At 60.8% G+C, this 57,228-nt stretch carries 50 protein-coding genes and 1 tRNA gene (1 of these 51 only partly in view); 33 read left to right on the top strand and 18 right to left on the bottom strand.

Annotation, left to right across the window (positions count from 1 at the left end):
- The 4 genes from U8L64_RS02485 to U8L64_RS02470 all read right to left on the bottom strand — a co-directional run.
- Positions 1 to 300, bottom strand: the 5' portion of a protein-coding gene (locus tag U8L64_RS02485; RefSeq protein ID WP_043296666.1) for a hypothetical protein. 261 nt of this gene lie to the left of the window's left edge; 300 of the gene's 561 nt are visible here — the first part of the coding sequence; its start codon is at positions 298 to 300; its stop codon lies off the left edge, out of view.
- A gap of 73 nt (positions 301 to 373) precedes the next feature.
- Positions 374 to 1,141, bottom strand: a complete 768-nt coding sequence (locus U8L64_RS02480) for a PAAT family amino acid ABC transporter substrate-binding protein (protein WP_156716496.1) — start codon at positions 1,139 to 1,141, stop codon at positions 374 to 376.
- A 158-nt stretch (positions 1,142 to 1,299) separates the two neighbouring features.
- Positions 1,300 to 2,025: an RNA pseudouridine synthase gene (locus U8L64_RS02475; protein WP_333393724.1), complete on the bottom strand. Its 726-nt coding sequence runs from the start codon at positions 2,023 to 2,025 to the stop codon at positions 1,300 to 1,302.
- 88 nt (positions 2,026 to 2,113) lie between these two features.
- A complete protein-coding gene (locus tag U8L64_RS02470; RefSeq protein WP_008570070.1) occupies positions 2,114 to 2,290 on the bottom strand; it encodes a hypothetical protein in 177 nt (58 codons plus the stop codon).
- Positions 2,291 to 2,446: 156 nt separating this feature from the next.
- On the opposite strand from U8L64_RS02470, the gene U8L64_RS02465 reads away from it, so the two are divergent.
- The 3 genes from U8L64_RS02465 to U8L64_RS02455 all read left to right on the top strand — a co-directional run bounded on the left by U8L64_RS02465 (position 2,447) and on the right by U8L64_RS02455 (position 6,909).
- The gene (locus U8L64_RS02465; protein ID WP_333393721.1) at positions 2,447 to 3,592 is read left to right on the top strand and encodes a PQQ-dependent sugar dehydrogenase; all 1,146 of its coding nucleotides are present in this window, start codon (positions 2,447 to 2,449) and stop codon (positions 3,590 to 3,592) included.
- Between the two features lie 98 nt (positions 3,593 to 3,690).
- Complete coding sequence (locus U8L64_RS02460) at positions 3,691 to 6,024, top strand: membrane-bound PQQ-dependent dehydrogenase, glucose/quinate/shikimate family (protein WP_333393719.1); 2,334 nt, start codon at positions 3,691 to 3,693, stop codon at positions 6,022 to 6,024.
- 48 nt (positions 6,025 to 6,072) lie between these two features.
- Positions 6,073 to 6,909: a CvfB family protein gene (locus U8L64_RS02455; RefSeq protein ID WP_333393717.1), complete on the top strand. Its 837-nt coding sequence runs from the start codon at positions 6,073 to 6,075 to the stop codon at positions 6,907 to 6,909.
- 10 nt (positions 6,910 to 6,919) lie between these two features.
- On the opposite strand, the gene U8L64_RS02450 is transcribed toward U8L64_RS02455, so the two are convergent.
- Positions 6,920 to 7,504: a DUF488 domain-containing protein gene (locus tag U8L64_RS02450; protein ID WP_333393714.1), complete on the bottom strand. Its 585-nt coding sequence runs from the start codon at positions 7,502 to 7,504 to the stop codon at positions 6,920 to 6,922.
- A gap of 7 nt (positions 7,505 to 7,511) precedes the next feature.
- Complete coding sequence (locus U8L64_RS02445; RefSeq protein WP_008570065.1) at positions 7,512 to 7,721, bottom strand: DUF2945 domain-containing protein; 210 nt, start codon at positions 7,719 to 7,721, stop codon at positions 7,512 to 7,514.
- Positions 7,722 to 8,231: 510 nt separating this feature from the next.
- On the opposite strand from U8L64_RS02445, the gene U8L64_RS02440 reads away from it, so the two are divergent.
- From U8L64_RS02440 to U8L64_RS02420, 5 genes are all read left to right on the top strand, one after another.
- Positions 8,232 to 10,346: a glycoside hydrolase family 5 protein gene (locus U8L64_RS02440; RefSeq protein ID WP_333393711.1), complete on the top strand. Its 2,115-nt coding sequence runs from the start codon at positions 8,232 to 8,234 to the stop codon at positions 10,344 to 10,346.
- Positions 10,347 to 10,770: 424 nt separating this feature from the next.
- The gene (locus U8L64_RS02435) at positions 10,771 to 11,502 is read left to right on the top strand and encodes a hypothetical protein (RefSeq protein ID WP_333393709.1); all 732 of its coding nucleotides are present in this window, start codon (positions 10,771 to 10,773) and stop codon (positions 11,500 to 11,502) included.
- Positions 11,499 to 11,924 carry a phage holin family protein gene (locus U8L64_RS02430; protein WP_333393707.1) on the top strand — a complete coding sequence of 142 codons (426 nt, stop codon included), beginning with the start codon at positions 11,499 to 11,501 and terminating at the stop codon, positions 11,922 to 11,924. The genes U8L64_RS02435 and U8L64_RS02430 overlap by 4 nt, the downstream gene beginning before the upstream one ends.
- Positions 11,924 to 12,688, top strand: a complete 765-nt coding sequence (locus U8L64_RS02425; RefSeq protein ID WP_138301084.1) for a DUF3618 domain-containing protein — start codon at positions 11,924 to 11,926, stop codon at positions 12,686 to 12,688. The genes U8L64_RS02430 and U8L64_RS02425 overlap by 1 nt, the downstream gene beginning before the upstream one ends.
- A 68-nt stretch (positions 12,689 to 12,756) precedes the next feature.
- Positions 12,757 to 12,832 (top strand) — tRNA-Thr (locus U8L64_RS02420).
- A gap of 306 nt (positions 12,833 to 13,138) precedes the next feature.
- On the opposite strand, the gene U8L64_RS02415 is transcribed toward U8L64_RS02420, so the two are convergent.
- The 5 genes from U8L64_RS02415 to U8L64_RS02395 all read right to left on the bottom strand — a co-directional run bounded on the left by U8L64_RS02415 (position 13,139) and on the right by U8L64_RS02395 (position 18,371).
- Positions 13,139 to 13,615, bottom strand: coding sequence for a nuclear transport factor 2 family protein (locus U8L64_RS02415; RefSeq protein WP_237264891.1), 477 nt, complete (start codon positions 13,613 to 13,615; stop codon positions 13,139 to 13,141).
- A 61-nt stretch (positions 13,616 to 13,676) separates the two neighbouring features.
- Complete coding sequence (locus tag U8L64_RS02410; protein ID WP_333393705.1) at positions 13,677 to 15,725, bottom strand: pyridoxamine 5'-phosphate oxidase family protein; 2,049 nt, start codon at positions 15,723 to 15,725, stop codon at positions 13,677 to 13,679.
- 50 nt (positions 15,726 to 15,775) lie between these two features.
- Positions 15,776 to 16,402 carry a glutathione S-transferase family protein gene (locus U8L64_RS02405; protein WP_043296652.1) on the bottom strand — a complete coding sequence of 209 codons (627 nt, stop codon included), beginning with the start codon at positions 16,400 to 16,402 and terminating at the stop codon, positions 15,776 to 15,778.
- A 164-nt stretch (positions 16,403 to 16,566) separates the two neighbouring features.
- Entirely contained in the window at positions 16,567 to 17,472 is a 906-nt protein-coding gene (locus tag U8L64_RS02400; protein WP_333393702.1) for a LysR family transcriptional regulator, read from the bottom strand.
- 2 nt (positions 17,473 to 17,474) lie between these two features.
- Positions 17,475 to 18,371, bottom strand: a complete 897-nt coding sequence (locus tag U8L64_RS02395) for a LysR family transcriptional regulator (RefSeq protein ID WP_333393700.1) — start codon at positions 18,369 to 18,371, stop codon at positions 17,475 to 17,477.
- A 257-nt stretch (positions 18,372 to 18,628) separates the two neighbouring features.
- Between U8L64_RS02395 and U8L64_RS02390 the strand changes: the two genes are divergently transcribed.
- Positions 18,629 to 20,056, top strand: coding sequence for a sensor domain-containing diguanylate cyclase (locus tag U8L64_RS02390; protein ID WP_333393799.1), 1,428 nt, complete (start codon positions 18,629 to 18,631; stop codon positions 20,054 to 20,056).
- Between the two features lie 52 nt (positions 20,057 to 20,108).
- Here U8L64_RS02390 and U8L64_RS02385 read toward each other — a convergent pair whose 3' ends face one another.
- Complete coding sequence (locus U8L64_RS02385) at positions 20,109 to 20,888, bottom strand: IclR family transcriptional regulator (protein WP_333393698.1); 780 nt, start codon at positions 20,886 to 20,888, stop codon at positions 20,109 to 20,111.
- A 98-nt stretch (positions 20,889 to 20,986) separates the two neighbouring features.
- Here U8L64_RS02385 and hmgA point away from each other — a divergent pair, with 98 nt between their 5' ends.
- On the top strand, positions 20,987 to 22,291 hold the full coding sequence (gene hmgA, locus U8L64_RS02380; protein WP_333393696.1) for a homogentisate 1,2-dioxygenase: 1,305 nt from the start codon (positions 20,987 to 20,989) through the stop codon (positions 22,289 to 22,291).
- A 1-nt stretch (position 22,292) separates the two neighbouring features.
- Positions 22,293 to 23,612, top strand: coding sequence for a fumarylacetoacetase (gene fahA / locus U8L64_RS02375; protein ID WP_333393694.1), 1,320 nt, complete (start codon positions 22,293 to 22,295; stop codon positions 23,610 to 23,612).
- Positions 23,613 to 23,697: 85 nt separating this feature from the next.
- On the opposite strand, the gene U8L64_RS02370 is transcribed toward fahA, so the two are convergent.
- Entirely contained in the window at positions 23,698 to 24,375 is a 678-nt protein-coding gene (locus tag U8L64_RS02370; RefSeq protein ID WP_333393692.1) for a TIGR04211 family SH3 domain-containing protein, read from the bottom strand.
- 402 nt (positions 24,376 to 24,777) lie between these two features.
- On the opposite strand from U8L64_RS02370, the gene ihfB reads away from it, so the two are divergent.
- The 16 genes from ihfB to U8L64_RS02290 all read left to right on the top strand — a co-directional run bounded on the left by ihfB (position 24,778) and on the right by U8L64_RS02290 (position 44,565).
- Positions 24,778 to 25,062 (top strand): integration host factor subunit beta, encoded by a 285-nt coding sequence (ihfB, locus tag U8L64_RS02365; protein ID WP_003291410.1) that lies wholly within the window; start codon positions 24,778 to 24,780, stop codon positions 25,060 to 25,062.
- Between the two features lie 150 nt (positions 25,063 to 25,212).
- Positions 25,213 to 26,481 (top strand): Wzz/FepE/Etk N-terminal domain-containing protein, encoded by a 1,269-nt coding sequence (locus tag U8L64_RS02360; protein ID WP_333393689.1) that lies wholly within the window; start codon positions 25,213 to 25,215, stop codon positions 26,479 to 26,481.
- Between the two features lie 292 nt (positions 26,482 to 26,773).
- Positions 26,774 to 28,060, top strand: coding sequence for a GNVR domain-containing protein (locus U8L64_RS02355; protein WP_333393797.1), 1,287 nt, complete (start codon positions 26,774 to 26,776; stop codon positions 28,058 to 28,060).
- Positions 28,061 to 28,291: 231 nt separating this feature from the next.
- Complete coding sequence (locus tag U8L64_RS02350; RefSeq protein ID WP_333393687.1) at positions 28,292 to 29,788, top strand: MBL fold metallo-hydrolase; 1,497 nt, start codon at positions 28,292 to 28,294, stop codon at positions 29,786 to 29,788.
- 253 nt (positions 29,789 to 30,041) lie between these two features.
- Positions 30,042 to 31,574, top strand: coding sequence for an MATE family efflux transporter (locus tag U8L64_RS02345; protein WP_333393685.1), 1,533 nt, complete (start codon positions 30,042 to 30,044; stop codon positions 31,572 to 31,574).
- Positions 31,571 to 32,944 carry a Coenzyme F420 hydrogenase/dehydrogenase, beta subunit C-terminal domain gene (locus U8L64_RS02340; protein ID WP_333393683.1) on the top strand — a complete coding sequence of 458 codons (1,374 nt, stop codon included), beginning with the start codon at positions 31,571 to 31,573 and terminating at the stop codon, positions 32,942 to 32,944. Before U8L64_RS02345 ends, U8L64_RS02340 begins: the two co-directional genes overlap by 4 nt.
- Positions 32,941 to 34,089 (top strand): polysaccharide pyruvyl transferase family protein, encoded by a 1,149-nt coding sequence (locus U8L64_RS02335; protein WP_333393681.1) that lies wholly within the window; start codon positions 32,941 to 32,943, stop codon positions 34,087 to 34,089. Before U8L64_RS02340 ends, U8L64_RS02335 begins: the two co-directional genes overlap by 4 nt.
- A gap of 7 nt (positions 34,090 to 34,096) precedes the next feature.
- Positions 34,097 to 35,035, top strand: a complete 939-nt coding sequence (locus U8L64_RS02330; protein WP_333393679.1) for a glycosyltransferase family 2 protein — start codon at positions 34,097 to 34,099, stop codon at positions 35,033 to 35,035.
- A gap of 301 nt (positions 35,036 to 35,336) precedes the next feature.
- The gene (locus U8L64_RS02325) at positions 35,337 to 36,383 is read left to right on the top strand and encodes an O-antigen ligase family protein (protein WP_333393677.1); all 1,047 of its coding nucleotides are present in this window, start codon (positions 35,337 to 35,339) and stop codon (positions 36,381 to 36,383) included.
- Positions 36,384 to 36,424: 41 nt separating this feature from the next.
- On the top strand, positions 36,425 to 37,474 hold the full coding sequence (locus tag U8L64_RS02320; protein ID WP_333393675.1) for a glycosyltransferase: 1,050 nt from the start codon (positions 36,425 to 36,427) through the stop codon (positions 37,472 to 37,474).
- Positions 37,475 to 37,488: 14 nt separating this feature from the next.
- Positions 37,489 to 38,754 carry a Vi polysaccharide biosynthesis UDP-N-acetylglucosamine C-6 dehydrogenase TviB gene (gene tviB / locus U8L64_RS02315; RefSeq protein WP_333393673.1) on the top strand — a complete coding sequence of 422 codons (1,266 nt, stop codon included), beginning with the start codon at positions 37,489 to 37,491 and terminating at the stop codon, positions 38,752 to 38,754.
- 2 nt (positions 38,755 to 38,756) lie between these two features.
- Positions 38,757 to 39,779 carry an NAD-dependent epimerase/dehydratase family protein gene (locus U8L64_RS02310; RefSeq protein ID WP_333393671.1) on the top strand — a complete coding sequence of 341 codons (1,023 nt, stop codon included), beginning with the start codon at positions 38,757 to 38,759 and terminating at the stop codon, positions 39,777 to 39,779.
- Between the two features lie 10 nt (positions 39,780 to 39,789).
- Positions 39,790 to 40,929, top strand: a complete 1,140-nt coding sequence (locus U8L64_RS02305) for a glycosyltransferase family 4 protein (RefSeq protein ID WP_333393669.1) — start codon at positions 39,790 to 39,792, stop codon at positions 40,927 to 40,929.
- Entirely contained in the window at positions 40,922 to 41,881 is a 960-nt protein-coding gene (locus U8L64_RS02300; RefSeq protein ID WP_333393667.1) for a UDP-glucose 4-epimerase family protein, read from the top strand. The genes U8L64_RS02305 and U8L64_RS02300 overlap by 8 nt, the downstream gene beginning before the upstream one ends.
- 18 nt (positions 41,882 to 41,899) lie before the next feature.
- The gene (locus tag U8L64_RS02295; RefSeq protein WP_333393665.1) at positions 41,900 to 42,457 is read left to right on the top strand and encodes a sugar transferase; all 558 of its coding nucleotides are present in this window, start codon (positions 41,900 to 41,902) and stop codon (positions 42,455 to 42,457) included.
- 95 nt (positions 42,458 to 42,552) lie between these two features.
- Complete coding sequence (locus U8L64_RS02290) at positions 42,553 to 44,565, top strand: polysaccharide biosynthesis protein (protein WP_333393663.1); 2,013 nt, start codon at positions 42,553 to 42,555, stop codon at positions 44,563 to 44,565.
- 312 nt (positions 44,566 to 44,877) lie between these two features.
- Here the strand turns inward: U8L64_RS02290 and U8L64_RS02285 are convergent, their stop codons facing one another.
- Together U8L64_RS02285 and U8L64_RS02280 are read right to left on the bottom strand one after the other, a co-directional pair.
- Positions 44,878 to 45,285 (bottom strand): PA2817 family protein, encoded by a 408-nt coding sequence (locus U8L64_RS02285; RefSeq protein WP_008570006.1) that lies wholly within the window; start codon positions 45,283 to 45,285, stop codon positions 44,878 to 44,880.
- A 137-nt stretch (positions 45,286 to 45,422) separates the two neighbouring features.
- On the bottom strand, positions 45,423 to 47,870 hold the full coding sequence (locus U8L64_RS02280; RefSeq protein ID WP_333393660.1) for an acyl-CoA dehydrogenase: 2,448 nt from the start codon (positions 47,868 to 47,870) through the stop codon (positions 45,423 to 45,425).
- Positions 47,871 to 48,019: 149 nt separating this feature from the next.
- Between U8L64_RS02280 and U8L64_RS02275 the strand changes: the two genes are divergently transcribed.
- The 5 genes from U8L64_RS02275 (at position 48,020) to U8L64_RS02255 (ending at position 52,207) form a co-directional block, all read left to right on the top strand.
- Positions 48,020 to 48,895, top strand: coding sequence for a YihY/virulence factor BrkB family protein (locus tag U8L64_RS02275; RefSeq protein ID WP_003290446.1), 876 nt, complete (start codon positions 48,020 to 48,022; stop codon positions 48,893 to 48,895).
- Between the two features lie 164 nt (positions 48,896 to 49,059).
- Entirely contained in the window at positions 49,060 to 50,175 is a 1,116-nt protein-coding gene (locus U8L64_RS02270) for a glycosyltransferase family 4 protein (RefSeq protein ID WP_333393657.1), read from the top strand.
- A complete protein-coding gene (locus U8L64_RS02265; protein WP_333393655.1) occupies positions 50,168 to 50,929 on the top strand; it encodes a DUF2334 domain-containing protein in 762 nt (253 codons plus the stop codon). The genes U8L64_RS02270 and U8L64_RS02265 overlap by 8 nt, the downstream gene beginning before the upstream one ends.
- The gene (locus U8L64_RS02260) at positions 50,926 to 51,924 is read left to right on the top strand and encodes a lysylphosphatidylglycerol synthase transmembrane domain-containing protein (RefSeq protein ID WP_333393652.1); all 999 of its coding nucleotides are present in this window, start codon (positions 50,926 to 50,928) and stop codon (positions 51,922 to 51,924) included. Before U8L64_RS02265 ends, U8L64_RS02260 begins: the two co-directional genes overlap by 4 nt.
- A gap of 91 nt (positions 51,925 to 52,015) precedes the next feature.
- The gene (locus U8L64_RS02255; RefSeq protein WP_003290440.1) at positions 52,016 to 52,207 is read left to right on the top strand and encodes a CsbD family protein; all 192 of its coding nucleotides are present in this window, start codon (positions 52,016 to 52,018) and stop codon (positions 52,205 to 52,207) included.
- A 61-nt stretch (positions 52,208 to 52,268) separates the two neighbouring features.
- Here the strand turns inward: U8L64_RS02255 and fdxA are convergent, their stop codons facing one another.
- From fdxA to qhpR, 3 genes are all read right to left on the bottom strand, one after another.
- Positions 52,269 to 52,592, bottom strand: a complete 324-nt coding sequence (gene fdxA / locus U8L64_RS02250) for a ferredoxin FdxA (RefSeq protein WP_008570000.1) — start codon at positions 52,590 to 52,592, stop codon at positions 52,269 to 52,271.
- A 130-nt stretch (positions 52,593 to 52,722) separates the two neighbouring features.
- On the bottom strand, positions 52,723 to 55,290 hold the full coding sequence (gene mutS / locus U8L64_RS02245) for a DNA mismatch repair protein MutS (RefSeq protein ID WP_333393795.1): 2,568 nt from the start codon (positions 55,288 to 55,290) through the stop codon (positions 52,723 to 52,725).
- Positions 55,291 to 55,575: 285 nt separating this feature from the next.
- Positions 55,576 to 56,664 (bottom strand): AraC-like transcriptional regulator QhpR, encoded by a 1,089-nt coding sequence (qhpR, locus tag U8L64_RS02240; protein WP_054094656.1) that lies wholly within the window; start codon positions 56,662 to 56,664, stop codon positions 55,576 to 55,578.
- 288 nt (positions 56,665 to 56,952) lie between these two features.
- Between qhpR and U8L64_RS02235 the strand changes: the two genes are divergently transcribed.
- The coding region (locus U8L64_RS02235) for an aldehyde dehydrogenase family protein (protein ID WP_333393644.1) at positions 56,953 to 57,228 on the top strand (276 nt) is incomplete at its 3' end.

Below are 57,228 nucleotides of genomic sequence, written 5' to 3'. Positions count from 1 at the left end.
GGCCTTCTCCAGCAGGTGCAGCACCTCGGACGGCTCCGGGCCGAGGCGGATCATCAACAGCGCCTGGTAGAACTCGGTTTCACCGCGCCGATCCTGCGGCGCGCTGCGGTCGAGCAGTGCATCGGCCAGCTCGTAGCCTTCCTCGTCTCCAGACGCGATCAGGATCTTCGCCTGCAGCAGGTCGTTCTGGTACAGCAGGCGTTCCGCCCGGCAGCGGCTGTCGCTCCAGGGCTGGTCGCACGATTGTGAAGCGCAGCCGCCGAGCAACATCAGCAGCGCAATCGCCAGCGCATGTCTCATTGTGAACTCGCTCTCCTTTTGAGGTTCGCCAGTATGGGCCGTGCGCACCGCGCTTCGCCAGAGTCGTTTGCGCTCAGTAGGTGGTGCAGGGGGCGTTCATCCGCTGCAGTCCATAGCGGCGCAACAGGCCCTGCCAGCGGGCGCTGTGCGGCAGATCGGTGATCAGCTGCTGGATGAACTGGGTCGCGGCCGGGTTGAGGCTGGAGGTGATGAGGATGTGGCGCTGGAAGGTGTAGAGCGGTACGTCCGACACGTGCAGACGTGCTGGCGGTATCTCGGTGGTTTCGTAGAAGTAGCGCGCCGAGCGCGGCAGCAGCGCAACGTCGATGCGCCCGGAGAGCAGCTTGTGCAGGTTCTGCAGATCCGAATGCACGTCCTCGCGACGAATCCGACCCTTGTCGATGTCGTCCTGCAGGGTCTGGTAGTAGTGTCCGAGCACGCCGCCGAGGCGTTGTCCATATAGCGATGCGGGGCCTTCGTAATCGAAGGGATGGCTCGCTGGCGAAACGAAGTCCTGGGTGTCGCAGAGCAATGGGGACGTCCATCGCGCGCGGGCCACCAGCTTGGGCGGGAAGAATGTTGGCGTTGCCCACAGCAGCACACCGGGACGGTTTTCGGCGAGCCGCGCATCGAGCCGCCGGCGTGGCAGTTGGCTCAGCGCGAAGAAATAGCGGGCGTGGTTGGAGGGATGCTCGTTGAGTAACTCTACCAGTGCTTCCGAGAGGCCCGTGCTCTGCTCATTGGCGAACGGCGGTGACGTGTGATAGGTCCAGACCTCGATCCGCTCGGTCGCCTGGGCGTTCAAAGAACAGAAAATCAGCAGCGCAAGCAGTCTGAACATCAATGATCCGCCGGAGGGAAGCGAATCCGCCGCGACGGATTCGGTGGCAATGCTGTCGTCGGACAGCGCTCCGCTTGGTCTGGTTCAGCCGGCGGATGCTGCAAGCGAGCGTACGGGTTGCCAGCGCTTCTGGTAAAGCCAGCCGCCGAACGGTGGGCTCAGAAACGCTCGTGTTCGCCGAGAAAGCGCCACTGCTCCAGCGGCAGCTTGGCCATCGACAGCCGGCCGATGCGAATGCGCTTGTAGCCGAGCACGCGCAGGCCGATGGCTTCGCAGAGCATGCGCAACTCGCCGGGTTGCGGTTGTTTGACGGCCACGCGCAGGTGGGTTTCGTTCTGCCAGCTGGCCTTGGCTTTGGGCAGAATCCGGCCGCGATGGCCGATGCCCTTGCCGAGCAGTGCCAGGCCGTCCGCTTCCGGTTCGCCGCTGACCTCGACGATGAATTCCTGTTCCAGCTTGCTGCGGGCATCGCTCAGCAGACGGATCACTTCGCGTTGCTGGCTGAACACCAGTAGTCCGCTGGCTTCGTCCGCCAATGGTAGCAGCACATTCTGGCGCAGCAGGTGGCGTTGCAGCGGGGCGGTGGTGCTTGGGTCTTCGGCCCAGTGCCCGGCGGCCGAGAGCAATTGCAGGGCGGTCGCGGCATCGGTCGGCACGGACGCGCCAGCCGGCTTGTGCAGCAGCAGCGTGACCGGGGCAATCTCGTTTGCGGTGGCGCCCGGCAACAGGGTCAGTCGCTGCGCTGGCTGGACCTTGAAGAACGGCGCCTGCACCACCTGGTCGTCCACCGTCACCCAGCCGCCCTCGATATACAGCTCGGCTTCGCGCCGGGAGCAGCCGAGCTGGTCGGCGAGGCGTTTGGACAGGCGTACGGGGTCGGTCATGATGGGCTCGGAAGGGGGTAAAAAAACGCGGCGAGCCGTTGCGCGGATGGCAGGGCTCGCCGAGGGGCGTTTCAGCGGGAGGAGCCGATCACTTCTTGCTGATGGTGATCTGGCGCGACGGCCCTTGGGTCTGGCCGCTGACTCCGTTGGGAATCTGCTGGATTTCACCGCCGGCCTTGAGGAAGGCGGCCATCTGGTCGGCCAGGGACTGGCTGGTTTCGAAAGCGGGTTCGGGCTTACGCTTGGCAGCGGCTTTGGTGGCCATGATCACTTTTCCGTATATCAGTCGAACCGGGCATTATACAGATTCTGTTGACTTTTGTTCACTTTTCCGCTGAGCAGTCGTGCGTAGCGCCGGGTGCGCGTCCGCTGGCTTTGTTCTTTACTGAGGCGGTCGTCGGCTCGAACTGTGGAGAAACTCATGTCGCATCCCGTCATTGCCGTTGTGTTCATCGCCCTGTTTGCTTCGGCCCCGGTTATCGCCGCCGAGTCGCAACGGTACCGCAGCGAACTCGGTCAGCTGCGGCTGGATGAGGTGGCGGCGGGGCTGGAAAACCCCTGGGCACTGGCGTTCCTGCCCGATGGTGAGCACCTGCTGGTGACCGAACGGCCCGGCCGGTTGCGCCTGGTGGGGCTGGACGGCTCGCGCTCGGCGCCGCTGGCTGGCGTGCCGGAGGTGTTCGCCAGTGGCCAGGGGGGATTGCTCGATGTGGCGCTGTCGCCGACGTTCCTGAGTGACCGGCTGGTGTATCTCAGCTATGCGGAGGCTGGCGAAAACGGCCGGGGCGGTACCGCGGTCGGGCGCGGGCGATTGAGTGAAGATCGCACGCGGCTGGAGGATTTCCAGGTGATCTTCCGTCAGCAGCCCAAGCTGTCGACGGGCGTGCACTTCGGTTCGCGGCTGGTGTTCGATCGCGACGGCTATCTGTTCATCGCGCTCGGCGAGAACAACCAGCGGCCCACCGCGCAGGAGCTGGACAAGCTGCAGGGTAAGCTGGTGCGGCTTTATCCCGATGGCCGCGTGCCAGAGGGCAACCCCTTCGTCGAGCGCAAGGGCGCGCGGCCGGAGATCTGGTCCTACGGCCACCGCAACCAGCAGGGCGCAGCGCTCAATCCCTGGACCGGGCAACTCTGGACCCACGAGCACGGCCCTCGCGGCGGCGACGAGATCAACATCCCCCGGCCGGGGAAAAACTACGGCTGGCCGCTGGCCACGCATGGCATCAACTACAGCCTGCTACCGATCCCCGAAGCGAAGGGCACGACCGTGGAAGGCACCGAGCCGCCGCTGTACGTCTGGAAGAAATCCCCCGCCATCAGTGGCATGGCCTTCTACGATGCCGAGCGCTTCCCGGCCTGGAAACACAACCTGTTCATCGGCGCACTGTCGGCGCAGGCACTGATCCGCCTGCAGCTCGAGGGCGACCGTATCGTCCACGAGGAGCGCTTGCTGGAATCCATGGGCGAACGTATCCGCGACGTTCGTCTCGGGCCGGATGGCTATCTGTATCTGCTGACCGACGACAGCGATGGCCGGCTGCTGCGGCTGGGGCTGGAAGGGAAGTGAATTTCCTGCCGTCCAGGGAGCGATTGCGCCACATGTCGGTCCACTGACCAGGGCCGCCATGGCGGCAGCGTGCGCAATCCACTGGACAGGAGGCAGCGGTGGCGGTCGTTATCAGCGGTGTGTTCGGCATTCTTCTTGGGCTCGTACTCCTCGTCGGCGGGATACGGGTGTTCGATCTCGGTGGCACCTGGTACTTCGCCGCAGTCGGCGCGGGATTTCTGCTGGTGGGCATTTTGCTGCTCAAGCGCCAGCGCGCGGCGCTCTGGCTGTATGCGCTGTTGATGCTTGCGGCACTCGGTTGGGCGCTTTACGAGGTCGGGCTGGACTGGTGGCAGCTGGCGCCACGCGGCAGCCTCATCGCGCCGTTCGGCCTGTGGTTGCTGATGCCCTGGATCGTTCAGCGCCTGAGCTGGCAGCACTTCGGCCTGCGCGCCTGGGGCGGCGCGGCGCTGCCGCTGCTGCTGGCCGTCGTGCTCTGGGGCGCGACGGCGGTACTGGCGCTCGGGCGCGACGCGAATGACGTCAAGGGCATGCTGCCGCCGCCGCTGGCCGAGGCGACGGCACCCGGAGAGGGTGAGGAACCTGACGGCGACTGGCACGCCTATGGCCGCACCCAGCTGGGGCAGCGTTATTCGCCGCTGGCGCAGATCACGCCGCAGAACGTCGAGCGGCTCGAGCCGGTCTGGCACTACCACACCGGTGACGTGCGCCGGCCCACTGACCCCGACGAGACCACCTACGAAGTCACGCCGCTGAAGATTGACGACGCGCTCTACCTCTGCACGCCGCACAACTTCGTCATCGCGCTCGACGCCGAAACCGGTGAGGAGCGCTGGCGTTTCGATCCGCAGGTGAGCGACTCCAGCAATCGCCAGCATCTGACGTGCCGGGGCCTGTCCTATCACGTCGAGCGGCAGGCGCCGGCCGGGCAGCAATGCCGCCAGCGGCTGTTCATGCCGACTGCCGATGCCCGCCTGCTGGTGCTGGATGCGAAGACCGGCAAGCTCTGTCCCGGGTTCGGTGAGGACGGACAGGTAAACCTCTGGGCCAACATGCCCAACGTCAAGGAAGGCTTCTATTACTCCACCTCGCCGCCGGTGGTGGCGCGTGGGCTGGTCATCATCGGCGGGGCGGTGAACGATAACGTGCGCCGCCACGAGCCGTCCGGGGTGATCCGCGCCTACGATGTGCGCAGCGGCGAGCTGCGCTGGAACTTCGACCCCGGCAACCCGGAACGAACCGAGCCCATCGCCCCGGGCCAGACGTACAGCCAGAGCACGCCGAACAGCTGGAGCATCTCCAGCGCGGACGAGACGCTGGGGCTGGTTTACGTGCCGTTCGGCAATCAGGTGCCCGATCAGTGGGGCGGGCGGCGCAGCGAGAACAGCGAGCGCTTTTCCTCCTCGGTGGTGGCGCTGGAGATCGAGACCGGGCGCCTGCGCTGGGTGTTCCAGACGGTACACCACGACCTCTGGGACATGGACGTACCGGCGCAGCCGAGCCTGGTCGACATCCAGACCGATGCAGGCCCGGTGCCGGCGCTGGTGGCCCCGACCAAGCAGGGCGATATCTATGTACTGGACCGTCGCAGCGGCGAGCCGATCCTGCCGGTGCGCGAGGAGCCGGCCCCGCAGGGCGCGGCCGAAGGCGACTGGACCGCACCGACGCAGCCGGTGTCGGCACTGTCCTACCAGCCGCCGAAGCTGACCGGCAAGGACCTCTGGGGCGCGACACTGATCGACCAGATGCTCTGCCACATCCAGTTCCATTCGCTGCGCTACGAGGGCCGCTACACGCCGCCTTCGACCCAGGGCACGCTGGTCTATCCGGGCAATTTCGGCGTGTTCAACTGGGGCGGGGTGGCGGTCGATCCGGTCCGCCAGATGGTCTTCAGCGCGCCCGCCTACCTGGCGTTCACCTCGACGCTGGTGCCGCGTGAAGACGACAGCAGCACGCTGGTGTCCGACAAGCCGCCTTACCTCAACGAGAATTTCGGCTCGCCCTTCGCCGTCGAGCTCAAGCCGTTCGTCTCGCCGCTCGGCCTGCCTTGCACCGCGCCGCCGTGGGGGTACGTCGCCGGCGCGGACCTGCGCACCGGCAAGAGCCACTGGCTGCGCACCAATGGCACCGTACGCGACCGCGCGCCGCTGCCATTGCCGTTCAAGATGGGCGTGCCTAGCCTCGGCGGGCCGATGCTGACCGCCGGCGGCGTGGCCTTTCTCAGCGGTACGCTGGACTATTACCTTCGCGCCTACGACAGCTCCTCCGGGCGCGAACTGTGGAAAGCCCGCCTACCGGCCGGTGGACAGGCGACGCCGATGACCTACCGCAGCCCCTCGGGACGGCAGATCGTGGTGGTGGTCGCCGGCGGCCACGGCTCGCTGGGAACCGATGCCGGGGATTCGGTGATCGCCTATGCATTGCCGCGTTAACCGCGCGGCGCTGCTAGAATCGCGCCTTTGTACAGACAGGGCAGGACCATGGCCGCTATCGGGCGCTACAACAGCATGCAGGTCGTCAAGCACACCGGTTTCGGCCTCTACCTCGACGGCGGCGCGGACGGCGAAATCCTCCTGCCCAAGCGCTATATCCCGAAGAATGCGCCGACCGAGGTGGACGACTGGCTCAACGTCTTCGTCTACCTCGACAGCGAGGACAAACTGATCGCCACCACCGACAAGCCCAAGGTGCAGGTCGGGGAGTTCGCCAGCCTCAAGGTGGTGGAGATCAACCGCGTCGGCCTGTTCCTCGATTGGGGCCTGCCGAAGGACCTGCTGCTGCCGCACTCGGAGGAGAAGCGCCCGCTGCAGGTCGGCGACTACTGCGTGGTTTATGTCTACGTGGACAAACGCACGCGGCGCATCACCGCCACCGCGCGGCTCGACCGCTATCTGGATCGCACACCGCCACACTACGCCGTCGGCGAAGCGGTGGACCTGCTCGTGGTCGAGGCCACCGAGCTGGGCTTCAAGGCCATCATCAACGGCCAGCACTGGGGGCTGATCCACAAGAACGAAGCGTTCAAGTTCCTGCGCCCGGGGATGCGCGAGAGCGGCTTCATCAAGGAGCTGCGCGCCGACGGCAAGATCAGCCTGAGTCTGCAGCCGGTGGGCAGTGAGGCGCTCGACGCGCTGCAGGCGCTGATTCTGCAGAAGCTGGAAGAGGGGCAGGGCGTGCTGGCGCTGAGCGACAAGAGTCCGGCCGAAGAGATCGCGCGCCAGTTCGGCGTCAGTAAAGGCAACTTCAAGAAGGCCATCGGCGGCCTGTACAAGCAGGGGCGCATCGTCATCCACCTGGATCGCATCGAGCGCGCCTGAGCGCCGCACGCTAGATATCCAGGCGCGCCTGCCGTCCGCTGTCGGCATCCCGCCGCAGGGGTTCTCCCGCGTCTTGTGCGTAACTCAACTCGCCATCAACCAGCCGCGCCGGCGCCGTGAACGGGTGTGCGATCAGATGCTGCTCGTCCTGGATGTGCAGCACCTCGATACCGCGCACCTTCAGCACATCGGAAACCAGCGAGCGGTGGCAGCGCCACCACAACACCTCGGCGCACATCATCGCGGTGCGCCGCTCGCTGGCTAACGCCAGCAGGTGCTCCAGGCCACGGGCAAACTCTGCGCTGGCCAGATGATCGGCATAGCCACGAAACGAAGCGTTGCGCCACGCCTGGTTGACCGAATCGGCCGCGGCGCGACGGCGGCCGCCCAGTTCCGGCAACCATTCATAGGTGATGCCGCGGTCAGCGAGCGCCTCGCGCAGGGCGTCCGAGCCGAACTGGGGCAAGCGACGCGAACCCGGATGACGGCGCACGTCGGCGATCCCCTCAATGCGGTAGTGCTCGAGCAGGGCGATGAACTGCTCGAGCGGGCGCGTCGAATGTCCGATGGTCCAGACCGTGGCCGGCATGTTCATGCCCTCATCAGTCCAGCTTGGTGAGCGCGCCGGGTTTGTGCATGGCGATGTGATCGGTCTTATCGCTCTTGATCTCGTACTGCGGCTCCTCCGGGCTGGCGCGCCGGGTATGACCTTTGTACTGCGTATCGGCCGTATGGACCTTGATGATGGTGCCGCTGACCCGCCCCGCTTCGGAATTCCAGCTGACGTGATCGCCCACCTTGAATCGATTCATGGCCTTGCTCCGTGGTGACCTCGGTTCTGTTGGGACAGCGCCTGCCAATGGAAGATTCGCAGCGGTTTTCTCGCCCAGATAAATCGCCGTTTGTCGGAAAAGATTGGACTTTGAATTGAAACAAACTCTACCGCCAATTCAAAAAAATGACGCCTCTAAACGGTTAAATGCGTTCTAACGAGCCGGTAATTAATCCCTTAGATTGCTGGCAAGTTGCTATTTAGCAGTGGCGAATTAATAGCAGATCTCAAGCTATGTCGATATTTTGGCGACTGCAAATGGTCGTTTGGATTTCCATTATTTTTTGGAACCTATTATAAAGCCGCCACGCAACGATTAATTCGGATTGTTCAGGGGTGGAACAGCGGGTTTTCCGATTGCTGACTGGTTCATTCAGTTGTGACAAAGCGGCTTCCCGACAAGCAGTGCCACCCACGACTCAATTGACCTCCCGCACTTTTTTAAAGGCCGCGAAAGCGCCTTTAGACGTATTAAGTTTCGGAGAGAAAGATGTCTATCAACGTTTTTGCCGGCTCCCGTAAGGCGCTCGTAGCTTCCATTGCCCTGGCCGCCGTACTGGGCAGCGTTGCCGCTTCCTCTACCGTGTTCGCCGCCGATGCGCTCAGCGCTGCGTCGACCACCGTGACCCTCAGCGCGAAGATCAACGGCTTCACCAATACCGATTGGCTCAATGGCGTCTGGCGTGCCGCGCCGGCCCTGTCGATTCCGGCCTCCACTGCCAACAATGCCGCGTTCAAGGTCGGCGCCAGCGTGCGTCTGGCTGATGGGCAAGTGCGCAAGGTGACCAAGGTTTATGTAGTCGGCAGCAACCTCAGCGTGTTCCTCGATGGCGCGGTTCTGGACGGCAACAAGGTGGGGGCGCCGAATGTGCTGAGCGCTGTGACCATCGCGACCGCGACCACCAGTCCGACCACCAACTCGACTACCAGTCCGACCACCAGCAGCGGGTCCTCGACCACCGTTTCAAGCGGTATCGCTTATGCGTCCGGTATCAACAACTTCACCAATACCGATTGGCTCAACGGTGTGTGGCGCAAGTCCGCCGGTTTCTCCATCCCGGCAACTAGTGCGAGCAAGAGCGCATTCATTGTTGGTGCTACGGTAAAACTGGCCGATGGCCAGCTGCGCAAGGTCAAAACTGTGCAGGTTGCCGGTTCCAACATGAGCGTCTTTCTCGATGGAGCGGCAGTAAACGGCAGCGCGGTTGGCTATCCGAACAAACTGACCGCTGTTTCCGGAAATACCACCGAAACGGCAATTACCGCACCGACCCAAACCACACTCGCCACCAGCGGCCTCAACAACTTCACCAATACCGACTGGCTCAACGGGGTATGGCGCAAGTCGCCCGGTTTCTCCATTGCTGCCACGGCTGCCAACCAGGCTGCGTTCAAGTTGGGCAATTCGGTGAAACTGGCCGACGGTCAGGTGCGCAAGATCACTGCCGCCTATATTTCCGGCAGCAACATGAGCGTCTATCTGGATGGCGCGGTTCTGGACGGCAACGCGGTGGGCTATCCGAAGACCATTTCCGCCATCAGCGGCACCAGTACTTCCGGCACTGTCACCAGCCCGACGCCCTCGGCGCCGGTCGTGAGCGCACCGGCTGAATCCACTGCGCCTGCCGACACCACCAACGGCCAGCCGCGCCTGGTCGGCGTCAACCTGTCCGGCGCCGGCTTCGGCCCGTCGGTGGTGCCGGGTGTGCACGGCACCAACTACACCTATCCGGCAGAGTCGTACTACAAGAAGTACGCCGATCTGGGCATGAAGCTGGTGCGCCTGCCGTTCCTCTGGGAGCGCATCCAGCCCAAGCTGAACACTCCGCTCAACGCCACCGAGCTGGCGCGTCTGAAGCAGTCGCTGGACTTCGCGCACAAGCACGGCGTGAAGGTCATCCTCGATCTGCACAACTACTACCGCTACTTCGGCAAGCTGATCGGCTCCAGCGACGTACCCATCAGTTCGTTCGCCGGCGTGTGGAAGCAGATTGTTCAAGAGGTCGTCAGCCACCCGGCCGTCGAGGGTTACGGCCTGATGAACGAGCCGTACTCCACCAACGGACTGTGGCCGCAGGCCGCACTGGCCGCTGCCAAGGCGATCCGCACCCTGGACAGCCAGCGCTGGATCTACGTGGCAGGTGATCGTTGGTCGAGCGCCTACCACTGGCCGCACTACAACACCCAGCTGATCAACGATCCGTGGATGCGCGATCGCAAGAACAACCTGGTGTTCGAGGCGCACATGTATGTGGACAAGGACTTCTCCGGCAACTACTTCGACAAGGCCGAAGTATTCGACCCGATGATCGGCGTGAATCGCGTCAAGCCCTTCGTCGAGTGGCTGAAGAGCAACAACCTGCGTGGCTACATCGGCGAGCACGGTGTGCCGGACTTCTCGCCCTCGGCCATCGTCGCCACCGACAACCTGCTGGCTTACCTGCGGCAGAACTGCATCCCCAGCACCTACTGGGCGGCAGGTCCCTGGTGGGGTGAGTACGCGCTCTCGCTGGACGTGACCAGTGGCAAGGCGCGTCCGCAACTGCCGGTGCTGCAGAAGCACGCCAAGACCGCCAACAGCTGCAGCAGCATCGGCCCGCTGTAAGCCGACTCCGCAGCGCAAACAGGAACGGGCCTCAGGGCCCGTTTTTGCGTTTCTGGCGGACGCGCCGCATGCAGTTCGTCGGGGCGCGTTGCGCTGAAAATGACTGGCTGGTCATGCGGCGAGCTGAACTCAGCCGTTTCGCTTGGCCTGCCGCCCAATCGCCGCAGGCCGCGGTTGGCGCCGCTTTGGCGCGCTGGGCGGGTGATCCGCGCAGGGAGTGCCGAGCAGACGGGCGCTTTGCCTCGCGCCGATCGCCCTCGTCAGCCCCCGGACCGCTGGGCCAGAACCACGGAACTCGAAAAATGGGGTCCGGTCACCTTCTATGTGCACGCCGTGAACCGCGCGGCTCGTGGCGGGATAAGCCCGCAACGCTGTGTTTCAGCGGACACAGTCATTCGGCCAAACTCATAGAAGGTGGATCAACATGACGACACCCGATGAAGACATCACAGGTTATGGCGGCCTGCCGCAATCAGGCTCGACGCCGGACAGCGCCGCTTCCGGCAGCTCGCATGGCGCCGCGGATGCCGATCTGAAGGCCAAGGCGCGAGAAGTCGGCGACGAGGTGAAGCAGCAGGGCAAGGCGCAGCTGGACAGCTACCGCGGCACGGCCGCCGACGAGCTGGAGAAGGTCGCACGCAGTGCCCAGGCCGCGGCGGACGAGCTGCAGCACCAGGACAACGGCCTTTCAACGTACGTTTCGGAGATGGCGCAGGGCATGGTCGAACTGGCCGACAACCTGCGCGGCAAGAGCGTCGACGAGCTGGTCGGGGAGGTCAATCGCCTCGCCCGCAATAACCCGGCGCTGTTCATCGCCGGCAGCATTGCCGTCGGCTTCGGGCTGACCCGCTTCGCCCGTGCCTCCGGGCAGCGCGCGCAGGCGCATGAGCCAACGGTCGACTACGGCCATTCGGACGCCCTGCGGCCGCATCCGACCTCGCCGCTCGGACGCGCCAGCGCGACGCCGGGGACCCCCGATCTGCCGAGCCAGAAGGAGCTCGACGAGCGACTGTCCAGCGGCCAGCCGGCCGCTCCGGTGGGCAGCGTCAGCAACGCCGGTGCGACCACGACGCCCGCCGGTGCACGCCGGCATGATTCCGGCGCGACCAGCTATCCCACCAATGGCAAAGGCACTGACGGAGGGCTGATTCGATGAACGAGCAACGCAACCTCAATACGCCATACGAACCGCTGCACACCGAACAGGACACCTCCGTCGGCGGCCTGCTGCGCCAACTGATCCGCGAGGTGCCCTCACTGTTCACCAAGGAACTGGCCCTGGCCAAGGCCGAACTGAGTGAATCGCTTCGCGCCACCAAGGCAGGCGCCGCCAGCGTGGCGACCGGAGGCGCGGTGCTGCTCGCTGGGTTCATCATTCTGTTGCTGGCGGCGGTGTATTTCCTCGCCACGATGATGGAGCCCTACCTGGCGGCACTGATCGTCGGCGGGGTGGTGGTGGTCATCGGCCTGATCATGGTCTCGGCTGGCAAGAAGAAGTTCGAGGCCTCGTCGCTCAAGCCCGACCGCACCCTCCATTCCATCCAGAAGGATAAAGAAGCCGTCAGGGGGCATGCATGATGAGCACGCACAACCAGATCGACGTAGAAGCGCAGAAGGACCCGGACACCCTCGAACGGGAAATCGACCAGCAGCGCGCCGAGATCGGCAACATCGTCCATGCGCTGGAAAGCAAGCTGTCGCCCGGCCAGATGATCGACACGGCACTCGGTTACGCCAAGGGCGGTGGGGGTGAATTCCTGCACAACCTCAGCGATACGCTGAAGGCCAATCCGGTGCCAACGGTATTGACCTCGGTCGGCCTCCTCTGGCTGATGGCGGGCCAGAATCGCCGCCCGGATTACCACGCCGCCAGCGGCCCGTCCGCTACCGACAAACTCGCTGCCAAGGCCTCGAACCTGAAGCAGCAGGGCGTCGGCATGAAGGACCGCGCCAGCCAGCTCGGACACAGCGTCTCGCACTCGCTGGGCGATGCACGCAGTCGCGTCGGCGAATCCGGCCGGCATGCCGCCGACAGCCTCAAGCACACGGCGGCGCGCGCTCGCGGCGGTTTTTCGCAACTGCTTGACGAGCAGCCGTTGGCCGTTGGCGCGATGGGCATCGCCCTTGGTGCGCTGCTCGCCGCCACGATGCCGCCGACCCGTCGCGAAGACGAGCTGATGGGCGAGACCAGCGACAGGTTGACCGGCAAACTGCGCGACAAGGCGCGGGCGGGCTATGCCCAGGCGAGCGAAATGGGCAGGGAGGTGGCGGATGAGGTGGTCGGCAAGGTCAAACAGGACATCCACCACGACCCGAGCCGTCCCGCCTCCGGCCCGCATTGAGGTGGCAAAGAAGTTATGCGGTCGGGCTTGAGTCCGACCGCATAACCCCCGATAATCCGCCGCCTGGCGCCGGTGTAGCTCAGCAGGTAGAGCAGCGCATTCGTAATGCGAAGGTCGCAGGTTCGACTCCTGTCTCCGGCACCAATGAAAATCAAAGGCTCGCAGCGATGCGGGCCTTTTTCGTTTCTGAGGGTGCCGACGCGGGTCGGTTAGACGAGGTTGGCAGCAGCGGGGCCTGCGTGGCGATGCTGGACGGCTTTTCACGGGGCCGCCATGAATCGAAGGCCCTGCGTGCCACTGTGCGTAGCACCCGCGATTGCCGACGACCGTCGCCAACCGCGTTGATGTGACTGGCCAGGGTTGACTCCGAAACGAGACGGCCGGCCTACACCGCTTCGATCAGCTTATTGCGGCGGACCACGCCGAATGCGTGCGGCCTACCCGTAGCGGTTACAGACCGAGTTCCGACAGCCCTGGGTGATCATCCGGGCGGCGTCCCAGTGGCCAGCGGAATTTTCGTTGCTCCTCGGTAATGGGCAGGTCGTTGATGCAGGCGAAGCGGCGGGCCATCAGGCCGTTCTCTGCGAACTCCCAATTCTCGTTGCCGTAGGAGCGGAACCAGTTACCGGAGTCATCATGCCATTCATAGGCGTAGCGCACGGCGATGCGGTTTTCCGTGAATGCCCACAGTTCCTTGATCAGGCGGTAGTCGAGTTCCCGGTTCCATTTGCGCGTGAGAAACGCCTGGGCTTCGGCGCGGCTGCTGGCGAACTCGGTACGATTGCGCCAGCGGGTGTCGGCGGTATAGGCGAGGGCCACTTTGGCCGGATCGCGGCTGTTCCAGCCGTCTTCGGCGAGTCGTACCTTGAGCACGGCGGTCTCGCGGGTGAAGGGAGGGACTGGCTGACGGATTTCCGAAGTGGACATGGTGGTTGCTCCTTTGGCGGTAAATAAAGCCCTGGGCGGCGAGGTATCGGCGCCGGTCACCTCAGAGATCGAGAACCAGGGGTTGGGGATCGCCCTCCGATTGCGCCGGTACCGCGCAGCAGATCAGCACCTGATCGCTGGCGGGCATCAGTGCCGGTGGGGTGGGGTAATGCACGCTGCCGCTGATCAGCCGGGTGCTGCAGGTACCGCAGGAGCCGCCACGGCAGCTGAACTCGGGGTTCAGGCCGCGGCTTTCCGCCAGTTCCAGCAGGCTGCCGCTGTCGGGTGTCCAGTGTGCTTCGGTGGCTGATGCGCGAAAGTGCACCGGCACCGATGCGCTGGCTGCAAGGGACTGGGCCGGCGGCCGCCCGGTTTCGGCGCGCCGCAAGGCCGATGGGCCGAATGCCTCGGCATGGATGCGCTGGTCCGGGATGTTCACGCTGCGCAGGCCGTCGTACATGTCCTGGAGAAAGCCCGCCGGGCCGCACAGGTAGAAGTCGTAATCATCCAGCGGCAGTCGCGCCTTGACCTGCGCGAAATCCAGGCGGCCCGCCATCTGGTAATCGCGCTCCAGCTGCGCCGAGCCGGGGATGCTCAGTGCGCGGTGGATGTGCAGCAGTCCATTGGAGCGCTGCTGCAGTTCGCTGAGCTCTCTCTGGAAGGGCAGGTCGGCCAGGGTTCTAGCGCTCTGGAACAGATGAATCGCACGCGCCTTGCGCTGCGGCCGGTTCTGCGCCACCCGTTCTCGGGCCATCGAGATCAGCGGTGTGATGCCGACACCGGCGCTCAGCAATACCACTGGCCGTTCGCTGTCATCGTGCAGGGTAAAGTTGCCCAGTGGGGGCCGTACCTCCAGCAGGTCGCCCGCCCGCAGCTTGTCATGCAGATGCGCCGAAGCCCGGCCTTGCCGCTTGACGCTGATCCGGATGTAGCCGTCCGACGGCGCGCTGGAAACGCTGTAGGTTCTGACCAGGGCATCGCCCTCGGCGGTGTGGATGCGGATCGGTAGGTGCTGGCCCGCGGCGAATGGCACGGCAGCGCCGTCCGGCGGCTCGAGGAAGAACGAGCGGATGTCGCGGCTCTCCTGTTGTACATGGGTGACCCGCCATGACTGCCACTGCCGGTGTTGTGCCTGCCGATGCAGCTGCTGGTCAGCTTCCGCCCAGGTGCCGGTTGCCAGGCTGGTGGGGGCGTAGCCGTGAAACTGCCAGCGGATCGTCAGCGCGCCCGGGCGCAGCACTGCCTGTTCGACTTCAAAGGCCCAGAGCCGCTCGGCGCCCTCGAAGGCGTCGAGCGAGGGGCTGTCCAGCAGCAGTTCGGTGCGGCCTGTGAGTTGCAGCAGGTCGCCAGTGGTGAAGTCGATGAACAGCAAGCCCGCGACCGGATTGGTCTGCAGGTTGCCCAAGGTGTTGAAGAACCGGTTGCCGGCGTAATCGGGGATAGTCAGGCGGTTGCCTTCAACCTTGATGAAACCGGCACGGCCGCCGCGATGAGAGACGTCCACGGTGCGCGCCTTGCTGTCACGCGCGACGTAGCTGGCGACGAAGAAGGTGTCGGCGGCACGGATGAGCGCGCGGGTGCGTTCGTCCAGCGTGCTGAAATTCTGGCGCGGCGCGATGCCGTCTGCCGGGGGCGGCACGCGGGCATAGGAGCGCTCCTGAATGTACTTCGGGCAGTTGCCGTAGGACTGCTCGACCATCACCTCAAAGCCATCGGCCGCTACGCGCCGGATCACGCCGTTCATGCGATTGCGCCGGCGCGTATGCAGCTCGATGCCGAGCAGGCCGATCGCCTGGTTCGCCCGCAGCCCGGCAGCTGCCGGGTCTTGCGGGTCGGCGTGCGCCGCCAGAAACAGGTGCTGCGGGTCGGCGGAGGTGACAAAACCTTCCGGCCCTTCGAGCAGGGTGGCCCAGGGACGATTATCGGCGTCCACCGCGCCGACCACCATGAATGGCAACTGCTGGAAGAACTCGCGGTGCTGCTCAGGCATGTAATCGCGGATGACTTGCCGCCCGAGTACGGCCAACTGTTCGGCTACGTTGAAGCGCTCCTGCAGCGCTCTCTCACCGGCATGCCAGGGTGACGCCGGGTGTTCGGGCAGATGATCCATGACTCACGCTCCTCGAAAACTGCCGGAAGGCCCGGCAGTCCGGTACTTACTCAAGCGGCTTGCAGGCCGATTGCAGTGCGCTGCATGGGTACGAAGCCGGGCAGGGTCTCGATGCGCTGCAGCCAGGCGCGCACATTGGGGTAGGGCTCGAGCGAGACGTTGCCCTCTGGCGCATGGGCGATGTAGCTGTAGTTGGAGACGTCGGCGATGCTCGGTTCGGCGCCGGCCAGGAAGGGGCTGCGGGCCAGTTCGGCGTCCATAACCTTGAGCAGCGTGTGGGCGCGGGCGATGACCTCTTCGGCATTGAATGACGCACCGAACACGGTGATCAGTCTCGCCGCCGCCGGGCCGTAGGCCACCTGGCCGGCGGCCACCGACAACCAGCGCTGGATGCGCGCTTCGGCGAGCGCGTCCTGCGGCTGCCAGCTGTCGCCGCCGTAGCGCTTGGCGAGGTAGACCAGAATCGCGTTGGAGTCGCTGATGAAGGTGCCGTTGTCGTCGATGACTGGCACTTGGCCGAAGGCGTTGATGGCGAGGAACTCGGCAGATTTGTGTTCGCCGTTGGCCAGGTCGACAGACACCAGCTCATAGGGGAGCTGCAGCAGCGAAAGCATCAGTTCGACGCGGTGGGCATGCCCTGAAAGCGGGTGACGGTAGAGTTTGATCGGCTGAGACATGGTGCTGGCTCCGCAATGGATTCAAGGGGGTGGCGCAGCGGCAATCCTGCGCTGGCGGAGCCATGCTGCGCCCTCGCCGGGTTGAGCAGAATCACCATGCGGCGCAATCCATAATTTCGTTTTCTGGAATAACGCCAGGCGCGGCGCGGCGGAAGAACGCTCGGTCAGCGCGCTTGGAAGGCGGGATGGGCGCGAAGCTGCGGCGCCGCGAAGTCGATAAAGGTCCGCACGCGTGCCTCGGCGCGGCGGCCATGGCGGTAGATCAGCTGCACCGGTACGTCGGGACCGGCAAACGCGCTCAGTACCGGCTCCAGCAGGCCACGCCGCAGTTCGTCGTGGGCTTCGTAACTCATGCAGCGAATCAACCCCAGCCCCAGGGTGGCCGCATGGATGGCCGCCCGCTGGGTGGTGCAGGTGAGGGCCGGCGTGGGTTTTACCGAGCGGATGGAACGGCCACAGCGGAAATGCCAGTGCGCGTCGTAGCCCGCCGCATTCGTGGCCACCGCGCGATGTGCTTTGAGGTCTTCGGGCGTCGACGGTCGACCCCATTTGCCGAGATAGGCGGGTGAGGCGCAGACAATCGGCCTGACGGCGCCCAGCGGCACGGCGAACTCCGATGAGTTGGGTAACTGGCCGAGAACCAGCGCTATATCGATGCCTTCCTGGAGCAGCTTGGGTACGCCTTCGCAGGAGCGAATATCCAGCCGCACGTCAGGAAAGGCGTTCAGGTAGGCCACGGCGATGGGTGTGAATACCTGCAGATCCATCAGCAGCGGCAAGGCCACCGTCAACTGCCCGTCGGGGCTGGCATGCATGCCGGCGGCGGAGCGCTCGGCCTGCGCCGTTTGCTCCAGGACGAGCCGGCAGCTTTGTGCGAACTGCTCGCCAGCAGGGCTCAGCGCGACGCCGCGCGGTCCGCGCATCAGCAGGCTGGTCTGCAGGCGCGCCTCCAGCGCGGCAATGGTGCGCATGACGGTCGCCGGCGACTGTCCCAGCTGGCGCGCCGCGGCGGCCAGGCTGCCAGCCTGTGCCACGGCCGCGAAGGTCTGTACCTGGCGATATCGACTCACGGTCAGGTTACCGGCATGGCCTGCAGTGCCGGGTCGGCGAGGAATCGGCTGGCGCAGTGATCGACGAAGGTACGCACCTTGGCGGGAACCCGGTTGCCTCCCTGATACAGCACATGCACCGGCAGCGCCGGGGTCTTGAATGCCTCGAGGACGATCTCCAACTCGCCCTTGGCCACCCACTCGGCGGCCTGGTAGGACAGCACCCGCGTGAGCCCCCAGCCCAGGCGCGCCGCATTGATCGCTGCCTGATTGGAGCTGACCGTCAGGCGCGGTTCGGGATGCAGGGCGATGGCACGGTCGCCGACCCTGAACTGCCAGTCGGTGAGCAGGGTGCTGGTCGACGACATCACCGTCGGCAGCGCCAGCACGTCCTCCGGTTGTCGCGGTCGGCCGACGCGTTCGAGAAAGCCTGGCGAGGCGCATATCACCGGCCGGATATGCCCGACCTTGATGGCTTGCAGGTTGCTCTGCGGCAGTTCGCCGATACGGACGGCGACATCCACGCCCTCATCGACCATGTTCACCACGCGATCCACCAGCACGGCGTTGAGCGTCACCTCGGGCTGAGCCGCCAGGTACTCGGTGATCAGCGGTATGAGGAACAACTCGCCAAACATCACCGGCGCCGTCACCGTCAGGTTGCCGCGGACGCGAACCGCGCTGCCGGCCGCCAGCTCTTCGGCTTCTTCGAGGTCGAGCAGGATGCGCTTGCAGTCCTCGACATAACGCCGGCCCGCTTCGGTCAGGCGCAGGCTGCGCGTACTGCGTGCCAGCAGCAGGGTGCCCAGGCGGTTTTCCAGGCCGGCAATCACCCGCGTCACGCTTGGCGGCGACATGCCCAGCAGCCGGGCGCCGCCGGCGAAGCTGGCCGCCTCCGCAACCGCGACCAACACCTTCATTTCCTGAAACCTGTCCACGTTCACCGCCAGCTTGCAGAGTTGAGCCGACCACAGGGTAGCGGCTGACGGGCGCCTCGCACACCGCCTCCTTCAATGATGGCCATTGCGCATTATTTTGTGGCCGGCCGAGGTCGTCGCGCGTCGTAGAGTCACGAGAATGCCTGCCATGTGGGGCGTGGCGCGAGCGGAGCAAAGCGTTGAAAGACAGAGCAGCCGGGTTTCTAGCATCGACCATGCTGCTGCTTGCGCTGGTGCCGATGTGGGCGTTCGTGCTGGGCGAGATCGGGCATGAGCGTGCGCTGGCCGGAGCGGCCGCGCGCAAGGATGCGATGAACCTGGCGACTGCCTTCGACGCGCATGTGCGCAGCACCATCCGCTTGATGGATATCGTGCTGCTGGATATGCGCGAGGACGTGCTCGAACAGCCGGACGACTTTCAGAATCACGTGAAGGAGGAGCTGCAGGCCTATGGTAGCTTCGTCTCGCAGTTGGGGGTGATCGATGCGAGCGGCCAATTGGTGTTTTCCAATCTCGCGCCGATCCGCAAACCGATCGATCTGAGCGACCGCGAGCACTTTCGCGTCCACCGCGACAACCCGCAGGCTGATCAGCTGTTCATCAGCAAACCGGTGCTCGGGCGGCTGTCGCATCGGTGGTCGATCCAGTTCACCCGGCCGATCTTCGATGGTGGGAAATTTGCCGGTGTGCTGGTGCTGTCCGTGCCGGCCGATCTGTTTTCCGACTACTTCCAGCAGATCGACGTCGGTGCCAATGGCAGCATCGTGCTGCTGGGCACTGACCGCAGCATCCGCGCCATCGCCTCCGGCGCGCCAATCCCCGGACGCTACGGGCGCTTCAAACTACCCGAGGACAAGCCCTACTTCGTCGATGGCGCGCGGGTTGGCCTCTACGAGGGTGTCAGTTCGCTCGATGGCGAGTACCACCTCGGTGCCTATCGGCGCCTGGAGGACGGGGGTGTCCTGGTTCTCGTACTGCTGTCGCCGAAGGATTTCATGGCGGCGTTCGAGGAACATCGCAAGCTGCTGATCGTCTCGGCAAGCATCATTTCCCTGCTGCTGCTGGCAGTCGCGCTGCTGATATATGCGTTTAGCCGCCGGCATTTCCGCAATACCGCCAGGCTGCGCGAGGCCCACGAGCAGATGACGCAGCTGGCCAACACCGACGTGCTCACGGGTGTCAGCAGCCGCCGCTCGTTCTTGGCCGGTTGCGAAGCGGAGCTTTCCCGGGCGCGGCGGCATGGTGAGGATGTCAGCCTGCTGATGCTCGATATCGATCACTTCAAGCGCATCAATGACACCTACGGTCATCCGATAGGTGATGAAGTGCTCACGGCGTTCACGGCGACCTGCTCTCGGGTGCTTCGCGCGCACGACCTGCTCGGCCGGCTCGGCGGTGAGGAGTTCGCCATCGCGTTGCCGAGCACGGATCTCGAGGGCGCGTTGTCCGTAGCGGAGAAAGTTCGGCGTGCAATCGCCGAAGCGCCGATCCCGACCTCGGCCGGCCCGATCGCCCTGACCGTGAGCATCGGCCTGGTGAGCTCGCCGGCTGGCCGCGACGACCTCCAGCCGTTGTTGGCCAAGGCCGACGGTGCGCTCTACGACGCCAAGCAGAATGGGCGTAACCGCGTCTGCGCGGCGCGTGAAGGTGGGGTTGCCGGCGGCTAGCCAACATCGCAGGCGGTGCGGCGCAAATGGCCGGCCGCGCGGGGACTTCCCCTCAGAACGACGCGCCCATGCGTTCGCTGATTGCGCGTGCCGTTGCGAGCAGGCGCTGCGCCGCATCGCCATTCACTTCCGCCATGAAGCCTGGCGCCGTACCGACGACGGTGATTACCCCCGCCAGGCGCCGGTCGCCGCTGAACAACGGTGCCGACAGTGCATTGACGCCGGCCATCAACAGGCCGTGTACCGCTTGCACGTGGCGGTGCTGCAGCTCGCTCATCTGTTGCGTCAGAGCCGCGGAGGAGGGTGCCGCTGGCAGCTGCAGTTCCGCTTCGCGTAGCGGCGCTGTTTCCAGGTTCGGCAGGAAGGCGTTGAACACCAGGCCGGTGGACGAACCCAGCAGCGGCAGCACCGAACCGATCTGGGTCACCAGTGTGACGGCCCGTAGCGCCTGCTCGACGTGCACGACGGTCGGTCCGCAGTTGCCCCAGACGGCGAGGAAGCAGGTTTCGTTGAGATCATCGCGCAGCTGTGCCAGGTGCGGCGTCGCCAGGCGAACCACATCCAGCCGCCCGAGCGCGGCCAGCCCGACGAACAGCGCAGCGCGGCCCAGACCATAGTGATTGGTCTGGACATCCTGCTCGGCGAAACCGCTGGCGATCAACGCCTGCAGATAACGATGGACTTTGCTGGCCGGCATGCCGACGTGCTCGGCCAGGCGAGACAGCGAGGTCGCCGGCGCGAGTTCGGCCAGCGCGGTGAGGATATCGGTGCCGACCTCGGCGGCCTGTACTTTCTGGCGACGGGGCGCGGTGACGGCGTTGCGGTCTGGCATGCGAGGCGGTCCGGTGGCAAAGGCGCTGTTTATAGCTTGACGTCGTGGGGAGTTCAAATTACGTTTTGCGTAATCTAATTACAAAAAACGAGGTTGCCATGCGATCCCAGCCACAATCTGCAGCGCCTGCCGGCTATCTGTCCGGTTTCGGCAATCAATTCAGCAGCGAAGCCCTGCCCGGCGCGTTGCCGGTCGGGCAGAACTCGCCGCAGAAGGTGCCCTACCGGCTCTACACGGAGCTGTTGTCTGGCACCGCCTTCACCGTGCCACGCAGCGAAGCGCGCAGGACGTGGCTGTACCGCATGCGTCCGTCCGCCGCCCACGGTCCTTACCAACGCCTGGAACGACAGCTGGATGCCGGGTTGGGGGCGATCACGCCCAATCGCCTGCGCTGGAATCCGCAGCCCATTCCGGCCGTGCCAACCGATTTTCTCGACGGTCTGTCGTGCCTGGCGGCAAACGCCGAGGCCGATCAAACGAGCGGTGCGAGCCTGTATTGCTATGTGGCCAACCGCTCGATGCAGCGCGTGTTCTTCGATGCCGACGGCGAGTTGCTGATCGTCCCGCAGCAGGGGGCGCTGCGGCTGGTCACCGAACTCGGCGTGCTCGACGTCGCGCCGCTGGAAATCGCCGTGATTCCGCGCGGGATGCGTGTGCGTATCGAGTTGCTGGACGCGTCGGCGCGCGGCTATGTCTGCGAGAACCACGGCTGTGCGTTGCGCCTGCCGGAGCTCGGACCGATCGGCAGCAACGGTCTGGCCAATCCGCGCGACTTCCTCGCGCCCGTGGCGTGCTACGAGGAGCATGACGGGCCGGTTCAGCTGGTGCAGAAGTTTCTCGGCGAATTCTGGATGACCGAACTGGATCACTCGCCGCTAGACGTGGTCGCCTGGCATGGCAACAACGTGCCTTACAAATACGATCTGCGGCGTTTCAATACGATTGGCACGGTCAGCTTCGATCATCCCGATCCGTCGATCTTCACCGTGTTGACCTCGCCGAGCGCCGTTGCGGGCATGGCCAATATCGACTTCGTGATCTTCCCGCCGCGCTGGATGGTCGCCGAGCACACCTTCCGTCCACCGTGGTTCCATCGCAACCTGATGAACGAATTCATGGGCCTGATCGACGGCGCCTACGACGCCAAGGCCGATGGCTTCCTGCCCGGCGGCGCCTCGCTGCACAACTGCATGAGCGCGCACGGGCCGGATCGCACCTCTACGGAACAGGCGATCAATGCGGCACTCGAACCCCACAAGATCGATAACACCCTGGCGTTCATGTTCGAGACCGGTCAGGTACTGCGGCCTACGCGCCAGGCGCTGCGAAGCCCGCAGCTGCAGGCCGACTACGACAGCTGCTGGGCCGGCCTGGATAAAACTTTCGACATGCAGGGGAAATGACATGAGCGCACAGACAGAGCTACGCAGCTGGGTCGAATCGGCCAACGGCCACCCGGACTTTCCACTCGCCAACCTGCCGTTGGGTGTGTTCAGCCTGGGCGGCGACGAGCCGCGAGGCGGTGTGGCCATCGGTGATTACATCTTCGATCTGGCCGCGGCCTGCGATGCGGGACTGTTCGTGGGAGCGGCACTGGAGGCGGCGCGGAGCGCGGCGGGCAGCAGCCTCAACGCGTTCTTCGCGCGCGGTGCCTCGGCGCGCATGGGATTGCGCACCGGCTTGTGCGAGTTGCTTGGTGAGCACAGCGTGCAACGTACGCGACTGCAGGCGATGGGCGAGACGCTGCTCAAGCCCATGAGCCAGTGCCGATTGCACTTGCCGGCGAGAGTCGGCGACTACACCGATTTCTACGTGGGCATTCATCACGCCAACAACGTCGGCAAACTGTTCCGTCCGGACAATCCGTTGCTGCCGAACTACAAGTACGTACCCATCGGCTATCACGGGCGCGCGTCGACCATTGACGTATCGGGAACGCCCGTTCGGCGGCCCAACGGCCAGACCCTGCCGGCGGGCGCGAGCGAGCCCGTCTTCGGCGCGAGCAAGCGGCTCGACTACGAGCTGGAGCTGGGAATCTGGATCGGACCGGGTAATGCGCGTGGCGAGGCGATTCCGATCGGCGAAGCGGCCGCGCACGTGGCTGGCTTCTGCCTGCTGAACGACTGGTCGGCGCGCGATCTGCAGGCCTGGGAATATCAGCCGCTGGGGCCGTTCCTGTCCAAGAGCTTCGCCACCAGCGTGTCGCCGTGGGTGGTGCTGCCGGAGGCGCTGGCGCCGTTCCGCTGCGCACAACCGCCGCGCCCGGCCGGCGACCCGCAACCGCTGCCTTATCTGTTCGATGAGCAGGACCAGCAACTGGGCGCGCTGGACATCGAGCTCGAGGTGCTGCTGCTCACCGAGGCCATGCGCGCGCAGGGCCTGCCAGCCCAGCGCATTGCCCTGAGCAGCACGCAGAACATGTACTGGACCGTGGCGCAGATGGTCGCGCACCACAGCGTCAATGGCTGCAGCCTGCAGCCGGGTGACCTGTTCGGTTCCGGCACGCTGTCGGGGCCGAGCGCCGACAGCTGTGGCAGCCTGCTGGAAGTCACCGAAGGCGGCAAACGTGCGCTGGAGCTGCCCAGTGGCGAGACGCGTACCTTCCTCGAAGACGGCGACGAGATCATCCTCAAGGCGCGCTGCCGCCGCGAGGGATATCCATCGATCGGCTTCGGCGAATGCCGTGGGCGCGTGCTGCCGGCGAGCGCGGCGGCAACGCGCTAGATCAGCGAAGCAAGGGCAGGGCGATGAACCTGCCCGAGTCAGCAGCCCGTGCCTCGCATGCAATGAGAGGCACGGGGCGCTGGTATCAGAACCAGCGGTCGTTGCGTTTACGCCCGCGCGTCATCGCCGGCAGGATCAGGCCCAGCAACAGGCCGGCACCGGCGATGCTGCCGCCGTAGACCATGTAGCGCATCAGCACCTGCTTGTTCTCATCGCCCAGCCGCGCCTGTGCTTCGCGCAGCTCGGACTGGCTCTGGCTCAGCGCGCTGTCGAGTTGCTGGCGGCGCGCCTCCAGCTCATCGATCAGCGTCTTGCGCGCATCCAGCGTCTCCTGCATTCCCTGCACGCGGGCCTTCCAGTTGTCATCGATGGTGCGCAACTGTTCATCCAGCTCGGCTACGCGCTGTTCCAGCTGCGGTACCCGTTCGGCGTGGCCAGGCACGTTTTGCAACTCGCGGGTGGGAATCCACACGGTGTCGCCATTCTCGCTGCGGACCTGGCTGAAATCGCCCTTGCTGGTGATCAACTCCACCGGCTGCCCCGACTGCAGCGTGCCAACGATGCGATACCCCTCGGTCGGACCGCTGCGCACATAGGTGCTCAGCGTGTCGCTCACCCAGCGCTGCGAGTCGCTGGCTTGCTGTGCGTGTGCCGGTGCGCTGGCAAACCAGGCCCCGAAGATGCAGACACCCAGGGTGCGATACAGGGGCAGGCGCGCAGTGCGCGCGCGAAGGGATACAGAACGGTAACGAGATATGAGCATGCAGGTGTTCAACATATATAAGGAGAAGACAAAGGCCCCGATGACCGGGCCGGTGAGCGAGTAGACGGTGCAGCGATTGGCTGCCGGCACGCCGCCGGGGCGGTCCGAGAGCGGGTAGAGGGGCGGCAAAGATGCGTCTGCGCAGATGTGGTTCTGCCGCGCCGTCCGGGTAGTCCGTCAGGGGACAGACAGTTCGCGGTAACCCGAGTTCCCCGGCAGCGGAAGCTGAATCATGCCGTTCGAGAGCGCGTCGGCATGCTCCAAAGATCCACTCAATCGCGTACGCGCCATACAAAGAACGCCGCTGCCCGTCAATCCCGTTGGGCTGTTCAAAGTCTGAACAACATGCTACAAACGACCGCAACCCGAATCATCTAGCCGCTTGAAAACGAAGGGAAAACCATGACCAAGTCGGAGTTGATCGAGCGTATCGTCACCCAGCAGGGGATGCTTTCTTCGAAGGATGTCGAACTGGCCATCAAGACCATGCTCGAGCAGATGGCACAGGCGCTGGCCACTGGCGACCGCATCGAGATTCGCGGTTTCGGCAGCTTCTCCCTCCACTACCGCGCCCCTCGCGTCGGTCGAAATCCCAAGACCGGCCAGTCCGTCAGCCTCGACGGAAAATTCGTTCCGCATTTCAAGCCTGGGAAAGAGTTGCGGGATCGGGTGAATGAGGAGGAGTGACGTTTCGAAGGCGCAGTCTGTGGGTTTTTTGTGAGGCACATCACGTTTTTCGGAAAAATGCGCTAATTCCCTATAACGTAAGGAACTTTTTGTCGCTATCCCGTACGAATCCCGCTCCGATTGCTTTACAGCCCACAACAAGGAAACCGGATGATCGTGCAGCCCCAGCCTTTGGCAAATGATGAAATTGATCTGGTTGAACTATTTCGTGCGCTCTGGCGACAACGCCTCCTTATCGTTGGCGTGACGTTCGCCGCAACCCTGATCGCGGCCGCCTACGCTTTTCTTGCAACTCCGTACTACCAAACCAAAACCTACCTTCGTCCTGTTCCGCAGAGTACGCTCGATCAGCTCAACGAGACTGGTATCTACAAGCTCACGCCCGAGGAAGCGCTCAGCAGGGTGGCGAGTGGGCTTTCATCCTACGACAAACGTCTGGACTATTTTCTTAGCAACCAGGAGCTGTTCCAGGCGATTGAGCCGAAGAGTGATTCTGCGGAGCAAGCCTTCGCTGATTTCAATGAGCAGGCGTTTGAGATGCTTCACCCGGATCCCAAGAAGACCGAGAACCGCAGTGCCTATGTGGGGCTGAAACTTACTTATCCTAAGGGTATGGAGGGTTCGACGATCGTGAACGGTTTCGTTGACTACGTACTCGAACTTGAGCGTAAGGAAATCGCCGAGGATCTGGAAAGTCTGATCGCCAACCGCCTGGCGAGCCTCGATATGAACATGGAGGCGCAACGAGCGAACTACTCTGCCTCCAAAGAGGCGAAGATTGCGACATTGCTCGAAGACGCAGCTCTGAAGCGCGCTCAACTTCAAGACGAACTCGCAGCATTGCGCGCAGAGTTGAAGACGCGCAGGAACAACCGTATCCAAGAGCTGAACGAGGCGATAACCATTGCCGACTCCCTGGGCATTCGTACTCCAACGAGTCCGTCAGCCATGGCTGCGTCGGCACGTTCTGGTACTCAGGTCATCCGCACCGAAGTGACCAATCAGGAAGCGCCACTTTACTTCCTGGGTACCGAAGCGCTTACGGCGGAACGCGATGCGTTGAAGAATCGCACGTCCGACGATTTTGTTGAGCCGCGCATCGCGGAAATCCAGTCGGAGCTGACGCTGCTTGAGAACAACCGCGAAGTGGAGATTTTGAAGGCGCGCGAAGGAGAGGACCTTTACTTGACCAACCTTGCGCAGCTCAGAGAAGAAGCCTCTCGGCTGAAGGGCATCAAGCTCGACACCGAGCGATTGCGCCTTGTTCGCTTGGATCAGCCTGCCCTGCAATCGCTCAACCCGATCAAGCCGAAAAAGGCACTGATTTTGGCGCTCGGTCTGGTACTTGGTGCAATGCTGGGTGTCTTCGTGGCATTGGTACGCAGCCTAATGAATCGTGATCGTGCGTATTCGATGTAATTGCGTTGAAGTTTGAAGGCGGTTAGGAGCAACTACCGCCTTTGTCTGTTTTCTCTTTTTTGATTGGCTGCGATGGCCTACGTTGCTTAAAGCTGCGCTCAATGGCATTCCTTGCGTTTGGTCAATGCAGCCTTCTACTGTGCGGATTAGGGCCTCTTTGCGACGCCAAGTAGCGCTTGCATTAAATCTGTGTAGTGGCAAAATGCTGTCCGTCAAAGTTGACGTGCTTCTCATTTTTGCTGCTCAGCCGAAGTCCGGTTGGCAGACCTCTCTGCTCAAAATGGAATTTGACGTGAACGCCGTTACGCCTCCGCAACATCTCGCCTCTGTCGTTAACGATGAAATCGACCTGATTCAACTGGCGCACGCTCTTTGGCGTCAGAAAGCATTGATCATAGCGATAGCAGCGCTGGTGGGCCTGATAGGACTTGCATACGCGTTGCTCGCTACGCGTTACTACACGGTCCAAAGCGTTCTACGGCCCGCAGCCATCAAAGACCTCGATGAGCTCAATCACCTGGGTATTTACAAACTCTCACCCAAGCAAGCAATGGCGCAGGTGGGCGCCGCGCTAGATTCCTACGAAAATCGCCTGAGCTTCTTCCGTAACAATGAGCCGCTATTCGCTTTGCTCGCCCAGCCCGGTCGCAGTCTCGAGCAGACCTTTGAAAGCTTCAACGATGAAGCATTCAAGCTTCTACAGCCCGACGCCAAAAAGGGCGAAAGCACGACCACGCCTTTCGTTGGAATCCAGCTGACCTATCCGGATGGCATCGACGGCGTGAAAGTCGTTAACGAGTTCGTGCAGCACTCCATCAACAGCGTCCGCCAGGAAATCGCTGCGGATCTGGATATTCTCATCGGCAATCGACTCAATCAGCTTGATAGGAAGATCGCCGCTGCACGCGCCAGCTATGAAGCGGGTAAGGAAATCAAGATCGCCAAACTCAGCGAGGCCGATGCCCTTAAGCGTGCACAGCTCAACGATGAACTGGCAGCCCTGCGTCAACAGCTCAAGACACGTCGCAACAATCGCATCAATCAGTTGAATGAGGCGATTCGTATCGCCAACTCGTTGGGAATCAGCAAACCCACCACGCCTTCATCCCTGGGCGCCGCTGAGGTCGCCACACAGGGCAGCGTGATCCGCACCGAAGTCAACAACCAGCAGATCCCGCTGTATTTCATGGGTACCGATGCCCTGGAAGCCGAGCGCAAGGCCCTGCTTGCCCGCCGATCGGACGACTTCACCGAGCCGCGCATTGCGCAGATTGCCCGCGAGCTCAAGCTGCTTGAGCACAACCGACAGATCGAAGTGCTCAACAGCCGGGAAAACGAAGACCTATTCCTGAAAGACCTTGCCGGCTGGCGTGAAGAGGCTGCGCGCCTGCGTGCCCTGAAGTTCGATACGGCATCGCTAAAATTGGTGTCCATCGACCAACAGGCAGTCGAGCCGAGTGCGCCGATCAAGCCCAGGAAGGCGTTGATCGTCGCGCTCGCATTGGTGCTGGGCGGTATGCTCGGATTATTTGTGGCACTGGTGCGTCATATGGCCCAAGGCCATCGCGCAACGGCCTAATATCCGCCGATCAGAATCACCGCTTCGTTGCTCCCGCTTTGTTGCAATGTGCATATCGGGTGCGCCAGGTTAGGCGGTAGCGTGCCCATCCGATGTGCTCGTTCAAGGACTGACCATGCACCGTTATATCCATTCACTGCAGCGCCCTGTTTTTTTCCGTCATCGGCCGCACCAGCCGGGCGGCGATGAGCGGCAGGCCGGCGAAGGAACGGCGACGGTAAAGGAGCGACCATGTGCTATCCAACCATCGAGTATCACGGCGCCAGCGAAGGTGTGACCGGCTCCTGCCATCAACTGCATATGGACGCGACTAGCAGCCTGCTGATCGACTGCGGCCTGTTCCAGGGCAACGAAGCGCCGGCCGCCGGTCGGGTAAGGGCAGGGCAGCCGGCCATCGAGTTCGACCTGGCTACCGTCAGGGCGCTGGTCGTCACCCATGTGCGCATCGACCACGTCGGCAGGATTCCCCAGCTGCTGGCCGCCGGTTTCAAGGGACCGATCCTTTGCAGCGAACCCTCGGCCAAGCTACTGCCCATCGTTCTCAAAGACGCCTTCAAGCTCGGCATCAGCCGTGACCAGAACACGTTGGAGCGCTACATCCAGTTGCTGGAACGGCGCCTGCAACCGTTGCCGTACGGGCAACGGTTCACGCTGCTGGCGACCGACCCGCTGAACGTGCGCATCCGCCTGCAGCGCGCCGGGCATATCCTGGGGTCGGCTTATGTGGAAATCGACCTGAGCTACCCGGCAACCGGCGACAACAAGCGCATCGTCTTCTCCGGCGGCCTTGGCGCTCCCAATGCGCCGTTGTTGCTGCCGCCCCAGCCTCCCGAGCGAGCCGACATCCTCGTGCTGGAAAGCACCTACGGCGACCGCCTGCACGAAGACCGCGCCAGCCGCCGCCAGCGCCTCGAGGCCGTCATCGAGCATGCCCTGCGCGACCAGGGCACCGTGCTGATCCCGGCCTTCAGCATCGGCCGCACCCAGGAGTTGCTCTACGAGCTGGAAGACATCATTCATATCAAGCTCACCGGCCCTACACCCCATCCTGTAGGAGCGAGTTCGCTCGCGAACAGCCCCCATGCCACCGGTGAGGCTGTGTCACCCACCAACTGGCCGCAACTGCCCATCATCCTCGACTCTCTGTTGGCCAGCCGCTTCACCACGGCCTACCGCAGCCTGCAACCCTACTGGAACCAGGAAGCCCGCGAGCGCGCCGAAGCAGGGCGCAACCCGCTGGCGTTCGACAACCTGATCAAGATCGACAACCACGCCGACCACATCGCCGTGGTCAACTACCTCACCCAAAGCGCACGCCCGGCCATCGTCATCGCCGGCAACGGCATGTGCGCAGGCGGGCGCATTGTCAATTACCTCAAGGCCATGCTGCACGACCCCAAGCACGACGTACTATTCGTCGGTTACCAGGCCAAGGGCACGCCGGGTCACGCCATCCAGCAATATGGCCCGAAAGGCGGCTACGTGGAGTTGGACGGCGAGCGTTTCGACATTCGCGCGAATGTCACTAGCATTGGTGGTTATTCGGCACATGCGGATCAGCAGGGGTTGGTGGAATTTGTGATTGGGATGCAGGAAGGGCCGGGGGAGATACGGGTGGTGCATGGGGAGCAGAGGGCTAAGGAGGCGTTGGCCGCTCAACTGCACGCAAGCTATCAACAGAAAGGCTGGCCAGGAGTGAAGATCACATTTGACAGGGACGAAACATGAGATATCAGGGGAGAAGCGATATGCACCTCACCCATCCAGTTACCCGCAGCGCATTTACGCAAGCCACAGAGAATTACATGCCTCAAAGTATCAAAGCAGTCATACCGGTCGCTGGCCTGGCACCCGTATGCTGCCCGCCAGTAAAGCCATCCCCAAGGAAATGCTCACCCTGGACGACAGCTAATGATTCATTGGTAGTAAACGATTGCACCGCTGTAGACAGCCTATTCAGTTTCAGAGTAGCCAACGTCCAATGCTAGAGAGTAACCACAAACGCATCCTGCGCAACACCGGCATGCTCTACATCCGCATGCTGCTGGCGATGGTGGTTGGCCTGTACACCACGCGCGTGCTGTTGAATGTGCTGGGTGTAGAAGACTTCGGTATCTACTTTGTCGTCGCCGGATTTGTCGCCTTGCTCGGCTTTATGCAAGGCGCGCTGACCACAGCCACCCAGCGCTACTTCGCCTTCGACCTAGGCCAGAACAGCGGTCACAACCTGCGCGGCCTTTTCAACACCAGCCTGCAGGTCCATGCACTGTTGGCCGTTTGTATTGTCATGCTCGCCGAAACTGCAGGCTACTGGTTTGTCAGTACCCGGCTCAACATCCCCGAGGGCAGGTTGGTTGCCGCACTCTTGGCTTATCACCTGTCAGTCGCCAGCTTTGCCGTAACAGTAATGACAGTGCCCTTGACTGCCATGCTCATGGCCAACGAGCGTATGGGCCTGTTCGCCCTGATGAGCATGGCTGATCTCCTGCTTAAACTGGCTGCCGTTCTGCTCTTGCCCTATCTGGTCTACGACCACCTCAGCATGTACGCCGCCTTGTTGCTGGTTGTGTCCCTGCTCACCCTCAGCGGTTACCTGTTGATCAATCGTGCCATCTTTCCCGGAGTGCGTTTGCAGCGGGGCTTTGACAAAAAGAGCTTTCACAGCATGCTCGGATTTACCGCCTGGAACACCTGGGGCAATCTCGCAGCAGCTCTGTCCGAACACGGTAACAACGTCTTGCTCAATATCTTCTTTGGCCCAGCGGTTAACGCCGGGCGTAGTATTGCAACCCAGGCCAATGGAGCGCTAAACCAATTCGTCACCAACGTACAGGCTGCAATTAATCCGCAAATCGTCAAACTATATGCTAGTGGCGAGCGTGAGCAAATGCATAAACTGGCATTGCGGGCGGCCAAATACAATTTTTTTATTCTGCTGGTTTTGGCGATGCCGGTTCTGTTAAATCCTGATAAGCTGCTGCGCCTCTGGCTAGTTGAGGTGCCGCCCTATGCAGCAGTGTTTCTGCAGCTGACCATTGTTGCCTCATTGATCAATTCAGTTTCAGGCCCGCTGATGACCTCTGCTCAGGCTACCGGCCATATACGGCTGTATCACAGCGTGGTAGGCGGGATTCTATTACTGAACGTGCCATTAAACTACCTACTTCTTTCATGCGGATTGCCGCCAGAAACCCTGCTGGCGGTCACAATCGCTCTTGCCGTAGTCGCATTGGTTGCGCGCCTATACATTATTACGCCCCTGATCGGCCTGCCAGTCGGCTTGTTTCTGTCGCGTGTAGTTGGCAAGGCGACCCTGGTAGCACTTGTTGCGGGAATCTTTGCGATCTTGACTCAAGCAGCATCAAGCGGTTCGCTATTGATATTGTTTTCTAATTTGATTACGGCAATGGCCGTGACCCTTATAGCTATATGGATGCTTGGTCTAGATAAGTCTGAAAGACAATATATCGTCAGCCTTTTAAAATCATTGAAAGCCCGGACCCCGTTGATATGAACTTGATAAAGCCTCTTGTTCTGACCAAGGTAGTCGAAAATGATCTGTGTGTCGGCTGTGGTGCATGTGTACAAGCCTGTCCGAGCAAGGCGCTGGGAGTTAACTGGAACGACTACGGCTTTTTGGTTGCAACCAGCACCGATAAAGTCTGCGATGGTGCAGGTGCTTGCGTCCAGGTATGCCCCTTCAACCCGGAGCCTGGCCCCTACTATAAAAACGAAGATGCCTTAGCTGCTACATTTCTGAGTGAATCGCCCAACCAACACCAAAAAATTGGACGCTACAATGCCCTCTATGTAGGTTATTCAAATAAACACCGAGACACTTCTTCATCAGGTGGTATTGCTACATTTGTTTATGAAAAGCTTTTTGATAAAAGGCTGATCAGTCATGTAGTGACCGTTGGAGAGTCGAAGTCTGCTGACGCTCACTACCAATACAATATTGTAAGTAAAAAAGACGAGCTGCTAAGTATCTCCAAAACACGCTATCACCCGGTAACGCTTGTAACTGCGCTAGAAACCATAAGACAACTGGAAGGCAGGGTAGCCATCAGCGGTATTGGCTGCTTCATTAAAGCCATCAGGCTGGCTCAAGATAAAGACCCTGTACTAAAAGAAAAGATTGCCTTTACAGTCGGCATTATCTGTGGAGGATTAAAAAGTAAATTTTTCACCGATTATCTTGCAAGTAGTGCGGGTGCCACGCTAAACGATTTTTCTAAGCCAGAATACCGTGTAAAAGACCCCGCAAGCACAGCGGCGAATTACGGCTTCAGTTGTACCGACAACCCTAGCAACACCATCAAGTTAATAAAAATGCGCGAAGTAGGTGATATGTGGGGTAGCGGTTTATTCAAGGCTAATGCTTGTGACTTCTGTGATGATGTCACGACCGAGCTGGCTGATATCTCGCTGGGTGACGCCTGGCTGCCGCCCTATGACCAAGATGGCAAGGGGCACAACGTGGTTGTCAGTCGTAGTCTGGTAGCCGAGCAGATATTGCAGTCGGGGCAGGCAAGCGGTGAACTTGAGCTCAAGAGCCTATCACAGGAGCGCTTTATTGCCTCCCAGCAAGGCAGCTTCAACCACCGGCATGATGGTATGAGTGCCCGCATAGACATGGCAAAGCGCGCCGGTGCTGTTACCCCTCCTAAGCGTGTTGGCAGAAACACATTGCCCCTATACCTGAAATTGATTCAGAGGGCTCGCAGGCGCACACGAACACTCAGCCTTGAAGTGTGGGCCGAATACCCGAATGCGCGGGAATTTAATCAACGCATGAAGCAAGAACTATTAAAATTGAGGCTGATTACCAAGGTTTCTCACCTTGTACGCAAAGCCAAAACACTAACCGGAGCCAAGGCATGAAAATCGCAATCATGACCCAGCCTTTGGGTAAAAATTACGGCGGTATTATGCAGGCTTGGGCCTTACAGAAGGTGCTCAAGAATGCAGGGCATGATCCTGTGACAATCGACCGCCAACCCGATGCGAAAAGCCCAGCCTATTATACGGCTCGTTTCGGCTACCGTGCCCTGCAACAACTGTTGGGCAAGCGAAAGGCGCCGATCAGCTTTGAGCGTTATTTACCGCTTATTTTGCAGCAGACAAATAGATTTATTGAACAGTATCTAAAGATGTCTGAGCTGCTGGACAGCACTGCGAAACTAAGCAAACATTTTGAAAGCGAGCAGTACGATGCGGTAATCGTTGGCAGTGACCAGACTTGGCGGCCATGCTATTCGCCAAATATTGGAAATTTCTTTCTTGATTTTTTACAAGGAAATAATATTAGGCGCATTGCTTATGCAACTTCGTTTGGAGTGGATAAATGGGAGTTCTCCGAAGAAGAAACACGGCGCTGCACCCGGTTAGTTAAGCACTTCGAAGCAGTCAGTGTGCGTGAAAGTTCAGGGGTTGACCTATGCAAAAAACATTTAGATGTTGATGCTTTTCACGTTCTAGATCCAACATTGTTACTAGGGAGGCGGCACTATGAAACCCTCTATAGGGTAGCAGATGTTCCGGCTAAGCAGGGGATATGTACTTATGTCCTTGATGAAGATAAATGGAAGAGTCGAGTTGTCGATGCAGTCAAAAGTATTTTGAAAGAAGATGAATATCGCAACCAGCCAAAAGCCAGTTTAACAGATCTAGCGTCTAGCAAAGATTTTCGTGATTATATAATGCCCAGTCTGGAAAGTTGGGTTCGAGGTTTTTCTGATGCAAGTTTTGTGGTTACTGACTCGTTTCATGGAACTGTTTTTTCCATTATATTTAATAAGCCATTTATTACTTTGGTTAACCCGAATCGGGGAGCCTCACGACTCTACTCCTTGCTCTCTGACTTAGGACTAGGTGAAAGAGCGATGGAGCAATTTGACGAAGATAAAATAATAAAATTGCTGGGCGGGGGGATTGACTTTCGAGAAGCAAATGAGAGGCTAGAGTTTCTAAAAAGACGATCCGCGTCTTTTTTAGAGAATTCACTTGGCTCGAAGATAGAGTTATAGGCGAAATATGATTTCGATAGTTTTGCCAATATATAATGTGTCTCAGTATATTGAAAGGTGCTTGACGTCTTGTGTTAATCAGACTTGCGGTGATATTGAGATTGTTGCAGTTGATGATTGCGGCAAAGATGATTCTATTTTAAAGGTGGAGCGTTTCGCTGAGAAAGACGGAAGAATAAAGATTGTTAAGAATAAAAAAAATATGGGTACCTATCACGCGCGGCGCATTGGTGTTGAAAATGCTGGTGGAGAATACATTCTCTTTCTTGATCCGGACGATGAGTTAAAGCTTAATGCCATCGAAGAAATATTAAAGTGTTTGTCGGTTAACCCCGATTTAATTTTCTATGGCGTGCAAAATAGTCCTCCGAAGCGATTATGGCAGAGCGTGCCTGTTGTTCCAGTTTTTTTGGAACGTTCCGATTATATTAGTGATATAAATAAAATTTTATCGTGTAAGGGGCTCCAGTTTGGCACGGCGGGAAAAGTTATGCGTCGTGACATATTGTTAAAAAGCTATGCGCTGTTGAATATTGAGGTTTCACGTAGGTTGATTTTTGCAGAAGATGTATTGCTCTTTTCAGCTGTGCTTGTAGTAATGAAGAAATGTGCCAGTCTAAAAGATCGACTCTATGTGTACCATGCGAATAAATCTTCTGTATCCTCTGTTGTTAATCATCATGGGTTATTGGAGAATGTTGAGCAAATAGAGTTTGTCATTAAGGCGATAGAAAATATTCCTATCTCAAGTGTTTCTGATGGCATGGTGAGGAGTTCGCTCATCAGGGCGTTGGAAGTAGATAGATTTAGAATTAGAATCAAGGCTGGCCTGCCTTTTTTTGATGCGTTTGCCGGGTATGTTTCCATTATTTTACGAACCAAGTCTTTCAAAGATATATCTAGGCTGCTTTTGTTTGTGACTTCTTTTGGGGGGAAAAGAGCTTAATGGTTTTAAGGTGTGGCGCTTGCGTAATGATTAAATTAAAAAACATTGAATCGTTTCAATTGATTGCTATTTTTTTCGCGGCGCGCGATAGCGTACAACGCCTGTCCTTTCCGATATGGTACTACCCCATGTCCATACCGAGCTCAGCGTTGAATGTCCATCGTTATAACCATATTGCCGCATTGCGCTCAGCACCAGCAGTCGCCAAATCTAAAAATCTAAACTCTTAAACTCCATGGCTAGTTTTTTCTATTTGCTAACTCCCTTCTCTTACCTTGAGCTCTCAGGGTTCAGAATTATTTTGCTTCAAATCTTCATTGGTGCACTCGTCGCTATTTGTATTTTTTACAAGGCGCCTAAAGTTCCCTTAAACTCAAGTCTTCTAGCGCTTGCTTTCCTTGTGATTATTGGTTTTCTTTATGCAATGTCTGGCGGCTACTACGAGAGCCTCTTTTCGTTGATTGCCTTTGCTCTATTGGTGTTTTTTTCTTTTTATATTGCAAGCAATAATTTGCTCGCTATTGAAAGGATAAAAAACATTTATGTTTTTTGTTGTGTTTTTGTGGCGGGCGGTCTTTTTTTTCAGGTGATATTGCATAATTTTCTTGATGTCATATTTTTTCGTCATGAGCTTTTTGGTGGAAGCAGGAACGCTTATAGCTTCATTTGGATGGATTATAGTTTTATCTCGTTGTTTGTTGTTAGCTGCATGCCGATTGTCTGGGGTTACAAGAATAAGCTGCTTTCCCTGTGTATAATTCCGTTTCTATTGTTTGCTTCGATAGCTACTTCAGCTAGAACGGGTATCGCAGCTGTGGTTTTGTTTCTTTTAGCCTTGCTTACGTGGGAGTGGGGTTTTTCACTGGTGAAGGGACGGGTTTCGTTCAGTCAAGTGTTATTGACTTTGTTTTTAATTGCTTTGCCTTTCATGGCTATGTATGCGCTGCCTGTCATCACCGGTCGTCAATTGAGCACTTCCTCATCAGGGCGGTTCGAAGATTTTGCCAAAGGGTTTCAGTTTTTTCTTGAACACCCTTGGTTTGGGTCTTTACTTAATAAAGAAATTTATGGTTCTATCGTTGGTGCTGTGCCGCATAATATTTTTATTTTCCCCTTGCTCATGGGGGGGGTTGTTTATTTTTTTGCCTTCATGCTTTTTTTAATATTGCTTATTAAGGATGTTAGATGTGCCGATTCTAGCATTTTGGCGTCTGTCTTAATCTGTTTTTTTGGCTTCCAGTTCATTCCTTCTTTTTTCTCCTCTTATTTTTTTGCAATTTTGTTGGGCGTGGCTATGGCTAGTGCTAAGTTGAATAATGCAAACTATTATAGGTTGATGGCCAAATAAGTATGTCTAGAAAAGTCCTGTTTACCATAACAGGCCTAGCCATGGGCGGTGCCGAAAACCAGGTGGTCAACCTGGCTGATGAGCTTGCCATCCGTGGCCACAAGGTCACCCTGGCTTACGTGCTGAAGCCTGCATTGGTATTACCCCGCAATGAGCAGGTTGAAGTCATTTGGCTCGGCGGTACCAAATCGCTGCTGGGCATGGCCAGTGCCTATATCAATCTTGCCAAACTAATTAAAAAATTTAAGCCCGATGTGGTACATAGTCATATGTTCCATGCCAATATTCTATCGCGGCTTGTGCGAGTGGTAAGCAAGGTGCCACGTCTAGTCTGTACGGCCCATAGTAATAATGAAGGTGGTAAGGCTCGTATGTTGACATACCGGCTGACTGATAGACTGGCCGATGAATTTACTAATGTCAGTCAGAGGGCTGTTTTGGCCTTTGAGCAGAAAAAAGCTGCCCCCGCAGGACGTATGCTCGCAGTTTTTAACGGCATTGATACGCAGCGTTTTAGCTTTAATCCGGAGGCACGGCAGCGGTTGCGCGCAGAACTGGATATTGACCAGAGCGAAGTTTTTATTTCCATTGGTCGCTTCCATGAGGCGAAAGACTATCCAAATTTGCTAGATGCTTTTGCATCGCTGGGTAACAGTCAGGCTGATATCCATTTACTAATCGTAGGTGATGGCGAGTTGCGATCTCAGATTGAGCAAGCAATTGATTCGCTCGGTTTGCAGTCGAAAATTACCCTGCTGGGCATTCGTAAGGATGTGCCAGAGCTGCTGTCCGCCGCTGATGTATTTGTGCTGTCTTCGGCTTGGGAGGGGTTCGGTTTGGTAGTTGCCGAGGCTATGGCCTGTGAACGTGTCGTCATAGCTACAAATAGTGGTGGGGTGGCAGAAGTGCTTGGCGGCAATGGCTTTTTGGTTGCCTCACGAGATATGGAGGCCTTGGCTGGAGCCATGCAGACAGCCTTGGATTTACCCGAGTCTGCAGCTAAACAGTACGGTGCCGAGTCCCGGCAGCATGTTATCGAAAATTTCAGCTTGGCCAGTGTGGTGGATCGCTGGCTGGAAATTTACAAATAGGATTTTGAAATAAGATGCATCTTAACCTCGCCATCATCGGTCTTGGCTACGTGGGCCTCCCCCTCGCCGTCGAATTCGGTAAAAAACGCCCTGTCGTCGGCTTCGACATCAATCCCAAGCGTATTGCCGAGCTGCAAGCTGGGCACGACTTCACTCTTGAAGTCAGCTCAGAAGAGCTGGTTGAGGCTGAGGGCCTGAGTTACACCGCCAGCCTCAATGATCTGCGCCAGTGCAACTGCTTTATCGTTACCGTGCCCACACCGATTGATGCCTACAAGCGTCCCGACCTAACGCCACTGATCAAGGCTAGTGAAAGCATCGGCCAAGTGCTGAAGAAGGGCGATATCGTTATTTACGAGTCTACGGTTTATCCCGGCGCCACCGAGGAAGATTGTGTGCCGGTGCTGGAACGGATGTCGGGCTTGAAGTTCAACCAAGATTTCTTCGCCGGTTACAGTCCTGAGCGTATCAACCCCGGTGACAAGCAGCACCGTGTACACAACATCATGAAGGTGACGTCCGGCTCCACGCCGGAAATTGCCGAGGTGGTGGACCAGCTGTACCGGGAAATCATTGTCGTCGGTACGCACAAGGCGGCATCGATCAAGGTGGCCGAGGCGGCCAAGGTGATTGAGAACACCCAGCGCGATGTCAATATTGCCCTGGTCAATGAGCTGGCCTTGATTTTCAACAAGATGGGCATTGATACCCAGGCGGTGCTGGAAGCAGCCGGGACCAAGTGGAACTTCCTGCCGTTTCGCCCTGGCCTTGTGGGCGGACACTGTATTGGCGTGGACCCCTATTACCTGACGCACAAAGCGCAGGCCATTGGTTACCACCCGGAGATAATTTTGGCCGGGCGGCGAATAAATGATGGCATGGGTGAATATGTGGTGAGCCAGCTGGTCAAGGCGATGGTTAAAGCTTCAATTGGGGTTTCTGCCGCCAAGGTACTGGTTATGGGCCTGACCTTCAAAGAGAATTGCCCGGACCTGCGCAACACCCGTGTGGTGGACATTGTGACCGAGCTGCAGGAGTACGGTGCTGAACCGGTGGTGTATGACCCCTGGGTGGATGCCGCCGAGGCGCAGCAGGAATACGGCATCACGCCGATCAGTGAGCCTCGGGCCGGCAGCTACGACGCCATCATCCTGGCTGTTGCACACGAGCAGTTCCGTACACTGGGCGCTGCCGAAATCCGCCGCCTGGGCAAAGGTAAGCATGTCCTGTACGACCTGAAGTACCTGCTGAACGCTGAAGAAAGCGATTTGAGACTCTGATCATGAATGCATATGACAAGCTATGTGCTTTGCTGCCGCTGCAACCCAAGACTTGGCTGATTACCGGCGTCGCTGGCTTTATTGGCTCCAATCTGTTGGAAACCTTGCTCAAGCTGGATCAGACGGTCGTAGGGGTGGATAACTTTGCTACCGGTCACCAGCACAATCTGGACGAGGTGCAGGGACTGGTAGCGCCGGGGCAGTGGGCGCGTTTTCACTTTATTGAAGGTGATATCCGTAACCTAGAGGATTGCCGCCGCGCCTGCGAGGGAGTGGATTATGTGCTGCACCAAGCAGCGCTCGGCTCGGTCCCCCGCTCCATCAATGACCCCATAACCACCGATGGCACCAATATTGGTGGTTTCCTTAATATGCTGGTTGCTGCCCGTGATGCCGGTGTTGGCAGCTTTACCTATGCGGCCAGCAGCTCCACCTATGGCGACCATCCGGCTCTGCCCAAAGTGGAAGAGAATATCGGCAAGCCTTTGTCACCTTATGCGGTGACCAAATATGTGAACGAACTCTATGCAGAGGTGTTTGCCAGGACTTACGGCTTCAAATGCATCGGTCTGCGCTATTTCAACGTGTTTGGTCCGCGGCAGGACCCGAATGGCGCCTATGCGGCGGTGATTCCCAAGTGGGCAGCGGCCATGATCAAGGGAGACGAGGTATTCATCAACGGCGATGGTGAGACCAGCCGCGATTTCTGTTTTATCGAGAACGCCGTGCAGGCCAACCTGCTCGCCGCTACGGCGGACGATGAAGCAAAGAACGAGGTTTATAATGTCGCCGTGGGCGGCCGCATGACGCTTAATGACCTTTTCCGTGCCTTACAGTCAGCACTTGCCGAAAACGGCAAGCGTTACGGCACGCAGCCGGTTTACCGTGACTTCCGTGCCGGTGACGTCCGTCATTCGCAGGCGGATGTTAGTAAAGCCGCTAGCAAGCTGGGTTATGCGCCAGAGTTCAGCATTCATAACGGTATTGCTAAGGCTATGCCTTGGTATATTGAAAACGTAAGATAGCCGAGCATAAATGAGCAGAAATAATAAAACGATTCTGTTCGTGGTGAATGCGCCGGAATTTTTTCTTTCGCACCGCCTTCCTTTGGCTATGGCCGTCAAAGAGGCGGGGTATAAAGTACATGTCGCATCAGCATATGGGCCGGCTATAGGGACCCTCAAAGCACTGGGTTATGAATGCCATATTATTCCCTTTGCTCGTAGCGGTCAGAATCTGCTCAATGAGCTGAAAACTCTGCTGCTGTTGCTACGGCTGTTTCGCAATATCAAGCCTGATTTGATACATCTGATTACCATCAAGCCTGTTTTGTATGGTGGCTTAGCAGCACGTATTGCTCGCATAGGCGCAGTAGTTTCGGCCGTTTCCGGGCTGGGTACGGTTTTTCTGGCAAATTCACTTGGAGCTAGGCTGCGCCGGTTACTTGTCATGCGACTATACACGGCGGCATTCAGACAGAAACGGCTAGCAGTGATTTTTCAGAATCCGGATGACCGAGACATTCTGTTGAATTTCTGTTGCCTGCGTGTCTCGGAGGTTCGCATGATTCGTGGGTCTGGCGTAGCTCTGAGAGATTATCCTTACCTGCCGGAGCCTGACGGAAAGCCGGTTGTGGTTATGGCGGCGCGCCTATTGAAAGACAAAGGTGTACTTGATTTTGTCGAGGCCGCCAAATTACTTAAGGGGCGCGGTATCGATGTACAGATGCGCCTCATTGGCTCTCTTGATCAAGGGAATCCGACCAGTATCACTCAGCAAGATCTGGACCGCTGGAAAAAAGATAACTCCATTGATGTGCTTGGGTTCCGCAAGGACATTGCTGAGCAATATGCCGCGTCCAACATTGTTTGCTTGCCTTCTTATCGCGAAGGATTGCCAAAAAGCCTAGTCGAAGCGGCAGCTTGTGGCCGAGCTGTCGTAACAACAGATGTGCCTGGCTGCCGTGACGCGATCATTCCAGATGTGACAGGCATACTTGTTCCTGTCAGAAACTCTCTTGCACTAGCGGATGCTATTAAAAAATTGATTGAGGATTCGGAAGCAAGGAAACGAATGGGGCTAGCTGGCAGGCTATTGGCGGAACAAACTTTTTCGATTGAAAAGATTGTCGAACAACATATGGCCATATATAAGGAGCTGCTGCCCGATGGCTGAGCGCTGTAAAGTTCTGGTTACTGGTGCTACAGGATTTATAGGGCGGGTGCTGATGCATGTGCTTGGATCAAGAGGTAAAGTTTGCTTAATTGGCGCAGCAAGGCGACAAGTATCAGAAGGAGTTAGCGAGTCTAATATTAAATGTGTTGGTAATTTGGACGCGCTTACAAACTGGTCACCGACAGTCATTGGTGTGGATGTAGTAATACATACAGCCGCCCGCGCTCACATCATGAAAGACGAGGTGGCTGATCCACTGGCTGAGTATCGTCGCGTTAATGTGGATGGCACGTTGAGTCTGGCGCGTCAGGCTGTGGCTGCTGGGGTTAAGCGTTTTATTTTCATCAGCTCGATCAAGGTGAATGGCGAGGCGACCGCCAACGGAAAGGCCTTTTGCGCGGATGATGAGCCTGCCCCGAAAGATGCCTATGGCTTGTCCAAGCTGGAGGCGGAGCAGGGCTTGATGAAGTTAGCGGCTGAAACAGGAATGGAGTTGGTGATTATCCGGCCTCCGCTGATATATGGCCCAGGTGTTAAAGGCAACTTCGCTAGCATGATCAAGCTGGTCGAGAAGGGGCTACCCTTGCCGCTCGGCGCCATTCACAACAAACGCTCCCTGGTCGGTATCGACAATCTGGTTGATCTGATCATCCGCTGCATCGATCATCCCGCCGCCGCCAATCAGGTATTCCTCGCGGGAGATGGCGAGGATCTTTCCACTACCGAGTTGCTGCGCGGCGTGGCCAAGGCAATGGGCAAGCCCGCACGGTTGATTCCCGTTCCGGCTGGCCTGCTTCAGTTTGGCGCTACCTTACTAGGGAAGAAGGCGATGGCCCAGCGGCTGCTCGGCTCGTTGCAGGTGGATATCAGCAGGACCTGTGAATTGTTGGACTGGAAACCGCCCTACACGGTGCAAGAAGGGCTCAGGCGTTGCTTCGAGCGTTCCAACTGATCTATTACCGGTGAAACCGTGATTCGACTCTTCGATTTTGTATTTTCGCTGGTGGGCTTGGTGGTTGGGTTCCCGGTGTTGCTCGTGCTGACAATCATTGGCTCGTTCGATACGGGCTCGCCGATTTTTCGCCAAGTGCGTGTGGGCCGCCATCAAAAGCCGTTTACGCTGGTCAAATTCCGCACGATGCGGGTGGATACGGCATCGGTTGCGACGCATCTGGCCAGTAGCGCGTCCATCACCCGCTTCGGCCATTTCCTGCGCAAAACCAAGCTGGATGAGCTGCCGCAACTCTGGAATGTGCTCAAGGGCGAGATGAGTCTGGTAGGGCCTCGGCCTGGGTTGTTCAATCAGGAAGAGCTAACTGCAGAGCGCGCCAGGCGAGATGTGTATGCGGTGCGCCCCGGGATTACCGGCTTGGCGCAGGTGAGCGAGATCGATATGTCCACGCCCGCGCTCTTGGCCGAGACTGATCAAAAGATGATCCAGAGCCTGACTGTCGTGGCCTATTTCAAGTACATCTTCATGACCGTGGCGGGTAAGGGTGCCGGCGATCGGATTGTGCACAAGGGCTGATTCATTCGCTCTACGTGGGTGTATGTGTTGCCTGCAGAATGCTGCTCGCCTGGTTGCCGGTCGAGCATGTTCGGCGCTAAGGAAGGGGAAGGTTTGTGTTGAGGTTTGCTGAGAAACTTCGTGCCCGTCTGGTGCGGCTGCCGAGGCGGCAGAAGCGGCTGATTCAGGTGGCGACCGATGTGGTGCTGGTCTGGTCGGCGCTTTGGCTGGCGTTTTTCGTGCGGGTTGGCGAGGCCGGGTTTGTCGAGCCATTGAGTGGCCACGCTTGGGTATTCGGTATAGCGCCGCTTCTCTCTCTCCCTTTCTTTATCCGCTTCGGCATGTATCGCGCCGTGATGCGCTATTTCGGCAACGATGCGCTGATGGCCATCGTCAAGGCCGTCACGTTGTCGGCGCTGACACTGTCGTTGGCGATCTACTGGCGGAGCGACGTGCCCAAGGTCATCCCGCGCTCGATGGTGTTCAACTACTGGTGGCTCAGCCTGGTACTGATCGGCGGGTTGCGCCTGGTGATGCGGCAGTACTTCATGGGTGACTGGTTCTCGCCGGCGTCGCCGAGCAAGTTCAAGGGCAGGGATGCGGGGCTGCCCAAGGTGGCGGTTTATGGCGCTGGGGCCGCGGGTAACCAGCTGGTTGCGGCGTTGCGCATGGGGCGGGCGATGCGCCCGGTGGCGTTCATCGATGACGATCCCAACCTGCATGCGCGCTCCATCGCGGGGCTGCGTGTGTATTCGGCCCGGCACATTGAACGGATGGTCGAAGAGACGGGCGCCGGTGAGATTCTCTTGGCCATCCCTTCCGCGTCACGCGCTCGTCGACGTGAGATTCTCGAAAAGCTCGAGCATTACCCGCTGCATGTGCGCAGCGTGCCCGGCTTTATGGACCTGGCCAGCGGCAAGGTGCAGGTCGAGGACATCCAGGAAGTGGATATCGCCGACCTCTTGGGCCGGGATGCGGTGCCACCGCAGCAGGCGCTGTTCGAGCGCTGCATCCGTGGCCAGGTGGTGATGGTGACTGGCGCGGGCGGTTCGATCGGCTCGGAGTTGTGCCGGCAGATCCTGGCGAACGAGCCGGATACCCTGCTGCTGTTCGAGCACAGCGAATTCAACCTCTACAGCATCCATCTGGAACTCGAGCGGCGTATCGAGCGTGAAGCGCTGGCGACCCGCTTGGTTCCGATCCTGGGTTCGATCCGCAATGGCGAGCGGCTGCTGGACGTGTTGCAGACCTGGGGCGTTCAGACGGTTTATCACGCGGCGGCCTACAAGCATGTGCCGATGGTCGAGCACAACGTGGCCGAGGGCGTGCTGAACAATGTGATCGGCACCTTGAATACGGCCCAGGCCGCGGTGCAGGCGGGGGTGGCGAACTTCGTGCTGATCTCCACCGACAAGGCGGTGCGCCCCACGAATGTGATGGGCAGCACCAAGCGCATGGCTGAGCTGGTGTTGCAGGCGTTGAGCCGGGAGCCGGCGCCGGTGCTGTTCGGCAGCCGCGACGGCGTGCATCACGTCAACAAGACGCGCTTTACCATGGTGCGCTTCGGCAATGTGCTGGGCTCGTCGGGCTCGGTGATTCCGCGCTTCTACCAGCAGATCCGCGCCGGTGGACCGGTGACGGTGACCCACCCGAAGATCACCCGCTATTTCATGACCATCCCCGAGGCCGCGCAGCTGGTGATCCAGGCGGGCTCCATGGGGCAGGGTGGCGATGTGTTCGTGCTGGACATGGGCCAGCCGGTGCGCATTGCCGAACTGGCCGAGAAGCTTATTCACCTGTCCGGCCTGAGCATTCGTTCGGAGAAGTGCCCGCACGGCGATATCGCCATCGAATTCACCGGCCTGCGGCCCGGCGAGAAACTCTACGAGGAGCTGCTGATCGGCGACAACGTCAGCCCTACCGAGCACCCGATGATCATGACGGCAAGCGAGGAATACCTGCCGTGGGATCAGCTGAAGGCTTTGCTGAACCGCTTGGTCGCGGCGGTCGATGAGGATGATTACCCGCAGGTGCGCCAGTTGCTTCGCGAGGGAGTCAGTGGCTACAAGCCGGAAGGGGAGATCGTCGACTGGATATATCAGCAGCGACGAGCGGAACCGGGGGAGTGAAGGGCGTTCTTTTCGGTTGAGGTACTTCCGTGTGAAGTGCGTAGGGTGGGCTGAAGCCAACCCTAGAAGCGTCCTTGTCCTGCCCAGGTGGAAACTCGCGCAGCGTTTTTCACCATCACTCGTCAGCGAATCGCAAACCGCAAGCGCTGGTCGGGTTTCCCGTTGCAAGGCATGGTGGACAAGCGTCGCGTTGTCCACCCTACGGGGGCGGTGGGCATATGCGTAGGGTGGAAAACCGCGCAGCGTTTTCCACCATCACCATCACCATCACCACCACCGCGCAACCGCAAGCGGCCGGCGTTGCCCGAATGATCAATGCCGCGGGCTTTCTTCCGGCAGGCTGAGCAGCTGCTTTTCATGGTTCCAGTCGAACGGCTCGTCGTTCTGCTCGGCTTCGTAGCGGCGTTCTTCGAGTTGCTGGAATATCGCGATTTCTTCGTCAGGCATGAAGTGCAGGCAATCGCCGCCGAAGAACCACAGCAGGTCGCGCGGTACGAGATGGGCGATCTGCGGGTAGCGGTGGAAGACCTGGCAGATCAGATCCTGGCCCAGGTGACGCTCTTCCGGCACGTTCTGCAGGTTCATGATCAGTTCATCGAAGCGTTCGAGGAACAGCGCGTGGCTTTCCTCGGAAACCTGCTCGGCTTCGCCCATCGCGAGCAGGATGCCGCGCAGATGGGCCAGCAGGGCAAGGTTGTGATCGTGATAAGGGTTGGCCATGTGTGCACCTGTGTCGGGTTTCTGGGGGGCGCGATTATAGACAGGCGCGCCGTCGAGCGGGCCTGTTCGATTGACTCGCGGGCGTGCCGAGGGTTCGGCACGCGGCGCCAGTCGACATGCAACGTCGTCAGGTTCCGCTAACGCACGCATCCGGGCGGCAGCCGCAGTTCCTCCTGGCTGAAGTCGTCCACATCGATAACACGTCGGCGGGCGGCTTCGGCGGCGTACAGGCTGTTTGCCTCGTTCTCGTCGAGAATCCCCGCCTCCTGCGCGGCCGCGAGCGGATCGCTGCCCGGTGCCGGTTTGAGCGAGCCGCTCTTGAGCGCCTGGTGCAGTTTCTTCGCCGCCGGCTGGCTGGCTATCAGGCTATGCAGGGCATGGTGCAAGCTGCCCAGCGGCTCGTCCGCGCTCTGCGGTCGATAGAAACCATCGAGCACGCGTGCCAGCGCCGGATCGCCTTCGGGACGACCGAGGATGGTCGCGACCTCGGCATCCAGCGCATCCGACGGGCCTGGATGGCGCGCGCCGAAGGGGAAGACCAGTGCGCCCAACAGGCAGCCCAGAATGCGATTGGGGAAGTTGCGCAGGATGTCGCGCAGAGCGGTTTCGCATGTGTGTAGGCAGTCTTCCAGCGCCCATTGCAGCAGCGCCTCCTGATCGGCGGGCTGGCCCAGATCGTGGTAGCGCTTGAGCGCCGCCGAGGCGAGGTAGAGGTGGCTGAGTACATCGCCCAGGCGCGCCGACAGGCGTTCGCGACGCTTGAGTTCGCCGCCCAGCAGCAACATCGAGAGGTCGGCGAGCAGCGCGAAGGCGGCGGCGATACGATTCAGCGCCAGGAAGTACGGGCGGCTCAGGTCGTTGCCTGGCGCCTTGCCGAAACGCCCGAACGTCAGGCCGAGCACCAGGGTGCTGGCGGCGTTGCCGACGGCGAAGCCGATGTGTTGCATCAGCAGTCCGTCGAACTTGCTGACGGCGGCATCGCGATCCGGTTCGTGGACCAGCGCCATTTCCTTGAGCACGAACGGATGGCAGCGAATCGCACCCTGACCGAAGATCATCAGATTGCGCGAGAGGATGTTGGCGCCCTCGACGGTGATGGAGATCGGTGCGGCCTGCCACAGGCGGCCGAGGTAGTTGTTCGGCCCGAGGATGATGCCCTTGCCGCCGTGGATGTCCATCGCATCGCGCACGCACTGGCGGCCGCGCTCGGTGAGGTGGTACTTGAGGATGGCCGAGAGCACCGAGGGCTTCTCGCCCAGGTCCACGGCGCTGGCGGTCAGCGTGCGCGCGGCGTCCATCAGCCAGGCGTTGCCACCGATGCGCGCCAGCGGCTCCTGGATGCCTTCGAACGCCGCCAGTGGCACGCCGAACTGCTCGCGGATCTGCGCGTAGCGACCGCTGGCATAGCTGCACACCTTCGCCGCGCTGACGCCGGTGGCCGGCAGCGAGATCGAGCGACCGACCGACAGGCAGTTCATCAGCATCATCCAGCCCTTGCCGATCATGTCGCGTCCGCCGATCAGCGCATCGAGCGGGACGAAGACGTCCTTGCCCCGGTTCGGGCCGTTCATGAATGCCGCGCCGAGCGGCAGGTGGCGACGTCCGATCTCGACCCCGGGGGTGTCGGTGGGGATCAGCGCCAGGCTGATACCCAGCTCGTCCGCCTCGCCGAGCAGATGCTCCGGGTCGTAGGCCTTGAAGGCGACACCGAGCAGGGTGGCGACCGGGCCGAGGGTGATGTAGCGCTTCTCCCAGTTCAGCCGCAGGCCGAGCACTTCCTCACCCTGCCACTGGCCGCGGCAGATCACGCCGCTGTCGGGCATCGCGCCGGCGTCGGAGCCGGCATAGGGGCCGGTGAGCGCGAAGCAGGGCACGTCGGTGCCGCTGGCCAGGCGCGGCAGGTAATGGCTGCGCTGCTCGTCGGTGCCGTAGTGCAGCAGCAGTTCGGCCGGGCCGAGCGAGTTGGGCACCATCACGGTGCTGGCCAGATCGCCGCTGCGCGTGGCGAGCTTCATCACGATCTGCGAATGGGCGTAGGCGGAAAACCCCTTGCCGCCATATTCCTTGGGGATGATCAGGCCGAAGAAGCCTTGCGTCTTGATGTAGTCCCAGGCTTCGGGCGGCAGGTCGAGGCGCTGGGCGATGTCCCAGTCGCTGACCATCGCGCAGAGCGTTTCGGTTGGGCCATCGAGGAACGCCTGTTCCTCGTCCGTCAGGCGGGCCGGCGGATAACCGAGCAGGACGTTCCAGTCCGGCCTGCCGCTGAACAGTTCGCCATCCCACCACACGGTGCCGGCCTCGATGGCGTCGCGCTCGGTATCGGAGATCGGCGGCAGCACGCGCTTGAACCAGTCGAACAGCGGCTCGCTCACGTAGCGGCGGCGGATATCGGTGATCACCAGCGGCACTGCGATGACGGCCAGCAGCAGCCAGAGCAGGGCGACCAGCCAGCCGGACACCTCATCGGCGGCGCTCATCGCCAGCAGATAGAGCGTAACCAGGGCCAGACTCGGGACGAGCGCCAAGCGCAGATGTGCGATGACGACGAGGCCGAGCAACAGGACCAGCAACCAGATCAACGTCATGGAGAGCGTTCCTTTATCGACGTGGGTGTGCTGACAGCATAGGCGTCCTCGCCGCATGCCGGTGCGATGCGTGCCCGGCGGTGATCTCGCCCGAACTCTTGCGCGGGGCTATCGTCCCAGTTCAGACAGATCAGTTGGCGGGGAGCGGTATGGCATTTCTGGATACGCGTGGCATCGGCTTCGGCACGTTGCTCAAGCGCACGATCAAGGAATTCAGCAACGACGACATGTCCACCTACGCCTCGGCGCTGGCGTACCGGGCGTTGTTCTCGCTGTTTCCGTTCCTCCTGTTTCTCATGGCCCTGCTGGGCTTTCTCAACCTCTCGGAGTTCTTCGCCTGGCTGCGTGAACAGGCGGCGCTGGCACTGCCCGCGGTGGCGATGGAGCAGGTCAATCCGGTGATCGACCAGCTGCAGGAACAGAAAAGCGGGCTGTTGTCGGTCGGTATCCTCGTGGCGCTGTGGACGGCGTCGGCGGGCTTCCGTTCGCTGATGAATGCAATGAACCGGGCCTACGACGTCGACGAGGGGCGGCCCAGCTGGAAGCTCATGCTGTTGTCGCTGCTTTACACGATCGGCACCGCCGTGATTCTGCTTGCCAGCGCCGGGCTGATGATCGTCGGTCCGCAGGTGATGGAGTGGCTGGCCGATCTCGTCGGCCTGAAGGAGACGATCGTGCTGCTCTGGGCATGGCTGCGCTGGCCGGTGGTGGTGTTCCTGATGATGCTGCTGGTGGCCGTGCTGTACTACGTCACGCCGGATGTGGAGCAGGAGTTCCGCTTCATCACGCCCGGCTCGGTGCTGGCGGTGATCGTCTGGATCGCCGCATCGGTAGGTTTCGGCATCTACGTGCAGAACTTCGCCGACTACAACGCCACCTACGGCAGCATCGGCGCAATCATCGTGCTGCTGCTGTACTTCTACATTTCCGCCGCGGTGCTGCTGCTGGGGGCCGAGCTGAATGCGGTAATCGAGCACCACTCGGTCGAGGGCAAGGACCCGGGCGAGAAAACTGCCGATTCCTGACCGATCCGCCCGGCGAGCGGTACGGCGAACGTCTATTCTGCAGAAGGGTCCATACCGTTCATTACAGAATTCCTGCGAGCTGCAGCGGCATGGCGGGGCGGCCGACCAGCGGCGCCGAGGCAATTCCGGGGTTCTGGGCCGAAACCGGATGGAGACGTTGCATCTTGCACATCGCCGATATGACCATGTTTTACGCGCCGGCCAGTGGCGGCGTGCGTACCTACCTCGAGGCCAAGCACCGCCGCCTGCAGCTTTATTCCGGCGTTCGTCACAGCATTCTTGTCCCTGGCAGCAGCTATCAGCAGCATGCGGGCATCTACGAGGTGCCAGCCCCGGCCCTGCCGTTCGGCAAGGGTTATCGCTTTCCGATTCGTCGCGGTCCCTGGCGTAATCTGCTGCGTTCACTGCGCCCCGATCTGATCGAAGTGGGCGATCCGTACATGACCGCCTGGGCGGCACTGGATGCCGGGCGCCGGCTGGATATTCCGGTGATCGGCTTCTACCACTCCGATCTGCCCTTGCTGGTCAGCAACCGCATCGGTGGCTGGCTGGGTACCAACATGAACGGCTATGTCTCGCGGCTGTACGGCAGTTTCGACCGCGTGCTGGCGCCCAGTCAGGTCATGGCGGATAAGCTGACGGCGCTGCGGGTGCGCAACGTGTATGTGCAGCCGCTGGGCGTCGATCTGGAAACGTTCAGCCCGACGCGTCGCGACGCTCATCTGCGAAGCGAGCTGGGGCTGGAGGAAGATTGCCGCCTGCTGATCTTCGCCGGACGCGGCTCGCGCGAGAAGAACCTGCCTGTCCTGCTGGAGACCGCGCGCATCCTCGGCCGGCCGTATCACCTGTTGCTGGTAGGATCGAGCATGCCGCACCGGGTGCCGGGCAACGTCACAGTGATCGACCAATTCTGTTCGGCCAGCGAGGTCGCGCGGCTGCTGGCCAGTAGCGACATGCTGCTGCATGCCGGCAATCAGGAGACGTTCGGCCTGGTAGCGTTGGAAGCGATGGCCAGCGGCATTCCGGTGGTGGCTGCGCGTGCTGGTGCGTTGCCGGAACTGGTGCCGCCGCACACTGGCCGTCTGTGCCGGCCGTTGGATGCGCGCTCGATGGCGCTGACCGTGCAGGAGCTGTTCGAGGATGATCCGCAGCGGCTCGGCAGGCAGGCGCGCCAGCATGTCGAGGCCCATCACGCGTGGGATGCGGTGGTCGCCGGCCTGCTCGCTCACTACCACGCCGTGCTGGGTATGGCCGATCTGCCGGTGGCGGTACATGGCTGAACCAGTGCTGATGCTGGTGCTGCACGATGTGGCGCCGCAGACCTGGCCGGACTACCGGCCATTTGTCGAGGCCGTCGATGCGCTCGGCACGATCCCCATCACCTGGCTGGTAGTGCCGGACTTCCACCGGCGCAATCCGCTGCAGGCGCACCCGTGGTTTCTCGACCTGCTCGGTGAGCGCCTGGCGCGCGGCGACGAGCTGGTGCTGCATGGCTACTACCACGCCGACGACGCGCCAGCGCCGCGCACGCCGCGCGACTGGTTCATGCGCCGCATCTATACCCATGAAGGGGAGTTCTACGCGCTGGCCGAAGCCGAGGCACGCCGACGGCTGGAGCAGGGCATGCAGCTGTTTGCCGAGCAGGGCTGGCCGCTGCATGGCTTTGTCGCGCCGGCCTGGCTAATGAGCGTCGGTACCCGGCAGGCCCTGCAGGGCAGTGGCCTGAGCTATACCAGCGATCCGCAACGGTTCTACCGCCTGCCGGACTTTGCGCCGATCACCGCGCCAGGGCTGGTTTGGAGCGCGCGCAGCGCCTGGCGTCGCGGGCTGTCGCGACTGGTCTGCGAGCAACAGCTGCGCAAGCACAAAGCGGCGCCGCTGCTGCGTCTGGGCCTGCACCCAGTGGATATGCGTCACGAGTTCTCCCGCCACTACTGGCTGCAGCTGCTGCAACGCCTGCTCGCGGAGGGGCGGCGCCCGGTCAGCAAGATCGAATGGCTGCGCCAGCAGCCGCTGATGAGTCAACCGGCATGAACCGCAGCGCCTGGCTGTTGCTCGGTGCGTTGCTCGCCGCGGCACTGGTGCCACTGCTGCTGGGTGGTACCGGCTTGTTCGAGCGACTGTTGCGCTTTCCACCCGGGTTGCTGCTGGGCATGCTCGGCATGGTGCTCGCCGGCTGGTATCTGAATGCCTGGCGCCTGCGCTTGCTGGTCGGCCGGCGCACGCTCGGCCAGCGGCGTGCGCTGGGCATCGTGGTGGCTACCGAGTTCGCCATCTGCGCGACGCCCGGCGGTGCTGGCGGGCCGCTGACCGCAATGGCTCTGCTGATGCGCCAGGGCGTGACACCGGCAAGAGGCACGGCGACCTATGCGGTGGAGCAGCTCAGCGACCTGCTGTTCTTCGCCTGCGCGCTGGTCGGCGTGCTGATCTATGCCATGACCCACGCCTTCAATGCCTATGTTGGCAGTCTGCTGGGCTTCAGCGCGGCGCTGTTGCTCGGCGTGCTGATACTGCTGGGGCTGCTCGGGCGTTTCCATCGCCAGGTGTTTCGCTTCAACGGTTGGCTGGTCAGGCACCTGGGAATGCGGGCGAAGCGGCGGCGACGCTGGGCGCGCAAGGTATTGGGGTTTCGCAATGCGCTGCTCGATTGCTTCCGCCTGCCACGGCGGGTGTTGCTCGGCGTATTCGCGTTGACCACGCTGCACTGGCTGCTGCGCTTCAGTGTGCTGTATCTGACGCTGCGCGGATTGCAGAGCGAGATCGCCTGGGCCTGGACCTTCGTGGTGCAGATTCTGGCGCTGACGGCTGGTCAGCTCAGCCTGCTGCCTGGCGGCGCCGGCAGCGCCGAGCTGGCTTCGGCCGCGCTGCTGACGCCGATGGTGGGTAAATCCAGCACGGCGGCGGCGATCCTGATCTGGCGCTTCGTCACCTATTACTTCTACCTGATCGTGGGTGCCCCGGTGTTCCTGCAACTGGCCGGGCGACCACTGCTCAATCGACTGATGCGCAGCCGGCGAGCGACGACCTGACGCGCCGTTCCGATGGCCGGGAGGAAACTATCGGCGCGCGCACCCGGTCCACCCCTTGTAACCGATCACTCAGCAGCAAAGGGGAGCCGCCATGAGCAGCACCGAAGACAAGATCAAGGGCAACACCAACGAAGCTGTCGGCAAGATCAAGCAGGGTATTGGCGAGGCCACCGACAATCCGCGGCTGAAGGAGGAAGGGCAGCGTCAGGAGATCAAGGGTGACGCCCAGCAGGTCAAGGGTGACGTCAAGGATACGCTGAAGAAGGGCATCGACCGGGCCTGATCGGTGCGCTGCACACATGAAAATGCCCGCGAATGCGGGCATTTTTCGTCGCAACGGGCGATCAGCGCTCGAGGTACTGCAGCTTGTCCTTGACGCCGTCCCACTCTTCGGCATCCGGCAGCGAGTCCTTCTTCTCGGTGATGTTCGGCCAGACTTCGGCCAGATCGGCGTTCAGCGCGATGTATTCCTGCTGATCGTCCGGCACTTCGTCTTCGGAGAAGATCGCCTGGGCCGGGCACTCCGGCTCGCACAGGGCACAATCGATACACTCGTCCGGGTGAATCACCAGGAAGTTCGGGCCTTCGTAGAAGCAGTCCACCGGGCAGACTTCCACGCAATCGGTGTATTTGCACTTGATGCAGTTGTCGGTGACGACGAAGGTCATTTCTAGCTATCTCCTCAGGCGGGTCAGGCAGCGTTGGCAGACGCTCCTGTGTGGCAGCAGACAGGGTGGCACCAGGCAAACGCCACCGTATCCAAAAAATTGCGCGCGATTCTACCAGTTTATTGGCGCATCAGGCTTGCGATTTAAGGCTGTATAGCAGGTCCAGCGCCTGTCGCGGAGACAGATCATCGGGATTGATTCGACGCAATTGCTCGATCACAGGATGCGGCAAACTGGCGAAAAGATCGCTCTGCACCGGAGGCGCGGACTGGCCAGCTGCCATTCTCGGCGCTTCGTGGGGCAGGCTGGTGGTTTCCAGGCGCGACAGATGGTCGCGGGCGCGCTGTATGACCTCGCCCGGCACGCCCGCCAGCTGCGCCACCGCCAGGCCGTAGCTCTGGCTCGCCGGCCCCGGCAGCACATGATGGAGGAAGACGATGCGCTCGTTGTGCTCGGTGGCCGACAGGTGCACGTTGGCCACCACGGGCTCGCTTTCCGGCAGCACGGTGAGCTCGAAATAGTGGGTGGCGAACAGCGTGAAGGCGCGCAGCTTCGCCAGCTGCTCGGCGGCTGCCCAGGCCAGCGACAAGCCATCGAAGGTGCTGGTGCCGCGACCTACTTCGTCCATCAGCACCAGGCTCTTGTCGCTGGCGTTGTGCAGGATGTTGGCGGTTTCGCTCATCTCCACCATGAAGGTCGAGCGCCCGCCGGCGAGGTCGTCCGAGGAGCCGATGCGGGTGAAGATGCGGTCCACCAGTGACAGCTCGCACGCCGCCGCCGGTACGAAGCTGCCAATCTGCGCCAGCAGCACGATCAGCGCGGTCTGGCGCATGTAGGTGGACTTACCGCCCATGTTCGGCCCGGTGATGACCAGCATGCGGGTGGCGTCGTCGAGGGCGAGATCGTTGGCGACGAAGGGGGTCTCCAGCACCTGCTCGACCACCGGGTGTCGACCCTGCTCGATGCGCAGGCAGGGCTGTTCGACGAAGCGCGGACGATTCAGATCGAGGTTAAGCGCGCGCTCGGCGAGGTTGCTCAGCACGTCCAGCTCGGCCAGCGCGGCGGCGCTTTCCTGCAGCGGTGCGAGGTGGCCGATGAGCAGCTCCAGCAGTTCGTCATACAGCAGCTTTTCGCGGGCCAGGGCGCGGCTCTTGGCCGAGAGCGCCTTGTCCTCGAATTCCTTGAGCTCCGGGGTGATGAAGCGCTCGGCGCCCTTGAGCGTCTGCCGGCGGATGTAGTCGGCCGGCGCCGATTCGGCCTGCTTACTCGGCAGCTCGATGAAGTAGCCGTGCACGCGGTTGTAGCCGACCTTGAGGTTGGCCAGTCCGGTACGGGCCTTCTCGCGGGCTTCCAGGTCCATCAGGTACTGGCCGGCGTTCTCGGAAAGCGACTGCAGCTCGTCCAGCTCGGCGTCGTAGCCGGTCTTCAGTACGCCGCCGTCGCGGATCACCGCCGGCGGGTTGTCGATGATGGCGCGGGTCAGCAGGTCGGCCAGCTCCGGGTAGGTGCTGATGCTTTTCGCCAGTTCCAGCAGATGCGGTGCCACCAGGTCCCGCATGCCGGCCTGCAGCTGCGGCAGCGCCGCAAGGGCGTCGCGCAGGCGCGCCAGGTCGCGGGGACGGGCGTTGCGCAGGCCGATACGGGCGAGGATGCGTTCCAGGTCACCGATGTCCTTTAGCTGCGGCTGCAGCTGTTCGAAGCGGTAATGCTCGAGCAGGCAGGTGATCGAGTCCTGGCGTGCTTCGAGGATTTCGCGGTTGCGCAGCGGGCGGTTCAGCCAGCGGGTCAGCAGGCGCGAGCCCATGGCGGTCTGGCAGCGGTCCATCACCGATTGCAGTGTGTTCTCACGGCCGCCGGCCAGGTTCACGTCCAGCTCCAGGTTGCGCCGGCTGGCACCGTCGAGGATCACCGTGTCGTCGAGGCGCTCGTGGCGCAGGCTGCGCAGGTGGGGCAGGGCGGTGCGCTGGGTTTCCTTGGCATAGGCCAGCAGGCAGCCGGCGGCACCGATGGCCAGCGTCAGGTTCTCGCAGCCGAAGCCCTTGAGGTCCTGGGTGGAGAACTGCTGGCAGAGGCTCTTGAACGCCGAGTCGCGATCGAAATCCCAGGGCGCGCGACGGCGCACGCCGCGGCGTTTCTCCAGCGGCAGGCCCTGCGGCCAGTCGTCGGGAATCAGCAATTCTGCCGGGCTCAGGCGCTCCAGTTCTGCGAGCAGGGTTTCCCAGCCCTTGAGTTCCTGCACGCTGAAGCGGCCGCTGGCGATGTCCAGCACCGACAGGCCGAACAGCTTCTCGTCACCGACCACCGCCGCCAGCAGGTTGTCGCGGCGCTCGTCGAGCAGCGCCTCGTCGCTCACCGTACCGGGGGTGATGATGCGCACCACCTGGCGCTCCACCGGCCCCTTGCTGGTGGCCGGGTCGCCGATCTGCTCGCAGATCACCACCGATTCGCCCAGCTTGACCAGTCGCGCCAGGTAGCCCTCGGCGGAGTGGAACGGAATGCCGGCCATGGGGATCGCCGTGCCCGCCGACTGACCGCGCGCTGTGAGGGTGATGTCGAGCAGCGCCGCGGCCTTCTTGGCGTCGTCGTAGAACAGCTCGTAGAAGTCGCCCATGCGGTAGAACATCAGCTGATCCGGATGCTCGCGCTTGAGCTTCCAGTATTGCTGCATCATCGGGGTGTGCTGCGAAAGATCGGAGATTGCCTTGTTCATCAGGTGCTTAGAAATGGGTGCTGGACTGGGTGGAGCAGAGTTGGGGCGAATCACGCGGCGGACTGCGTGCCTGACCCGATGTATCGCAGCTCGTTGGCGGACTCGTCGCCCAGCCATTTGGCGTACATCTGGGCCAGCCTCGTGAAGTCCTCGTGCTTCATCTGCTTGGCGATGAACGCAAGGTTACCACGCGCTACCGGGCACTCGCAGGCGCACCAGACGTGCGCGTTTGGGCTCGTTCTAAGGTTCGCGTTCCAGGCAAACCAGGCGCAGCTACGGCTGCCGGGTGTCGACCAGATCGCTGTGCTGGCGCCACTGGCGGGGACTTACGCCGAACCAGCGGCGGAATGCACGGGAAAAGGCACTGGTCTCGGAATAGCCCAGCAAGGGTGCCAGCTCCGAAATGGGCAGCTGCTGCTGGCGCAAGTAGTAGGTCGCCAGCTCCTGGCGCTGCTTGTCCACCAGCGCGGAGAAACTCAGCCCTTCCTCGCGCAGGCGACGCTGTAGCGACCAGCTGCTCATGCCCATCTGCTCGGCGATATCTTCCAGTCCCGGCTCGCCCAGCATCAGACGCTGGCGGATCTGCGCGCGGGCATCATCGACGACGTCCGGCTCATCGCCGCCCGCCAGGCTGAGCTGGCGCAGGGAATCCTGCATGACCATCAGCAGGATCGGGTCGCTGCCCGGCATCGGGCGGTTCAGGCCGACCTTGGGGATCAGCAGCGAGTTGTACGGTTGCTCGAAGTACACCGGCGCATCGAAGACCTTGCTGTGCTCATGCCAATCAGCCGGGCGCGGGTGCTCGAAGTGCACCGCGCGCGGCGCCCATTGGCTGCCGAGCACGTGACGAATCAGGTTGCGGGCCATGCCCAGGGTCAGCTCGGCGTCCTGCCGCCGGCAGAGGATGGCGCCGTGGCGGACCTGATAGTCGAAGCGATAGCACTCCCCATCATCGACCAGACGAATCAGGCTGTTGCGTTGGTGCAGTGGGAAGGCGCGGGCGAAATTGATCAGCGCCTGCTCGACCGTTGCCGAGCACAAGCCGATATAACCCAGCAGTCCCAACGCCTGTGGCTTGAACTGCTGGCCATAGTACAGACCGAAGTTGTCACAGCCCGATTGCCGCGCCGCTTCTTCCAGCACCTGGCAGTAGTTCGGCAGCGCGAGGCTCAGGGTCGGATGCTGCAGCAATTGCGCATCGATGCCCGACACGCCGAGCACCCGCTCGGCGTCGCCTCCCTGCCGCTCGATGAAGGTGCACAAGCCGCTGGCCGCTGCGGCCAGCACGCCGGCATGTTTTTGCCCGCTGGTGACAAGCGCCAGGCCGGCCGACGCATCCGTCTGCTCGAATAAGGAACTCATCGAAGTCTCCACAACGTAACGTTCCGCGACATGAAGCCAGAGCAACCGGGCGCGCCAGAGCACTCGTGCTCTTAAGGCGCGCGCTTGCGAGCGTCACGCCAAAACGCGCAGCAAACAAAGCGCTCGTCCAAGGCCTGCGACATTTCGTCACGAAGTTGACTGTAGGCGACAGCAGAGCTTTGTTCGGGTCAAGTCGCACGCATGAATCTGACTCAAGATCAATATGAGCCGTGCTGAGATTCGGCCAGTGCATCAATTATTACAAGAGTCATCCTTCGGAGAATTCCCATGATCTACGCCCAACCCGGTACTCCAGGCGCCGTCATTTCCTTCAAGCCGCGCTACGGCAACTACATCGGCGGCGAATTCGTGCCGCCGGTCAAGGGGGAGTATTTCGTCAACACCTCGCCGGTAAACGGTGAGGTGATCGCCGAGTTCCCGCGTTCGGGCGCCGAAGACGTGGAGCGTGCGCTGGACGCTGCCCATGCCGCCGCCGATGCCTGGGGCAAGACCTCGGTGCAGGACCGTGCGCTGATCCTGCTGAAGATCGCCGATCGCATCGAA

Source organism: Pseudomonas sp. FIP_A4, assembly GCF_036701605.1.
Classification (GTDB): Bacteria; Pseudomonadota; Gammaproteobacteria; order Pseudomonadales; family Pseudomonadaceae; genus Stutzerimonas; species Stutzerimonas phenolilytica.
Note: the sequence above shows the minus strand (reverse complement) of the source record. Positions and strands in the feature narration are given on the sequence as shown.

Excerpts from the sequence above, each read along its gene's own strand:
- U8L64_RS02480 (WP_156716496.1), bottom strand. The coding sequence starts at position 1,141 with ATGTTCAGACTGCTTGCGCTGCTGATTTTCTGTTCTTTGAACGCCCAG.
- U8L64_RS02475 (WP_333393724.1), bottom strand. The coding sequence starts at position 2,025 with ATGACCGACCCCGTACGCCTGTCCAAACGCCTCGCCGACCAGCTCGGC.
- U8L64_RS02470 (WP_008570070.1), bottom strand. The coding sequence starts at position 2,290 with ATGGCCACCAAAGCCGCTGCCAAGCGTAAGCCCGAACCCGCTTTCGAA.
- U8L64_RS02465 (WP_333393721.1), top strand. The coding sequence starts at position 2,447 with ATGTCGCATCCCGTCATTGCCGTTGTGTTCATCGCCCTGTTTGCTTCG.
- U8L64_RS02455 (WP_333393717.1), top strand. The coding sequence starts at position 6,073 with ATGGCCGCTATCGGGCGCTACAACAGCATGCAGGTCGTCAAGCACACC.
- U8L64_RS02450 (WP_333393714.1), bottom strand. The coding sequence starts at position 7,504 with ATGAACATGCCGGCCACGGTCTGGACCATCGGACATTCGACGCGCCCG.
- U8L64_RS02445 (WP_008570065.1), bottom strand. The coding sequence starts at position 7,721 with ATGAATCGATTCAAGGTGGGCGATCACGTCAGCTGGAATTCCGAAGCG.
- U8L64_RS02440 (WP_333393711.1), top strand. The coding sequence starts at position 8,232 with ATGTCTATCAACGTTTTTGCCGGCTCCCGTAAGGCGCTCGTAGCTTCC.
- U8L64_RS02435 (WP_333393709.1), top strand. The coding sequence starts at position 10,771 with ATGACGACACCCGATGAAGACATCACAGGTTATGGCGGCCTGCCGCAA.
- U8L64_RS02430 (WP_333393707.1), top strand. The coding sequence starts at position 11,499 with ATGAACGAGCAACGCAACCTCAATACGCCATACGAACCGCTGCACACC.
- U8L64_RS02425 (WP_138301084.1), top strand. The coding sequence starts at position 11,924 with ATGAGCACGCACAACCAGATCGACGTAGAAGCGCAGAAGGACCCGGAC.
- U8L64_RS02415 (WP_237264891.1), bottom strand. The coding sequence starts at position 13,615 with ATGTCCACTTCGGAAATCCGTCAGCCAGTCCCTCCCTTCACCCGCGAG.
- U8L64_RS02410 (WP_333393705.1), bottom strand. The coding sequence starts at position 15,725 with ATGGATCATCTGCCCGAACACCCGGCGTCACCCTGGCATGCCGGTGAG.
- U8L64_RS02405 (WP_043296652.1), bottom strand. The coding sequence starts at position 16,402 with ATGTCTCAGCCGATCAAACTCTACCGTCACCCGCTTTCAGGGCATGCC.
- U8L64_RS02395 (WP_333393700.1), bottom strand. The coding sequence starts at position 18,371 with ATGAAGGTGTTGGTCGCGGTTGCGGAGGCGGCCAGCTTCGCCGGCGGC.
- U8L64_RS02390 (WP_333393799.1), top strand. The coding sequence starts at position 18,629 with ATGTGGGCGTTCGTGCTGGGCGAGATCGGGCATGAGCGTGCGCTGGCC.
- U8L64_RS02385 (WP_333393698.1), bottom strand. The coding sequence starts at position 20,888 with ATGCCAGACCGCAACGCCGTCACCGCGCCCCGTCGCCAGAAAGTACAG.
- hmgA (WP_333393696.1), top strand. The coding sequence starts at position 20,987 with ATGCGATCCCAGCCACAATCTGCAGCGCCTGCCGGCTATCTGTCCGGT.
- fahA (WP_333393694.1), top strand. The coding sequence starts at position 22,293 with ATGAGCGCACAGACAGAGCTACGCAGCTGGGTCGAATCGGCCAACGGC.
- U8L64_RS02370 (WP_333393692.1), bottom strand. The coding sequence starts at position 24,375 with ATGCTCATATCTCGTTACCGTTCTGTATCCCTTCGCGCGCGCACTGCG.
- ihfB (WP_003291410.1), top strand. The coding sequence starts at position 24,778 with ATGACCAAGTCGGAGTTGATCGAGCGTATCGTCACCCAGCAGGGGATG.
- U8L64_RS02360 (WP_333393689.1), top strand. The coding sequence starts at position 25,213 with ATGATCGTGCAGCCCCAGCCTTTGGCAAATGATGAAATTGATCTGGTT.
- U8L64_RS02350 (WP_333393687.1), top strand. The coding sequence starts at position 28,292 with ATGTGCTATCCAACCATCGAGTATCACGGCGCCAGCGAAGGTGTGACC.
- U8L64_RS02345 (WP_333393685.1), top strand. The coding sequence starts at position 30,042 with ATGCTAGAGAGTAACCACAAACGCATCCTGCGCAACACCGGCATGCTC.
- U8L64_RS02340 (WP_333393683.1), top strand. The coding sequence starts at position 31,571 with ATGAACTTGATAAAGCCTCTTGTTCTGACCAAGGTAGTCGAAAATGAT.
- U8L64_RS02335 (WP_333393681.1), top strand. The coding sequence starts at position 32,941 with ATGAAAATCGCAATCATGACCCAGCCTTTGGGTAAAAATTACGGCGGT.
- U8L64_RS02330 (WP_333393679.1), top strand. The coding sequence starts at position 34,097 with ATGATTTCGATAGTTTTGCCAATATATAATGTGTCTCAGTATATTGAA.
- U8L64_RS02320 (WP_333393675.1), top strand. The coding sequence starts at position 36,425 with ATGGGCGGTGCCGAAAACCAGGTGGTCAACCTGGCTGATGAGCTTGCC.
- tviB (WP_333393673.1), top strand. The coding sequence starts at position 37,489 with ATGCATCTTAACCTCGCCATCATCGGTCTTGGCTACGTGGGCCTCCCC.
- U8L64_RS02310 (WP_333393671.1), top strand. The coding sequence starts at position 38,757 with ATGAATGCATATGACAAGCTATGTGCTTTGCTGCCGCTGCAACCCAAG.
- U8L64_RS02305 (WP_333393669.1), top strand. The coding sequence starts at position 39,790 with ATGAGCAGAAATAATAAAACGATTCTGTTCGTGGTGAATGCGCCGGAA.
- U8L64_RS02300 (WP_333393667.1), top strand. The coding sequence starts at position 40,922 with ATGGCTGAGCGCTGTAAAGTTCTGGTTACTGGTGCTACAGGATTTATA.
- U8L64_RS02285 (WP_008570006.1), bottom strand. The coding sequence starts at position 45,285 with ATGGCCAACCCTTATCACGATCACAACCTTGCCCTGCTGGCCCATCTG.
- U8L64_RS02280 (WP_333393660.1), bottom strand. The coding sequence starts at position 47,870 with ATGACGTTGATCTGGTTGCTGGTCCTGTTGCTCGGCCTCGTCGTCATC.
- U8L64_RS02275 (WP_003290446.1), top strand. The coding sequence starts at position 48,020 with ATGGCATTTCTGGATACGCGTGGCATCGGCTTCGGCACGTTGCTCAAG.
- U8L64_RS02265 (WP_333393655.1), top strand. The coding sequence starts at position 50,168 with ATGGCTGAACCAGTGCTGATGCTGGTGCTGCACGATGTGGCGCCGCAG.
- U8L64_RS02260 (WP_333393652.1), top strand. The coding sequence starts at position 50,926 with ATGAACCGCAGCGCCTGGCTGTTGCTCGGTGCGTTGCTCGCCGCGGCA.
- U8L64_RS02255 (WP_003290440.1), top strand. The coding sequence starts at position 52,016 with ATGAGCAGCACCGAAGACAAGATCAAGGGCAACACCAACGAAGCTGTC.
- fdxA (WP_008570000.1), bottom strand. The coding sequence starts at position 52,592 with ATGACCTTCGTCGTCACCGACAACTGCATCAAGTGCAAATACACCGAT.
- qhpR (WP_054094656.1), bottom strand. The coding sequence starts at position 56,664 with ATGAGTTCCTTATTCGAGCAGACGGATGCGTCGGCCGGCCTGGCGCTT.